General features: G+C 61.8%; 52 protein-coding genes and 1 pseudogene (2 of these 53 cut by a window edge). 28 read left to right on the forward strand and 25 right to left on the reverse strand.

Annotated features, from left to right (window positions below; translation table 11 throughout):
• From HSR122_RS06630 to HSR122_RS06635, 3 genes and pseudogenes are all read right to left on the reverse strand, one after another.
• On the reverse strand, positions 1–2,062 hold the 5' portion of the coding sequence (locus tag HSR122_RS06630) for an adenosylcobalamin-dependent ribonucleoside-diphosphate reductase (RefSeq protein WP_394355556.1). It extends 1,847 nt beyond the left edge of the window; only the first 2,062 of its 3,909 coding nucleotides appear in the window; the start codon lies at positions 2,060–2,062; the stop codon falls past the left edge of the window.
• A pseudogene (locus HSR122_RS15010) lies at positions 2,054–2,656 on the reverse strand (ribonucleotide reductase N-terminal alpha domain-containing protein); the annotation flags it as partial. The gene HSR122_RS06630 and the pseudogene HSR122_RS15010, both read right to left, overlap by 9 nt.
• 353 nt (positions 2,657–3,009) lie before the next feature.
• Complete coding sequence (locus HSR122_RS06635; protein WP_229112004.1) at positions 3,010–3,594, reverse strand: DUF7344 domain-containing protein; 585 nt, start codon at positions 3,592–3,594, stop codon at positions 3,010–3,012.
• Between the two features lie 189 nt (positions 3,595–3,783).
• Here HSR122_RS06635 and HSR122_RS15015 point away from each other — a divergent pair, with 189 nt between their 5' ends.
• Positions 3,784–3,999: a PKD domain-containing protein gene (locus tag HSR122_RS15015; RefSeq protein ID WP_394355557.1), complete on the forward strand. Its 216-nt coding sequence runs from the start codon at positions 3,784–3,786 to the stop codon at positions 3,997–3,999.
• A 218-nt stretch (positions 4,000–4,217) separates the two neighbouring features.
• Here HSR122_RS15015 and HSR122_RS06640 read toward each other — a convergent pair whose 3' ends face one another.
• Positions 4,218–4,892, reverse strand: coding sequence for a helix-turn-helix domain-containing protein (locus HSR122_RS06640; RefSeq protein WP_229112005.1), 675 nt, complete (start codon positions 4,890–4,892; stop codon positions 4,218–4,220).
• 131 nt (positions 4,893–5,023) lie between these two features.
• Positions 5,024–5,167, reverse strand: coding sequence for a hypothetical protein (locus HSR122_RS06645; RefSeq protein ID WP_229112006.1), 144 nt, complete (start codon positions 5,165–5,167; stop codon positions 5,024–5,026).
• Between the two features lie 84 nt (positions 5,168–5,251).
• Between HSR122_RS06645 and HSR122_RS06650 the strand changes: the two genes are divergently transcribed.
• The 6 genes from HSR122_RS06650 (at position 5,252) to aglJ (ending at position 10,582) form a co-directional block, all read left to right on the forward strand.
• Positions 5,252–6,142 carry a sulfurtransferase gene (locus HSR122_RS06650; protein WP_229112007.1) on the forward strand — a complete coding sequence of 297 codons (891 nt, stop codon included), beginning with the start codon at positions 5,252–5,254 and terminating at the stop codon, positions 6,140–6,142.
• A 140-nt stretch (positions 6,143–6,282) separates the two neighbouring features.
• Positions 6,283–6,987 (forward strand): helix-turn-helix transcriptional regulator, encoded by a 705-nt coding sequence (locus tag HSR122_RS06655; RefSeq protein ID WP_229112008.1) that lies wholly within the window; start codon positions 6,283–6,285, stop codon positions 6,985–6,987.
• A gap of 224 nt (positions 6,988–7,211) precedes the next feature.
• Positions 7,212–7,685 (forward strand): hypothetical protein, encoded by a 474-nt coding sequence (locus HSR122_RS06660; protein WP_229112009.1) that lies wholly within the window; start codon positions 7,212–7,214, stop codon positions 7,683–7,685.
• A complete protein-coding gene (locus HSR122_RS06665) occupies positions 7,682–8,035 on the forward strand; it encodes an SHOCT domain-containing protein (protein WP_229112010.1) in 354 nt (117 codons plus the stop codon). The genes HSR122_RS06660 and HSR122_RS06665 overlap by 4 nt, the downstream gene beginning before the upstream one ends.
• Positions 8,036–8,164: 129 nt before the next feature.
• The gene (locus HSR122_RS06670; protein WP_229112011.1) at positions 8,165–9,508 is read left to right on the forward strand and encodes an FAD-dependent oxidoreductase; all 1,344 of its coding nucleotides are present in this window, start codon (positions 8,165–8,167) and stop codon (positions 9,506–9,508) included.
• An 81-nt stretch (positions 9,509–9,589) separates the two neighbouring features.
• The gene (aglJ, locus tag HSR122_RS06675; RefSeq protein WP_229112012.1) at positions 9,590–10,582 is read left to right on the forward strand and encodes an S-layer glycoprotein N-glycosyltransferase AglJ; all 993 of its coding nucleotides are present in this window, start codon (positions 9,590–9,592) and stop codon (positions 10,580–10,582) included.
• Here the strand turns inward: aglJ and HSR122_RS06680 are convergent.
• Both HSR122_RS06680 and HSR122_RS06685 read right to left on the reverse strand, forming a co-directional pair.
• Entirely contained in the window at positions 10,555–10,881 is a 327-nt protein-coding gene (locus HSR122_RS06680) for a DUF5789 family protein (RefSeq protein WP_229112013.1), read from the reverse strand. The two genes, aglJ and HSR122_RS06680, sit on opposite strands and share 28 nt — an antisense overlap.
• 44 nt (positions 10,882–10,925) lie before the next feature.
• Entirely contained in the window at positions 10,926–11,267 is a 342-nt protein-coding gene (locus HSR122_RS06685) for a winged helix-turn-helix transcriptional regulator (protein ID WP_229112014.1), read from the reverse strand.
• A gap of 142 nt (positions 11,268–11,409) precedes the next feature.
• On the opposite strand from HSR122_RS06685, the gene HSR122_RS06690 reads away from it, so the two are divergent.
• Entirely contained in the window at positions 11,410–11,829 is a 420-nt protein-coding gene (locus HSR122_RS06690) for a DoxX family protein (RefSeq protein ID WP_229112015.1), read from the forward strand.
• 155 nt (positions 11,830–11,984) lie between these two features.
• Positions 11,985–13,721 carry a rhomboid family intramembrane serine protease gene (locus HSR122_RS06695; RefSeq protein WP_229112016.1) on the forward strand — a complete coding sequence of 579 codons (1,737 nt, stop codon included), beginning with the start codon at positions 11,985–11,987 and terminating at the stop codon, positions 13,719–13,721.
• Here HSR122_RS06695 and HSR122_RS06700 read toward each other — a convergent pair.
• Positions 13,718–14,365 (reverse strand): METTL5 family protein, encoded by a 648-nt coding sequence (locus HSR122_RS06700; RefSeq protein WP_229112017.1) that lies wholly within the window; start codon positions 14,363–14,365, stop codon positions 13,718–13,720. The genes HSR122_RS06695 and HSR122_RS06700 overlap by 4 nt on opposite strands.
• A 338-nt stretch (positions 14,366–14,703) precedes the next feature.
• Here HSR122_RS06700 and HSR122_RS06705 point away from each other — a divergent pair, with 338 nt between their 5' ends.
• Positions 14,704–15,516, forward strand: a complete 813-nt coding sequence (locus HSR122_RS06705; protein WP_229112018.1) for a proline-rich domain-containing protein — start codon at positions 14,704–14,706, stop codon at positions 15,514–15,516.
• A gap of 280 nt (positions 15,517–15,796) precedes the next feature.
• Here HSR122_RS06705 and HSR122_RS06710 read toward each other — a convergent pair whose 3' ends face one another.
• Entirely contained in the window at positions 15,797–17,044 is a 1,248-nt protein-coding gene (locus tag HSR122_RS06710; protein WP_229112019.1) for an RNA-guided endonuclease InsQ/TnpB family protein, read from the reverse strand.
• Positions 17,045–17,402: 358 nt separating this feature from the next.
• On the opposite strand from HSR122_RS06710, the gene HSR122_RS06715 reads away from it, so the two are divergent.
• The 4 genes from HSR122_RS06715 to HSR122_RS06730 all read left to right on the forward strand — a co-directional run bounded on the left by HSR122_RS06715 (position 17,403) and on the right by HSR122_RS06730 (position 23,595).
• Entirely contained in the window at positions 17,403–18,419 is a 1,017-nt protein-coding gene (locus HSR122_RS06715) for a DUF7284 family protein (protein ID WP_229112020.1), read from the forward strand.
• Positions 18,416–21,472 (forward strand): DUF7286 family protein, encoded by a 3,057-nt coding sequence (locus HSR122_RS06720; RefSeq protein WP_229112021.1) that lies wholly within the window; start codon positions 18,416–18,418, stop codon positions 21,470–21,472. Before HSR122_RS06715 ends, HSR122_RS06720 begins: the two co-directional genes overlap by 4 nt.
• Positions 21,473–21,579: 107 nt before the next feature.
• Complete coding sequence (locus HSR122_RS06725) at positions 21,580–23,244, forward strand: tRNA uridine(34) 5-carboxymethylaminomethyl modification radical SAM/GNAT enzyme Elp3 (protein ID WP_229112022.1); 1,665 nt, start codon at positions 21,580–21,582, stop codon at positions 23,242–23,244.
• A gap of 81 nt (positions 23,245–23,325) precedes the next feature.
• Positions 23,326–23,595, forward strand: coding sequence for a DUF7571 family protein (locus HSR122_RS06730; RefSeq protein WP_229112191.1), 270 nt, complete (start codon positions 23,326–23,328; stop codon positions 23,593–23,595).
• A gap of 84 nt (positions 23,596–23,679) precedes the next feature.
• Here HSR122_RS06730 and HSR122_RS06735 read toward each other — a convergent pair whose 3' ends face one another.
• Positions 23,680–24,603 (reverse strand): DNA-3-methyladenine glycosylase family protein, encoded by a 924-nt coding sequence (locus HSR122_RS06735; protein ID WP_229112023.1) that lies wholly within the window; start codon positions 24,601–24,603, stop codon positions 23,680–23,682.
• Between the two features lie 102 nt (positions 24,604–24,705).
• On the opposite strand from HSR122_RS06735, the gene HSR122_RS06740 reads away from it, so the two are divergent.
• Both HSR122_RS06740 and HSR122_RS06745 read left to right on the forward strand, forming a co-directional pair.
• A complete protein-coding gene (locus HSR122_RS06740; protein ID WP_229112024.1) occupies positions 24,706–25,230 on the forward strand; it encodes a DUF555 domain-containing protein in 525 nt (174 codons plus the stop codon).
• Between the two features lie 69 nt (positions 25,231–25,299).
• Positions 25,300–25,458, forward strand: coding sequence for a ribbon-helix-helix protein, CopG family (locus HSR122_RS06745; RefSeq protein ID WP_229112025.1), 159 nt, complete (start codon positions 25,300–25,302; stop codon positions 25,456–25,458).
• 53 nt (positions 25,459–25,511) lie between these two features.
• On the opposite strand, the gene HSR122_RS06750 is transcribed toward HSR122_RS06745, so the two are convergent.
• Positions 25,512–26,282 carry a creatininase family protein gene (locus HSR122_RS06750; protein WP_229112026.1) on the reverse strand — a complete coding sequence of 257 codons (771 nt, stop codon included), beginning with the start codon at positions 26,280–26,282 and terminating at the stop codon, positions 25,512–25,514.
• Positions 26,283–26,363: 81 nt separating this feature from the next.
• Between HSR122_RS06750 and HSR122_RS06755 the strand changes: the two genes are divergently transcribed.
• The 4 genes from HSR122_RS06755 to HSR122_RS06770 all read left to right on the forward strand — a co-directional run bounded on the left by HSR122_RS06755 (position 26,364) and on the right by HSR122_RS06770 (position 30,301).
• Positions 26,364–26,669, forward strand: a complete 306-nt coding sequence (locus tag HSR122_RS06755; protein ID WP_229112027.1) for a DUF7537 family lipoprotein — start codon at positions 26,364–26,366, stop codon at positions 26,667–26,669.
• Positions 26,670–26,767: 98 nt separating this feature from the next.
• Positions 26,768–27,985, forward strand: coding sequence for an RNA-guided endonuclease InsQ/TnpB family protein (locus HSR122_RS06760; RefSeq protein ID WP_229112028.1), 1,218 nt, complete (start codon positions 26,768–26,770; stop codon positions 27,983–27,985).
• Positions 27,986–28,419: 434 nt separating this feature from the next.
• The gene (folP, locus tag HSR122_RS06765) at positions 28,420–29,607 is read left to right on the forward strand and encodes a dihydropteroate synthase (protein ID WP_229112029.1); all 1,188 of its coding nucleotides are present in this window, start codon (positions 28,420–28,422) and stop codon (positions 29,605–29,607) included.
• Between the two features lies 1 nt (position 29,608).
• Positions 29,609–30,301: a 6-hydroxymethylpterin diphosphokinase MptE-like protein gene (locus tag HSR122_RS06770; protein ID WP_229112030.1), complete on the forward strand. Its 693-nt coding sequence runs from the start codon at positions 29,609–29,611 to the stop codon at positions 30,299–30,301.
• A gap of 26 nt (positions 30,302–30,327) precedes the next feature.
• Here HSR122_RS06770 and gcvH read toward each other — a convergent pair whose 3' ends face one another.
• The 3 genes from gcvH to HSR122_RS06785 all read right to left on the reverse strand — a co-directional run bounded on the left by gcvH (position 30,328) and on the right by HSR122_RS06785 (position 33,850).
• Positions 30,328–30,711, reverse strand: coding sequence for a glycine cleavage system protein GcvH (gene gcvH, locus HSR122_RS06775; RefSeq protein ID WP_229112031.1), 384 nt, complete (start codon positions 30,709–30,711; stop codon positions 30,328–30,330).
• Positions 30,708–31,787 (reverse strand): glycine cleavage system aminomethyltransferase GcvT, encoded by a 1,080-nt coding sequence (gene gcvT / locus HSR122_RS06780; protein WP_229112032.1) that lies wholly within the window; start codon positions 31,785–31,787, stop codon positions 30,708–30,710. Before gcvT ends, gcvH begins: the two co-directional genes overlap by 4 nt.
• Positions 31,788–31,888: 101 nt before the next feature.
• Positions 31,889–33,850, reverse strand: a complete 1,962-nt coding sequence (locus HSR122_RS06785; RefSeq protein WP_229112033.1) for a 3-hydroxyacyl-CoA dehydrogenase/enoyl-CoA hydratase family protein — start codon at positions 33,848–33,850, stop codon at positions 31,889–31,891.
• A gap of 378 nt (positions 33,851–34,228) precedes the next feature.
• On the opposite strand from HSR122_RS06785, the gene HSR122_RS06790 reads away from it, so the two are divergent.
• Positions 34,229–35,992 carry a sensor histidine kinase gene (locus tag HSR122_RS06790; RefSeq protein ID WP_229112034.1) on the forward strand — a complete coding sequence of 588 codons (1,764 nt, stop codon included), beginning with the start codon at positions 34,229–34,231 and terminating at the stop codon, positions 35,990–35,992.
• A gap of 21 nt (positions 35,993–36,013) precedes the next feature.
• Here the strand turns inward: HSR122_RS06790 and HSR122_RS06795 are convergent, their stop codons facing one another.
• Both HSR122_RS06795 and HSR122_RS06800 read right to left on the reverse strand, forming a co-directional pair.
• Positions 36,014–36,682, reverse strand: a complete 669-nt coding sequence (locus tag HSR122_RS06795; RefSeq protein WP_229112035.1) for an HAD family hydrolase — start codon at positions 36,680–36,682, stop codon at positions 36,014–36,016.
• 51 nt (positions 36,683–36,733) lie between these two features.
• Positions 36,734–37,474, reverse strand: coding sequence for a protein-L-isoaspartate O-methyltransferase family protein (locus tag HSR122_RS06800; RefSeq protein ID WP_229112036.1), 741 nt, complete (start codon positions 37,472–37,474; stop codon positions 36,734–36,736).
• Positions 37,475–37,594: 120 nt separating this feature from the next.
• On the opposite strand from HSR122_RS06800, the gene srp19 reads away from it, so the two are divergent.
• The 5 genes from srp19 (at position 37,595) to pfkB (ending at position 41,070) form a co-directional block, all read left to right on the forward strand.
• Positions 37,595–37,873, forward strand: coding sequence for a signal recognition particle subunit SRP19 (srp19, locus tag HSR122_RS06805; protein WP_229112037.1), 279 nt, complete (start codon positions 37,595–37,597; stop codon positions 37,871–37,873).
• Positions 37,873–38,106 carry an H/ACA ribonucleoprotein complex subunit GAR1 gene (locus HSR122_RS06810; protein WP_229112038.1) on the forward strand — a complete coding sequence of 78 codons (234 nt, stop codon included), beginning with the start codon at positions 37,873–37,875 and terminating at the stop codon, positions 38,104–38,106. The genes srp19 and HSR122_RS06810 overlap by 1 nt, the downstream gene beginning before the upstream one ends.
• 61 nt (positions 38,107–38,167) lie before the next feature.
• Positions 38,168–39,214, forward strand: a complete 1,047-nt coding sequence (locus tag HSR122_RS06815) for a presenilin family intramembrane aspartyl protease PSH (protein WP_229112039.1) — start codon at positions 38,168–38,170, stop codon at positions 39,212–39,214.
• Positions 39,215–39,289: 75 nt separating this feature from the next.
• Entirely contained in the window at positions 39,290–40,051 is a 762-nt protein-coding gene (locus tag HSR122_RS06820) for a VOC family protein (protein WP_229112040.1), read from the forward strand.
• 53 nt (positions 40,052–40,104) lie between these two features.
• On the forward strand, positions 40,105–41,070 hold the full coding sequence (gene pfkB, locus HSR122_RS06825) for a 1-phosphofructokinase (RefSeq protein ID WP_229112041.1): 966 nt from the start codon (positions 40,105–40,107) through the stop codon (positions 41,068–41,070).
• Between the two features lie 303 nt (positions 41,071–41,373).
• On the opposite strand, the gene HSR122_RS06830 is transcribed toward pfkB, so the two are convergent.
• The 6 genes from HSR122_RS06830 to pglX form a co-directional block, all read right to left on the reverse strand.
• Complete coding sequence (locus HSR122_RS06830) at positions 41,374–44,289, reverse strand: helicase-related protein (RefSeq protein ID WP_229112042.1); 2,916 nt, start codon at positions 44,287–44,289, stop codon at positions 41,374–41,376.
• A complete protein-coding gene (pglZ, locus tag HSR122_RS06835) occupies positions 44,286–46,454 on the reverse strand; it encodes a BREX-5 system phosphatase PglZ (protein ID WP_229112043.1) in 2,169 nt (722 codons plus the stop codon). Before pglZ ends, HSR122_RS06830 begins: the two co-directional genes overlap by 4 nt.
• A gap of 2 nt (positions 46,455–46,456) precedes the next feature.
• Positions 46,457–47,683, reverse strand: a complete 1,227-nt coding sequence (locus HSR122_RS06840; protein ID WP_229112044.1) for a hypothetical protein — start codon at positions 47,681–47,683, stop codon at positions 46,457–46,459.
• A 150-nt stretch (positions 47,684–47,833) separates the two neighbouring features.
• On the reverse strand, positions 47,834–47,986 hold the full coding sequence (locus tag HSR122_RS06845) for a hypothetical protein (protein ID WP_229111901.1): 153 nt from the start codon (positions 47,984–47,986) through the stop codon (positions 47,834–47,836).
• A gap of 25 nt (positions 47,987–48,011) precedes the next feature.
• The gene (locus tag HSR122_RS06850) at positions 48,012–49,157 is read right to left on the reverse strand and encodes an ISH3 family transposase (protein ID WP_229111900.1); all 1,146 of its coding nucleotides are present in this window, start codon (positions 49,155–49,157) and stop codon (positions 48,012–48,014) included.
• 24 nt (positions 49,158–49,181) lie between these two features.
• Positions 49,182–52,040 (reverse strand): BREX-5 system adenine-specific DNA-methyltransferase PglX, encoded by a 2,859-nt coding sequence (gene pglX, locus HSR122_RS06855; RefSeq protein WP_229112045.1) that lies wholly within the window; start codon positions 52,038–52,040, stop codon positions 49,182–49,184.
• A gap of 301 nt (positions 52,041–52,341) precedes the next feature.
• Here pglX and HSR122_RS15020 point away from each other — a divergent pair, with 301 nt between their 5' ends.
• Positions 52,342–52,560 carry a hypothetical protein gene (locus tag HSR122_RS15020; RefSeq protein WP_394355545.1) on the forward strand — a complete coding sequence of 73 codons (219 nt, stop codon included), beginning with the start codon at positions 52,342–52,344 and terminating at the stop codon, positions 52,558–52,560.
• A gap of 12 nt (positions 52,561–52,572) precedes the next feature.
• Positions 52,573–53,916 (forward strand): deoxyguanosinetriphosphate triphosphohydrolase family protein, encoded by a 1,344-nt coding sequence (locus HSR122_RS06860; protein WP_229112046.1) that lies wholly within the window; start codon positions 52,573–52,575, stop codon positions 53,914–53,916.
• Positions 53,917–54,032: 116 nt separating this feature from the next.
• On the opposite strand, the gene HSR122_RS06865 is transcribed toward HSR122_RS06860, so the two are convergent.
• The 3 genes from HSR122_RS06865 to HSR122_RS06875 form a co-directional block, all read right to left on the reverse strand.
• Positions 54,033–54,203, reverse strand: a complete 171-nt coding sequence (locus HSR122_RS06865; RefSeq protein ID WP_229112047.1) for a hypothetical protein — start codon at positions 54,201–54,203, stop codon at positions 54,033–54,035.
• Positions 54,200–54,907: a winged helix-turn-helix domain-containing protein gene (locus HSR122_RS06870; protein ID WP_229112048.1), complete on the reverse strand. Its 708-nt coding sequence runs from the start codon at positions 54,905–54,907 to the stop codon at positions 54,200–54,202. The genes HSR122_RS06865 and HSR122_RS06870 overlap by 4 nt, the downstream gene beginning before the upstream one ends.
• 403 nt (positions 54,908–55,310) lie before the next feature.
• Positions 55,311–57,671, reverse strand: the 3' portion of a protein-coding gene (locus HSR122_RS06875; protein ID WP_229112049.1) for a hypothetical protein. 1,476 nt of this gene lie beyond the right edge of the window; the window shows 2,361 of its 3,837 coding nt (coding positions 1,477–3,837); its start codon lies beyond the right edge, outside the window — the gene reads right to left on this strand; the stop codon is at positions 55,311–55,313.

A 57,671-nucleotide genomic window follows, 5' to 3' on the forward strand; every position in this document is an offset into this window, starting at 1 on the left:
CCACATCGAATGAATGTTCCTCGTTTGCGCGTTCGAGATAGACGACGCCGGGTTCACCGTTCTCGTGAGCACCTTGGATGATATGGTCCCAGACCTCCTCGGCGGGCACCGACAGCACTTCGCCGACCTCGACGTACTCGCCGAGGCCGAACATGTCGTACAGCTCTTTGGTCTCTTCGGTCGTGACGTGCGGCTCGCCCGTCCGCGGGTTGGTGAAGGTGAATTCCTCGCCCTCCTCCAGCGCCTCCATGAAGTCGTCGGTGATCCCGACGGAGATGTTGAAATTCGAAAGGTGGCCCTCGACGGCGTTTCGGAGGTGTTCGGGGACGCGACCGTCCTCGTCGATCAACTCGCGGGCTTCTTCGAGCGCCTCTTCGAAGGAGTTGTGCGTGAAATCGTCAGGGTCGTTCAGGCGAAGCGTCTCGGCCAGCGAGACATCCTTGTTCTTGGCGTGGATGAACTGGATGACGTCTGGATGGGAGACCCGCATAACGCCCATCTGGGCGCCCCGTCGCGCACCACCCTGTGCGATCGTCTCGCACATCTGGTCGTAGGTCCGCATGAACGTGATCGGCCCGGACGCGATCCCGCCGGTCGAGCCGACTGCATCGCCGTAGGGTCGGAGCTTCCAGAAGGCATAACCCATGCCACCGCCGCTGTTGTGTGAGACGACTGAACTCGCAACGTATTCGTGGTCATCGGCGACGGTAACGTCGTAAACGGTGTCCGTTCCGGCATCTTCGACAGCCTCGACCTGCACATGCCAGGTCGATCCCTCGCGTGTGCCGACGCTCGGTCCTTCGGAGTCGATCGCGGAGAGTGTCTCCGCCATCGTCTCCTGGCGGTCGTCGACGAACCCGATCGACTCGATGAACCGTTCGAGACCTCGCTCGCCGGTTGGACCGACGTTGTAGTAGTCGCGCTCGTCGGTGTCGTACTCCCACTGGATCGCTGGCACGCCGAGACCGAGCAACAACTGCTGGACGTCCTCAACCAGATCCTCCGAGGCACTCCACAGTCGCGGGTAAACGTCTTTCTGTAGCCCTCCGTCGGTCGAGAACAGCCCTCGAAGGAACGCGCCGATCGTCTCCCGGTCGGCCTCCCAGACTTCGCTCGGAACCGAAGCGGCGGTCGCGTCCGGCTTGGCGTCTCCGAAATTGGCGAGCCACCAGCGCTTGATCTCGTGGCTGTGCAAGACAGCCTCGTAGCAACCGTCGTCCCACCGCCAGTCCAGCCCGACATCGAAGATGTCCCGGGAGAGTCGGTCAGCGTGCTCAAGCGTTTCCTCCCGTCTGAGGTGGAATCGAATTCCGTCTTCATGTTTCGAGCCGTCGCCGACCCACATGCCGACGAGTTCCGCGAGTTCGGGCGTGAACTCGGTCGGCTGCGTGACGGTCTTGACAGCGTCTCCGTTCGCCTCGAGCGATCGGGTCTCGCGGAACCGGGCGACACTGCGGGTCGATACACCTAGTTCCCGAGCGATCTCACCGTCGGAGTGGCCGTCGTCATAGAGCGTCTCGAACTCGGTCTCGTCGAAGCTCACGCTCCCGCCGGATCGGCCACCGCTCCCGTTGGGATCAAGCCCGAGTTCGAGCGAGCGACGGCGCTGGATCGTCGAGGGCGAGCTGTCGAGTCGGTCCGCGATCTCGTAATCGCTGAGTCCGTCCGCGTGGAGTTCGAGGATATCGTCGTTCGAGACCGTTCGGTTTTCGGACCACTGTGCCCCGCCAGCGACGGTCGTGAGTTCCGGTATCGCGTCCTCGCTGTCGATCCAGCCGAGCCGCAGCGAGAGGGTGTCTCCGGCCTCGATCTGATCGATCCGCGTCCACGAGCCGTCAACGAGTAGCTCGTGGTTCGGAGTCCCTGTCAGTTCGATTCCGGCCGCCGTCTCGATTCGACTGACCGGCGAGTTATTGTATGCGTGGGTTTCTTCGACGTTCCGGACGTCATGGTCGTCCCCATCACGCTGGACGATCCGGTCGCCGGGCTCGACATCAGCTACGGAGACGACGCCCTTGTCCTCTACATAGACCTGCGTGTCCTCGGTGAGACACTGGAACACCTGTGCGGCCTCCTTGGCGGTCTGGTGGATGTCGTCGATGTCGTCTTCGGGCGAATCGACGAAACAGGCCGAAAGCTGCTGGAGTTCGTCGCCGGCGTTCATCAGCGTCGGTGAGTTCGGCATGAACGAAAGCTGCTCCATCATCTCCTGGTACTCGGCGGCAGTCTCCTCGACGTGCTCGCGGACATCGGCGGGCAGCTCGGGCACGATCGTCTCGTAGGCGAACTTGTTGACGTTGTAGCGAGTCAGCGTCGTCTCGGCGTCGTCGTCGACGGTTGTCCCCTTGCCGAAGACCTCTTCGGCGAGTTCGTCACGCCGCGGATGGTCGGGCTTCAGTTGCTCTGGCGTGACCGTAATCTCGACGTCTTCCTGGCGGGCCTCGAAGACCGCCTCCGCCAGCGCGACGTTTTTCGCGACACGTTCGAAGAGATCCTCCTGGGATTCGACGAGTTCCCCGTCGGCGTCCTGACGGAGATACCGCGCCGGCAGGATGTTGTGATAGGCGTTCGAGGTGAGTCGCTCCTCGAGGCTGGTGCCGGTGGTGCGCTTGATCGGCAGCGAAATCTCGTCCGCAGAGAGGTCCTGCTGGCTCACGCGTCGGCCCTCCCAGCGGTATCTCCCCGTCGTCGGTCGATACGAGTCGTGAAATGGGTCCGTGTACGAATCATCTGTGACGGAAGTGCGTTACTTGTGGGTTCCTAATGAACCCGTCGCCTCGCTATTTGGCTTCCCGTGAGATACCTGTCGCTGGACGTATCTTTCTCGGTCGAGTGCGCGCCCCACGGGTGTATAGCGTACGCGAACAACGAAGGGGCGGAACGCTAATAAACGTGAGTAGACCGGAGTGAAAGTGAAACTGACGACGCCTGACCTCGGGATAGCGGTCGGGTCCCCAGCGGAAACAATCGGGTGTTCCGAAGCAGAAGTGGCCGGCGGACGCGGCGTCACTACCGAGCGACGCTCCAGGCGTGCGCTGTCGTGCAGGCGACGACAGCCAGCAACACTCCGAGCAGGACGAACTGTACGACCAGTGTCGAAGGCGTGAGCAGCCAGCTTCCGGCGAGCGCGAGCGCGCCGACACCCACCACGGCGGCGTAGTACCGGGGCCAGCGGCGGGTCGTCGGCTGTCGCGCGAGATACGGTTGCAACTGGGCAGCACGCTCCCTGAGCGTGACCATCCCGCGTGACTTGTCATACGAGACGATGTCCATGTCATCGAGTTTCGGTAGATGACATTGATAGAGCGCGACGTAGACCCGCTTTCGTTCCGCGTACGAGATCTCGTCGGTCGTCTTGTCGTTTTCGTCCGCGGCGATCCGCTCGGCCAGGTCGCCGATCTCGAGCTGTTTGTCTGCCGCGTCCAGATATCGCAAGGCACGACGGCGACGGGCGTTTTTCAGCGCGTCGAAGATCGTATCTAGCGAGAGCGCTTCGGCATCCGCGTCTGTCTCAACCCCGGCGTCCTCCGGTTCGATCGTCTCTCTGGAAACAGAGGTCGACAGGTCCCCCGGCGAAGAAGTCGCTTCACTCATCCCACCACCCCGCGTCTCGCTCGCCGACCACGACCGGTTCGAAATCCACTGATAGTGACCGTTGTACGTCCCTTCCGGATCGACCGTACGAAGCCGTGCGGTCGCACCGGGAAATCGGTACAACGGCCGCTATGATACCACCCCTTTTGAACCGCTACTGACTGATACCGCCCCTTTTGAACCGGCCTACTGACCGGCGCGTTCGACGCCTCGGCCAGCAGTGATCCGGGCGCGGACAACCTGACCTACGAGTGGGACCTTGACGGCGACGGCGAGTACGACGCGACCGGCGTCCAGCTCGACCACCGGTACAGGAGCGAAGGGACCTACGACGTCACGCTGCGGGTCAGCGACGGCGACGGTGGCGTCGACGCCGATACGATCGACGTGACCGTCGAGTCGTGAGCTGGTCGCGATACCGTTTCGGACTCGCCGGGGCGCCCTCGGACCGCTCGGTCGGGCACGGAAGACGTGGGAAGGGACAGGGGAAAGCAAGACGGGGCGGGAGCACGAACCCTTCCCGTGCTTTCCAGCGCGGAAAGCGCTCCCTTCTAGGCGGGCACACCTATTGGACTCTCCCGTTGGAGTATCAAACACACTATGAGGCGCAGTCGACGACGAGTTTACGGGCCAGCGTCTCGCGACGTATCGGATTCGAGCTCCTCGGAGAGGGCCCGATGGCCGAGCCGTTTGGTCGCCCGCCGAAGCCGTGCCGAGACCGCCTGATCTGAGATGCCGAGTTCGTCCGCCAGCTCTGACATCGTCGTCCGTCTTGGCACGTCGAAGTATCCGCGCTCCAGCGCGAGCGCGATCGTCCGGCGCTGGCAGGGGCTGAGCAGCTCACTCGCGTGTCCCCCGGCCGAGTCGCTGAGTATCCGCTCGATCGATGTCGAGATATCGTGCTCCGAGCAACGTCGCTGGAAGCGGCTGACGTCATCGCGCGTGTCGAATCTGAGATGGAAATGCCACCGGTTTCCGACGCCCTTCGCCTGCAAGACCGCAGCACCGACTGCTTCGAGACACCGTAAAAACGGGTCAGACTCGGCTTTCCAGTCGATCCGGTACAGGAGCTCGCCGCTTTCTCGCTCAAGAAACTGGAACGATTCGGCGACGGCGTGTCGCTGCAGCGCCTCCTCGAACGTCGCTTGCTCGGGGACGTTCACCCATACGTAGCGGAACGTCCCCGAGCCGACCGGAACGATCTGCTCGAATCGGACCCGGACCTCGGAAGCAGCGTTCAACGCCGCTCCGAAGGAGAGTTCCGATTGCGGGAGCGACAGTTCCAGTAAGACGGTCATGGGTCACCTACCACTGGCTGTCCGCGGAATTGAAGACGTTCGACAGGCGGGGATTCAGGATCATCGGTATGTGTCCCCCATCTCAAAACGTACTCGTGCATTAGTTATAAAACCTACAGTTGCGGACATTCTCACTCGTTGTCGGCCGCAGTCCGGGACTGCCGGCGAGCGACGGCCACGTCCGGGACGTCGCGGCGATTTTCACCCGGACTGGCGACGGCCAGCAGCGGGCGGTTTCCGGGAAAATCGCGCCGTTCGGTCCGAGTGACTGCCATCGCGCCGAACGTCCCGTCACGAACGACGGCAAAGTTACACACTATTGATGTGTTTATCCGGGAGGCGGCCATACGGGAGAGCGTATGACAGAACACGGCGTCGACGCGCTCGTGACGGCGGACTGGGTCGAAGATCACCTCGAGGAGTTCCAGGCGGACGATCCGGAGTATCGGCTCGTCGAGATCAACAACCCGACGGTCACTGCGGACTCGGAGTACACGCCGTACGAAGACGGGCATATCCCGGGCGCGACCTTCTTCCACTGGGAAGAGGACCTCAGCGATCCGGTGGCGCGGGACATCTTGGACAAGGGGTCTTTCGAGACGCTGAACGGCGAGGCGGGGATCACCGAGGACTCGACAGTCGTCCTCTACGGCGGCGGGCGGGTCCCGAACTGGTTCGCGCTGTTCGGCTACTGGGAGTACAAGTACTTCGGCCACGAGGACGTTCGCGTCCTCGACGGCGGGAAGACCTACTGGGTCGAGAACGACTACCCGCTGACGACGGGGGTTCCGGAGTTCACACCCCAGGAGTACAACGCGCGGGGGCCGTTCGAGAACATCCGGGCGTACAAGTCCGACGTCGAGCAGGCGATCGACTCCGGCGTGCCGCTGGTCGACGTTCGCTCGCCGGAGGAGTTCACCGGTGAAGTCATCGCCCCCGAAGGACTGCAGGAGACCGCCCAGCGCGGCGGTCACATCCCCGGCGCGAGGAACGTTCCGACGACCTCGGTCCTGAACGACGACGGGACGTTCAAGAGTCCCGACGAGCTGCGGGCCCTGTACGAGGAAGTCGGGATCGGGGAGGATCAGTCGGTCATCACCTACTGCAGAGTCGGCGAACGCTCCTCGATCGAGTGGTACGTCCTGCACGAGCTGCTGGGCTTCGACGACGTCGAGAACTACGACGGCTCCTGGACCGAGTGGGGCAACACCATCCGCGCCCCGATCGAGACGGGCGAGAGCAAGCAGTAGTCGTACCGTCGACACCCGACGTTTTCCCGGAGCGGATCGACGGACTCGACGGACCTGATCGACCACGCCGGCCATTGTTTCGCCCGATCGGGCCTCGCCAGGCCGACAGCGTTAGAAGTGCCAGTCGTGTAGCACCCATTATGGATCAGCAGACGTCGGACAGGATCGTCGCGGTCGCAGTCGCGACCGTGCTTGTCGGCGGTGGCGTGCTCACCTGGCAGGCGATCCAGCAACGGCAGACGAGCCACGGGATGATGGGCTCGATGATGGACGGATCGAGCTCGATGGGCGGCACCGATCCGATCGTCTACGCTGTCGGGACGGTTCTCGCGGTTGCGCTGTTGGTCGGGTTCTACGCGATCGTGCGCAGTGCGGCCGGCCAAGCGAGCGACGCTTCCGTCGCCGGAACGCGGACGGACGTGACCGGACGACCGTCTGCCGGCATCGGGGAGTCGACGGCGGTCGAAAACGCCACAAGCGAGACAGGAGACGCGACACGCGCGCCCGACTCGGAGGGCGAGTCAGACGGGACGGCACAGCAGACGATCGGGGCCCGGTCGGAACAGGACGGCCCCGACGATGGACCGACGGACGGCGACGGCACACCGACCAGCCGGGTGCTGGAGCTGCTGCCCGACGACGAGCGCCGGATCCTCGAGCCGGTCGTCGAGTCGCCGGGGATCACCCAGATCGCGCTCCGGGACCGATCGAACTTCTCGAAGAGCAAGGTGAGCCAGACCGTCTCCGAACTCGAAAAGCGCGGCCTGCTCTACCGGGAGAAGCAGGGCCGAACCTATCGGGTCTATCCGGGCGACGACCTCGCGGATCGGCACGAGGACTCATAATGACCGTTGGAAGTCCCTTCCGGATCGACCGCATGAAGCCGTGCGGTCGCACCGGGAAATCGGTACAACGGTCACGATCGCGCGAAAACTGCCGCCACGAACGATCCTGCGCCTCAAAAACGCTCTTATCGTCGTATAAACGTTCTCAGACGATTTGAGACGTTCGTTTAGACCCACGGGCATAACCAGGGAACTCCCGTAGGAAGGGGTGAGGAGATCACACGATGACAGATCGAACCGATCGCTGGCTACTCCTGGTGATCGCACTGATCGGCGTTGCACTGCTCGTTCCGGCTGTCAGTGCACACGGGACGAACCAGAGCGACTGGACGGACTGGATGCAAACGACCTGGGGCGGCGACGCTCCGGACGACCTCGGCCCCCATGCGCAGGCGCGCGGTCACGGACCACACGGCGGCCACTACGGTCCGGGCTACGGACCGGCTGATGGCGAATACGCGAACGAGAGCCAGTACGGCCCGCACGTGCATCGCCACGGGCCACACGTACAGGGACAGTATCACGGAGCCGACGCGAACGGCACGTACTATCCGGGCCCACCGACCGAGAACGACACGTACGACACCGGGAACAGCACGTACTACACGAGTGATCGCCACGCGAACGATACCACGTACCGCGGTGCGGGGACAGATGGCGAACGGCGCTACCGCGGCGGTCCGGGGGGATGCCATTGACTGATGTCCCTCCCCGCTCGCGGGTCAGTCGGTGGGTCGGCGTCGCCGTCGGCACCGTCGCGGTACTGACGGCGCTGACGCTCCCGGCCACCGCCCAGCATGGTTCCGGAGCGATGGGCGGCGGTGGCGTCGGCTGGTTCGGACTCGGGCCGCTGCTGTGGATCGTGGTCGTCGGCGCGATCGTCGCGCTGGTCGCCGGATACGCCCGACCGGACCGCTCGACAGGAGCCAGGCTCCGCTCCGGACCGGACGACGCGCTCGCTGCTCTCCGCGAACGGTACGCCCGCGGCGAGCTCTCCGACGAGGAGTTCGAACGGCGACGACAGCGTCTACTCCGCGACGAACAGTGACGCGTCGACTCGCGAGCACTATCTGATTATCACGGTAATCCCAACGTACCCGAAAGATAGTAGCGATTTAGTGTGCTCGGCCCGCCTGTGGGAACGAAGAACGATTACCGGGGCAACTCGGATGATACCATGGATCAGGAATACGATATTATCGTCGTCGGCGGGGGCATCAGCGGCGCGTCGCTGCTGTATACGATCGCGAAGTTCACAGATGTCGAGCGCGTCGCGCTCATAGAGAAGGAGGACGAGATCGCAGCGATCAACTCCCACGTCACGAACAACTCCCAGACGCTGCACTTCGGGGACATCGAGACGAACTACACCTTAGAGAAAGCCGAGTCGGTCAAGCGCGGGGCCGAGATGGTCGCGGGCTATCTCGAGAACCACGACCCCGACGGGGAGATGCATAGCAAGCGCTCGAAGATGGTGCTCGCGGTCGGCGACGACGAGGTCGAGAAGCTCCAGTACCGATACGACGAAGAGGGGTTCGGCGACCTGTACCCGAAACTCGAGGCGATCGGCCGCGAGCGCATCGCCGAAATCGAGCCGAAGGTCGTCGAGGGGCGCGAGCCGGGGACCGACCTGCTCGCGTTGCACACGCCCGACGGCTACACCGTCGATTACGGCGCGATATCGAAGTCGTTCGTCGAACAGGCCCAGGAGGAAGACGGCGTCGACGTCTACACCGGGACGAAAGTGACCGACATCGACCCGACGATGGACGGGTTCACCGTCGAGACCGACGACGGGACCTACAGTTCCGAGGCCACGGTCGTCGCGGCCGGATCGCACAGTCTGCAGATCGCCAAGGAGATGGGCTACGGCGAAGACATGGCCCTGCTCCCGGTCGCCGGAAGCTTCTTCCTCGCCGAGGAGGGTCTGCTGAACGGCAAGGTGTATACCCTCCAGATGAAGCGTCTGCCGTTCGCCGCGGTCCACGGCGACGCCGACGTCCACGATCAGGGGATCACCCGGTTCGGTCCGACGGCGAAGTTTGTCCCCGGGCTGGAGCGGGGCCGGCTCTCGACGGTCCCGGACTTCCTCGACGTGTTCGGGTTCAGCCCGGCGGCGTTTCTGAGCTACACGAACATCCTCGCCGATCGGGTGCTGTTCCCGTTCGTGCTCAAGAACCTCTTCTATGACGTGCCGAAGGTCGGCAAGGAGGCGTTCCTGCCGCACGTCCAGAAGGTCGTCCCGACCGTCGAGGCCGACGACATCGAGCGCGCGAAAGGTTACGGTGGGATCCGTCCACAGATCGTCGACACCAGCGCGAAGTCGCTTGACATGGGCGAGGCCAAGATCAACGGCCACGGGATCATCTTCAACATCACGCCCTCGCCGGGGGCCTCGACGTGTCTGCAGAACGCGATGAAAGACACGGACCAGCTCGTTGAGTTCCTCGACGCCGACTACGAGTTCGACCGGGACGGCTTCGAGAGCGAGACGATCGACAACTTCCCGCGAGCGGACTGATCAAGCGAGGCTCGTCAGGGGTGTTCGATCCGCCAGCCGAGACCACACACCTTTTTGCACGCCTGCACGGACAGTAGAGTGATGGGCGAGTGGAGCGACGTCTGCGTGCTGGTGCCGACGTACAACGAAGCGGCAGCCATCGGTGACGTCGTCGACGGGTTCCGCGAACAGGGGTTCGAACACGTCCTCGTGATGGACGGCGGCTCGTCCGACAGGACTCGCGAAATCGCTCGCGAACACGGTGCCGAGGTTCGCCAGCAGACCGGTTCGGGCAAGGGACAGGCGGTCAGAGAGGCGATCGCACTGATCAAGCAGCCGTACGTGCTGCTCGTCGACGGGGACGCGACCTATCGGCCGGAAGACGCGCCGGCGATTCTCGATCCCCTCCTGGACGGCGATGCCGAACACGTCATCGGGAATCGATTCGCGGACATGGAACCGGGCGCGATGTCCCGTCTCAACAGAGTCGGCAACCGACTGATCAACTCGGCGTTCCGGTTCGTCCACGGCCGGGACTTCGCCGACATTCTCAGCGGATATCGGGCGTTTACCACCGAATCTGTCAGGCGGTTCGCGCTGACGGCTGACGGGTTCGGTATCGAGACCGAGATGGCCGTCGAGTGTGTCAAACACGGCGTCCCGACGGAGGTCGTCCCCATAACCTACCAGTCCCGGCCGGACGCGGCCGACACGAACCTCAATCCCTTCCGTGACGGCGCTGTGATCCTGCTGACACTCTATCGGATGGCGAAGACGAACAATCCGCTGTTCTACTTCGGGAGTATCGGCAGTCTGTCGGTACTCGCCGGGATCGTTCTCGGTGCTTACGTCGCCGTCGAGTGGTTCACTCGCAACATATCACACGAGGTCATCGCTATCCTTGCGACGCTCGCGATCATCTTCGGCGTGCAACTGCTGATATTCGGCGTGCTGTCGGACATGATCGTGACGCTCCACCGCGAGCAGCTCCATTTCATCGAACGGGTGGCCAGCGAGGGTCGCCACACCGCGATCGAGGGAGACGACGCCGGAGATGGCAATGCAGGTCAGAACGGAACGAGCGAGCGCAGCTGACTGAGCAGTCCCTTCGGCGAATTTCGGTGATCTTCGAAGACTGGATACAGTTCGTCGAGCAGTTCCTGTTTGGTCTCGAAACGGTCGCGATCGACCGCTTCGAGGACGTCCGCGAGTTCGACTGTGCGGCCCGCGGCGTCGTACGGAACCGATCGGTGGCCCAGTTCCGAGGCGACAGTCTCCCGGTCGGTCGGGAACGAAAGGCCGGCGTCCGAGAGCATTCCATCGAGTGCAACGATCCCGAACTCGACCGACTCCGGTTCGTCCAGATCGTCGTTCGCAGGTGGCCGTACTCCCATCAGACGGGTTCACGGTCCCGAGCGTTGAAAAACCTCCGCCCCGGTCACGCGTCGGGATTGGCGAGCCACTCCTCACCCCACGACTCGATGGCGTCGAACACCGGACACAGCGACTCGCCCTTCTTCGTCAGCCGATAATAGGAAGCGATGGGCGCGTCCTCTTCGAGCCGTCGCGTGACGAATCCCTGTTCTTGAAGGTCATCGAGCACCCGCGAGAGCGTCCGCGCGCTCGCGTCTGTCGCCCGCTTGAGTTCGTTGAACCGACGCTCGCCGTTCTGCAGTTCGTGGAGGACGACCAGTCGCCACTCCGAACCGATCTGTTCGATCGTTCTGACGACCGGACACGGGCCAGCCTGTTCGTCCGTGGTAGTGAGTTCCGATGACATCGACGCTATCTGGTTACGTCTATGTCCGCGAAGCGATATATGGGTTCGGATACAAACCAGGTATTGTCGTGAAAGTCACGCTGTCGAACCGACTGCGAGTCGTATCGAACACGGAACAACCGCCAGCCGGGGGGAGGGCCTGATGGTCTTCGAAGCGGCCGGTGCCGGCGAGGCGTTCCTGCTGGCGCGTGTCCTTTTCGGCCTCGTACTGGCGTTCACCGGAGTCAACCACCTGCTCGATCCGGACGGGATGATCGCCTACAGCCGGGCCAAAGGGATCCCGGCGGCGGAAGTGCTCGTTCCGGCGACCGGCGTCCAGTTGATCGCCGGCGGAATCGGGATCGCGCTCGGCGCGTTCCCCGTGGTCGCCGCCGGTGCAGTCGCCGTCTTCCTGCTCGTGGCGACGCCGACGATGCACGACTTCTGGGCGGTCCCCGAGGAGCAACAGCAGAGCGAGATGACGAGCTTTCTGAAGAACACCGCGCTGCTGGGCGGCGCGCTGGCGTTTCTGGCGCTCGGCGGCGTCGAGTGGCCCTACGCGGTCGGCGTCGGGCTATTCTGAGAGTGTTGCTGTAACGATTTACCGGTGTGACTGCACGTCGTCGTGCGGTCGACCCGGAACGGACGTGCAGCAACTATCATAAGAGTGGCGGTCGTCTCCTCGCCCGTCGTGTCGACACAGGGAATATAAACGGATCGGACACCCACTTTCCGAGTATGTTCGGATGGCTGGGTGAGGCGCCAGTCCTGCAGGGCGGGATCGACGCCGTGCTGGACGCGCCGCCGTGGCCGACGCAACTCCTGCTGGTCGCGGTCGCCGTCCTCTCGGCGCTGGTCTGCTACCGACTGGCCGGCCCGGTTCGGGCGCGGACGAACCGGCTTCGCTCCCGACTGCTGCTGGGCGTCCCGTGGGGAACTGTCCTGACGACGCTGTTCCTGCTCGTCGTCTTCCTGTTCGTCCAGGGAGCCTACAGCGGCGACATCTTCGATCCGCGCCAGCCGGTCACCTACGCGTTCGTGGCCTGGTCCTACGAGTACCCACTCGGCGTGCTCACGGCGTCGTTCAGCCACGGGAGTTTCTCGCATCTGCTCGGCAACCTCGTCGCACTTGCCGTGTTCGGCTCGATAGCCGAGTACGGATATAGCCACTTCCCCACGAAACGTGGCGCTCAGGTCGATTACGCGTCTCGAGCGAGTCCATACGTCCGGCCCCTGCTGTTCGTGGGCGCGATCGCACTTGTCGGGATCGTCACCTCGGCGCTCGTGCCGGGTCCGGTCATCGGGTTCTCGGGCGTCGTCTACGCGCTGGCCGGGTTCGCGCTCGTCGTGCGACCGCTGACGACGGTCGTCGGTCTGCTGTTGACCGACGTGGTGCGGGCGCTCTACGACGCCTTCACGAGCCCGGTAGCGACCTACTCGCCGAGTGTCCGTCACGTCGACGTCTGGTTCGCCGACATCGCCGTGACCGGCCATCTCCTCGGCTTTCTGGTCGGCATGTTGCTCGGGGTCGCGCTGTGGCGACGCCGAAACGAGCGCCCGCGGGCGGCCCGGATCTGGTTCGCTGCCGTGCTGTTCGGGGTCGTCCAGCAACTGTGGCTTGCGTACCTGCCGCTGGGCAACGGCCGGTACGCGCTCTTTCGCGGCGTTGGAGTCGCCTTCGTCTTCTTGCTGGCGGCGGCCGTCGTCGTCACAGCGACCCGGCCGTCTCGACCCGCTCTCCCGTGGCCGTCGCGGCTCCCGGCACGACTCGTCGGTGAGGCCCCGTCTCGCGGGCAGACCGCCGCCGCCCTGCTCGTGACGATCGTCCTCACGCTCTCGCTCGTCGGCGTCGTGACGCACCTCCAGACGGTCGAACCGACCGAACTGCCGAACGATCCCGTGGAGGTCGAGGACTATCAGGTCGGCTATGCCGAGAACGTCACCAACCAGCTGTACTCCGTCGTCGATATCCCCGGACTCGAACAGGCGACGTCGGTCAAATCGAGCGGTGTGATCGTTTACAGCGAGCGACGAAACGTCTGGCAGCTCGCGACCTCGAAATCGGGCCTCGCGTCCCGCGGGTACGCGAGGGTCACGGTCGGCGGCGTCGGCTGGCGCGAGACGGTCGGCGTCACGCGCACGAGCTGGTCGGTCGTCGGCGGCGACGGGACCTACCGCGTGCGGTTGCACCCGCCGGGCGGGCCGGCCAGGCTGGCGTTCGCCTCCGGCCCGGCGACCGCCGAGGCGACGATCGCGAACCGATCGATCACGCTGCGGTCGGCCGGGACGGACTTCGAGGTCGTGGTGAACACCGACAACGAAACGCTCGGCATCGGAGGCCTGCCCGAGTCGGGTGCGAACACAACCGTCGGGGACATCCGGTTCGAGCGCGACGGGAACGACCTCTACGCCAGTTACGACGGCACGCGCGTCCGTGTCGCGAACAAGAAGGTGCCGCCGACGCGACGGGACTAGTCCCGTCTGGAGCGGCTCTCGGACGACGACCACTCGATTCGGAACGCCTCGGCGTCGATCGTCTCACTGTCCGCCGCGTGGAAGTCGAACTGCCGGGGGAGGTCGAGTTCGACCGCGAACGCGTGGGTGACCGTCCCGCCGTTATCGGCCGCGAAGGACTCGACGAACTCGCGACTGCCCGCGTTGTGGATCGAATAGGAGACGGCGGCGATCCCGGCGGTCGTCTCCAGGAACGCGCGGTCGGCGTGCTCGTTGCCCGCCTGTGCGCCGAAGGGCGGGTTCATCACGATGGTCGCGTCGTCGATCGACAGCGGCGGGCGTGTGGCGTCGGCACGGATCCACTCGACTGCGCTGGTCGTCCCGACGCGACGTTCGTTGTCCCGGGCGGTCGCCAGCGGGGCCGGATCGAGGTCCAGCCCGACGACTCGACGCGGCCCGCGCAGCGCAGCCGCCAGCGCGAGCATGCCCGTGCCACAGCCGAGGTCGATTACCGTCCGGTCCTCGATGTCGCCCTGCAGATCCGCCGTGTGGATCAGGCTCGCTGCGACTTCCGGCGGCGTGCGATACTGCTCCAGGGGCGCTCGCGGGTCGTCGAACCCGGCGACGACGCCCAGCTGCTGGGCGAGCGCGCTCTTCGTGACCATTACCTGTAATACACTGTGCGCATTGAAAGATCTGTTGTATGTATAGCGGTAATCGCCCGGAAACCACGGCACCTGCCGGGGCAGAGAATCCCCCGGCTTATACTGCTGGGTATATCAACTAACTAATTATTTTGGCATGTATAAGACGTTCCATCCCCTGCGGGAGACAAGTGCCGCCCCGATCCAATCCACATATATAAATTGCAAAATAAACTCCCTAAGAAGATTTTAAACAGTAAAAACGTTTTTGAGCGAGTCAAAACAGCATTGATAGATGTGGCGAACGGAGTAAACGGGATTCCGGCTTTATGGGTATACGGTCCGGGTTACGAGATGAGATGCACGCGAAACAGCTTCTGACAGTCGCCGTGGCTGCCGTCTTGGCTCTCTCGGTCGTCGGGCCCGCGGCAGCCGCGGATCTAGACGTGTCAGTCACTCAAGACGGAGACGACGTCACTGTCGCAGTGACACAGAACAACAGCAGCGTCGCTGGAGCCGACGTTACTGTCGACGACGGCAACGGGACGTACACGGCGGCCGGAAATTACACGACCGACGATGAGGGCCTTGTCGAACTCTCGGCAACCGAGGAGAACGTCACGGTGGCTGTCACCGCCGCCGTAAACAACACTTCGGCGTCGACGACGACTGAACTGGTCGCCGAATCGATCGTCGAAAACGAGACCGAAAGTGACGAGAACGAGACCGATCGCCCGTTCGATATCGACCTCGGCATCACTGTCGACAACGGGACGGTGGACTACAGTAACGTCACCGTCGACGACAGTAATCCGTTCGGTCTGTACGTCAGTTCGTTCGTGCACACGGTCACGGACGAGAACGTCTCCAGCCCGATGGGCCAGACGGTCGCCTCGTTCGTGACGACCTTCAACCCCGGACAGGGGCCGCCAGAACACGCCGGCCCGCCCGAGAACAAGACGCAGGGGCCGCCAGAACACGCCGGCCCGTCTGAGAACAAGACCCAAGGCCCGCCGGAAAACGTGACCCAAGGCCCGCCCGAGAACAAGACGCAGGGGCCGCCCGAGGACGTCGGACCGTGGAGTGACAACGACGAGGAGAGCGACGAACAGGACGACGAGGAAAGTGACCGCCGACGCGGTCCGCCGGAACACGCCGGGGGCGGCCGATAACACTTAGGGATTAGCGTAGCCGATCAGAGGAACTGTCACTCCGATCGGGAGACCGGATCATCGTTCCCGGGCGAAATCTATGGATTTCTACGCTAATCCCTAACTGTTGGCTGTCCGCTCGTGGGGATCTCCGGTCCCGGGTAACGGAAGCACGAAACATTCGTATCGATCCGTACGGCGTATTTTCACCAACCAGTAAACTACCCCTCCCTACTCCCTCGGCGTAAACGCCTCGGTCCTTGAGGGAGGGGCTTTGATGTGGACTCCCAGCAATCGCCTATCAAACTGCTTGATAGCCGTTGCTGTTCAGCGTCCCACCAGTTATACGCACGTCTACTGGTGCGTCTGCGCTCCCCGACGTGGGCGAGGAACGCAGGCTATGTGTCCGCTTGCGCATATACCGCAACCCAATATTCTTCGCGCCATTATAATCCGCATTGACCTCGTAGCCGCATTTCAGGCACTTGAACTGTTCACCATCACGATTATCCTCGTGTGTAAAGCCACAATCAGTGCGCGAACAGCGTTGACTCGTGTGGTCCGGCTCCACCTGTTCAACCGCGACACCCTGTTCTGGAGCCTTGTACTCAACGTACTCGACAAGCCGACGAAACGCCCAGACGTGATGCCACTCAGCATACGGCAACCGTTCTCGAATGTCGGTTAAGTCCTCAAACACGATTACATCACAGTCGTGGGAAACAGCTTCGTCAACGATTTCGTTGGCGACAGTGTGGATGTACTGTTTCCGCCATGCTCGCTCACGCTTCCCAAGCCGAAGTAACGCATTATGCGCGGCTTGTGTCCCGCGCTGTTGCATCTCTGCCCGGCGTTTCTCGAACTCGTGAATCCAGTGGTCGTACTCGTCACCACTCCAGAACGTCCCAGTTGACGAAACGGCAAGACTGTTCACGCCGAGGTCGATACCGAGGACTGTTTGGTGCCCGGTATCGTCCGAAACCTCGATTTCAACAGCCTCGCCATCGTCGTCCACTTTCCGCGTTGTGATGTGGAAGTAGAACTCGTCACTGGCTTGGTCGTATTGGAGCGTACTTGCCCGAAACTCGTACTCTTCGGACAGGACGTATTCCTCGTAGGGTGTTGGACTGTCTGCTGGTAGTTCAAACTCGAACTCGACTCGTCCGTTGACTGTGGCGAGTGAAATTTTGTTCCGGTAGAACGTCGCACTGCGTTTGTCAAACACGATACTCCACGACGTGAACTCTGGCTTGTTCGTCCGTTTACCCTTTTTCCAGCGGTCTACTCCGCTGTCAACAGCGTGGACGGCACGCCGGATGGCTTCTTGGACGAGGTTCGCGTTAAGGTCTGTTTCGTCTTTGAGTCGGTCGTAGAGCGCATCTCTTGCCTTGCTGTTTGATGTGACGCAGTTTTCGTAATTGGTGTTGTCCCAACAGTAGTCACTGGCTTGGTTTGCGCAGTAGCGGAATTGGTTGGCGGTTTCGTGGAGGTCGTCGTGGTACTCGTCAGGAACGACGAGTTTGACTGGTGCGGTGCGTCGGACCTCCATATTTCAGATGTATATCTGTAGGTACTTAATGGTTGGGAGTCAGACTGCTGTAGTAGCGTGGGTTGGTTGTCTGTGGTGTCGGCTTCCTCTCCGGCCTACTCGCTTGTGCTTCCGACACACGTCGGAAGCCCGTCGCTCCTTGAGGCCGGAGGCTCCGCCTTGAAACTGCTGATAGTGACCGTTGTACCGATTTACCGGTGCGACCGCACGAGGTCGTGCGGCCGATCCGGAAGGGACGTACAACGGTCACTATGACCAGATGGGCGTCGTCCCTCACGCTGATATTTAAATACGGTCACGGGGGGAGACACGGTATGGATCGTTCCGAAGCAGAAGCAGGGGGAATGGAGCAGGTACTATGAAGGTGCGGGGCGTCTCGACAGTCGTCGACGCGACGCTTGCGCTGTTGCTCGTCTCCGCGAGCGTCTTCGTCGCCGCGTCTTTCCTCGCGGATGACCGGCCCGAGACGAATCCGGGAGCGTCCGATCACGTCGCCGAAACGGTGTCCGTCTCGACGGCGAATGTGAGTTACTCGCTGGAGCCGATCGTCGGCCACCTCGACGACGTCGATTTCCGCGACGAAACGTACGACGAGGGCGTCTTCCGACGACAGCGACACGGATCGGTCGCCGAGTTGATCGCGAGCAGTGCGATGCTCAACGTGACGATCGAGGGCCGACAGCTGACGAAGGAAGGGGAGATCTACTCCGATGCCGTCGAAGGGGCCTTGATGGAGACGTTGACGGGGACGGGATACAGCGCATACGTCACTGCCCGATGGCGGCCGTATGAGGGGGCGTCGATCACGGCCACAGAAACGTACGGATCCCCGCCGCCGGGGGACGCAGACGTGCAACTCGCGACGCTTCGCGTTCCGAGCGGGGTGGAGCCAGTCGCGGTGGCGGTCGAAGGCGAATACATGGAGAGCTACGCGAACGGGCACGAACAGGCAGCGCGCGTTCTCGCCGAAGCGATCGTCGAGCGGTATGTCCCGGCGAGCGAGATGCAGGTCGCGCTCGAAGGTCAGTGGTTCAGACGAGATCTGGCCCTTTATAGGTACCTCCGTTTGAAGGCGATACTGAACGAGTTCGACGACAGTGCCGGCCTGATCGATGGTGACGACGTGTATTATTACCTCGATCCCGACGACGAAGGGACTGTTTTGAGTCGGAACGGTGCCAACGCGACGAGAGCCAACGCGTATCTCGCCCGTGGGTCGGACGGAGTAGCGGACTTCTCCGGCGGGGCCGACGGCCTGAAACGGATTATCGGGTCGGATCTGGAAGACCACTACGCCGACGACGAGATGGCATCGTTCGTCGCCGCGTCGTCGATCGAAGACGTGGTTATCACAATACGGGTGTGGGAACAATGAGGGGGAGACAGCGTTCATCAGTCACGCTAGCGGAGAGCGATCGCGGCCGAGTTCCGTTCGCGCTGATCGGCGTCGTACTGCTCGTGGCGAGTTCCACAGCTGTCGTGTCGTTACAGACCAGAGGGGAACCCAGCGCCGACGTCGACGCTGCGAGGGCGTTCGATCGGATCGAGACGACTACGCATTCGATCCTCCGTGATGCGGCGACGACGGGGCTCAGAGACGCCGCGGCCGCACCGGTGACCGACGCGTCGGGAACGGCGCTGGGTGACGCCATCGACGGGGGGAACTCCGACGAGACGTTCCGGAACTACGTCAGACTGCGGATCTACCTGGCTGCGAGGGCGAAACTCTCGCGGACCGAACAGAACCTCGGTGACGGCGTGATCGCGACCGCCTCGCTCCCGCCGATCGAAGGGGACGCCGACAGCATCGAGACAGGACTCGATCGGGTGAAGATGACAGTCGGCTATTACGACGGCAACCTCGAAACCGGCGTCGTCAGCGTGACGATCGAGGACGTCAGCCTCACTGTCGAAGACGGGAAGACGCGCGAGACAGTCCGACGGACGTTCGACCTGACTGTTCCCACGACCGTCTTCGAGATGTACGAGAAGAGCCAGGAATACGAGCGACGGCTCAACGCCGGTTTCTTCGAGCAGTTCGACGCCGAACACGACCTCGGGTACGGCTACGGAGCGAAGTTCGCGGTCCGGCAGTACCCCGTTTCCTGGGCGAAGACGTACTTCGATCGGTTCGGGCCGAAACGGTGGGATCGTGCCTTCGAGCCGATCCACGACAGTCGGTCGACCGAAATCCTGGCTAACCTCGCGGCGTTCGACGTACAGGAGTCGACGTTCGGGACGACCGATCCGGCCGCCGATCGGATCCGTCGCGAGCGAAAGACGTGCTTCGCGCTGGCGACCGGCTACAAGGTCTACGACGCCATCTCGAAGCAGAAAGCGAACACGAGTACGCTTGCGAACACGTGGGGGTTGAACCGGTCCAGACTCGAAAACGCCACGAACCGATCGTCGCCGGGTCAGGGCATGCAAATAAACGAGGACACGCTCTGTCGCGCGACGCGATACATGATGGGTGGCTCCGAAGGTGAACTCGGGGACCCGCCGAGCATCCGGGACATAACGGAGCGATTCATCAAAAAGCAGACCGGCAAGGTCTCGACTGGCGTCGAGATCCCGGTCGATCTCTTCGCCGACGCCGCGTACTACGAGATCCGCTACGGAGAGACAGTGGACAGATTACGGAATCTCGATGACGTCGGCGTCGAGTGGCCACCCGAGAGCGACGAAGACGCTGAAGCCGACGCCGCGTGGGACGAGGCCAACGAGAATATCGAGCAGTCAGACAGCATCGAGCGCCAGAATATGGGGGATATGAGTCTCGATCCCGATACGACGTTCGCCGAGGTGATCGATCACGTCTACGATGTCGAGGTCGATCCCACCGAAAACGTGGCCAGAGACCGGCTTCGCCCCCGGGCACCGAAACCGTCCGGCGACGGCTGGAACGAACTGACGGACGAACGACGATACGAGGTCGTCGACCCGGGCGCGGTAGACGTCACGATCGAGGCAGGGCCGAGCAGGAACATCGAGGGAGACACGTGGACAGACCTGCGCGACGTCACCGTCACGATCGAAAACGAACTCAGACACGTCCGGAAGTGGCGGCGTGTCGAAGGGCGGGGGCAAAATGCCACCGTCGACAGGACGACCACGACAGCCACGCGCGAGGTGACCTTCGAGTCGGACGTCGACATCGATGCGAGACACACTCGACACACGCAGGTCGACGACAACGGCATCGAACACGCATACGAGAGGGGTGGCGATGTCGGTCCGGAGGGCGTGCCGAACTTCGAGCGCGTCCCGCGACGTGCTCTCGAGAGGGTGTTCGGCGTCGACCTTTCCATGCAGACCGATCTGGAAGCGCAACTGGACGACGAGATCGACACGGAAACTATCGTTTCCAGAGACGACATGCGGGCGATCACACACGAATCTGCCACTTTCGAGCCTGTCATACTCGACGAAGACGAGAACGAGACGCTCCAGTCGTGGCTCCAGGACGAGGCGGACGCGATCCGGGAGACGGTCAAAGACGAGGTTCCCCCGACCGAAGCCGGTCCGACCGCCTTCGTCAACGACGACCCGATCCTCGTTGGGATGCGGGAGAACATCACCGACCGCAAACCGGAGTTGATCTACGGCGACGATCCGGACGAACGGTACGCCGACCCCAAGGCGAAGGTTCGGACTGAAGCCGTCAAGATCTATCTGGACAACGTCATCGAGTGGACGAACGAGTTCGACGACGCCGCGACGGATACCAAAAACCAGGCCAAGGACAGCGTGATGGGGCCGCTGGACAGCGTCGACGGCGAGATCGCGGAGGTAGTCAGATTCGCACAGAAGGCGATCGCTGGCGACGTGGAGCTGTCGGGGGACGCGGACTTCGAGGGGTCGCCGCTGTACGACGACGTAGCGTTCACGATCGACGCCTCGCCAACGTATCTGGAAGCGACGACGGTAACCCGAACGGACGTACCGGCCGTTCGCGCGTCCGGGGCCGGGTTCACTGACCTCGACGACGATATCGAACACGGCCCGTTGGTGGCGAAACACGATAATCTCGTCCTGCCGCGACCGGGGCTGCCACTGGTCCCGTGGCCCGGCTACTGGTATGCGACGCTGAGCACTTGGAACCTGCAGGTCGACGGCGAGTACGCCCGGTTCGAACTCAGGGCGGACGTCAGCGATCCCGCGACGTCGGAGCCGATCCGATACATTCGGGACAACCGAGAAGTCGAACTCGAACTTGCCGACGGCCGGATGACTGTCGGTTCGGTCACGCCGATCGACTTCGAGAGCGATACGGTCGTCGCGGTCGTCGTGCCCAGTCACATGAAGGTCCCGAGGGGGAAGTTCGGCATCGGTGAGACGCCAGGCAACTACACCGGCTGTGCCGGTCCGTATCCGGAGACAGGACCGGAGCCGAGCAAGGGGGACTGCGGCTGGATCAAGGACTGATCTGCCGATCGGCAGTCGTCACGATGAGCCAGTCGGCGGCCCCGAGCAGTGCCCGGAGCGACACCCTTATTCAGGCGACTCCACGAGTTACAGGCGATACTGCGGCTATGAGCACTGACAGCAAGGAGCCGGACGACGCGTTCGAGCGGGCCTGCGCGGACCTGGTCAACCGGATCCTCGAGGGTGACCTCGAACGGGACGGCGTCGAGCAGGCGAAACGCGAGGTCTGTTCGACGCACGGCTCCCCGAAGGTTCCGAAAAACTCCGAGTTACTCGATCGCGCGCCGGACGGACGGCGCGAAGAACTGGAATCGGTCCTGCAGCGCAAACCCGTCCGGACCGCCTCCGGGGTCGCGCCGGTCGCGATCATGACCTCGCCCGAGCGCTGTCCCCACGGGAAGTGTCTGTACTGTCCGGGCGGACCGGACTCGGAGTTCTCCAGCGCCCAGAGCTACACCGGCAACGAACCCGCCGCCGCACGGGGCAAGCAGAACGACTACGACCCATACGGGCAGGTGACGCTACGGCTCAACCAGTTGCGCGAGATCGGCCATACCGTCGACAAGGTCGAGTTGATCGTCATGGGCGGGACGATGACCGCGCGCAGCCACGACTATCAGGAGTGGTTCGTCAGGCGTGCACTGGAGGCGATGAACGACTTCGACCCCGAGGCGGAGCCGGAGCCCGCCGAAGGCGTAAGTTTCGCGCAGGATCCCGAGGAATACGAGTTCAACTACCTCGAAGACGTGATCGAGGAAAACGAGACCGGCAGCGTCCGCAACATCGGGACGACATTCGAGACGAAGCCCGACTGGTGTGGACCCGAGCAGATCAACCGGATGTTGCGACTCGGCGGGACCAAAGTCGAGGTCGGCGTCCAGACGACCTTCGAACGGATCAACCGCGAGATGCACCGCGGCCACGGCATCCAGGCCAGCATCGACGCGACCCGGCGACTCCGTGACGCGGGCTTCAAGGTCGGCTATCACATGATGCCGGGCCAGCCCGGGATGAGCAAGGAGATGGCCGTCGAGGACTTCCGGCGCATCTTCGAGCACAGCGACTGGCGGCCGGATTACCTCAAGATCTATCCCACGCTCATCGTCGAGGGGACCGCGACCTACGACATGTGGCATCGCGACGACTACCAGCCGCTCACGAGCGACGAAGCCGCCGATCTCGTGGCAGAGATCAAAGATCTCATTCCGAAATACACCCGCCTGCAGCGCGTCCAGCGGGACATCCCCGCAGACTTTATCGAGGCGGGCGTCCGGAAGTCCAATCTCCGCCAGCTCGCCCGCCAGCGGATGGACGAGAAGGGAACGTCCTGCGATTGCATCCGCTGTCGTGAAGTCGGGATGAACGACGAAGACCCCGAAGACGTCACGCTCGACACTCTCAGGTACGAGGCCGGGGGCGGCACGGAGCAGTTCATTAGCTACGAGGACCGGGACCGCGATCTGCTGGTGGGTTTCTGTCGGCTCCGGTTCCCGAACGAACCGACACGGGCGGAACTGGACGATGCGGCGATCGTGCGAGAACTGCACGTTTACGGGAACACTGTCGGCGTCGGCGACCGTGACGCGACCGGCGACGTGCCCGACTGGCAACACCGGGGCTACGGCCGGAAATTGCTGGGAGAGGCCGAACGACGCGCCCGCGAGGCCGGCTTCGAGAAGCTGAGCGTCATCAGCGGGATCGGTGCCCGCGAGTACTATCGAGAGAAACTCGGGTACGAACAGGACGGTCCGTACGTGAGCAAGCACCTGTAGCGGTCTTTGTCTCGTGTCCGGGAATCTCACCACGGTCGGTAGGTATATGTGACACGGTCTCATGTGTCGAAACGGATCGCCATGCAACTGTGCCAGCGCTGTCAGACGGTCATCGACGAGTACACTCTGGACAAACAACTCGAACCGTTGCGTGACCTCACGGTCGACGACTTCAACGTCTGTGCGGACTGTGTGACGATCGTTGCGGACGCGTGCGTGGAGTGTGGCGGCGCAGTGTACGTCCCGCGGGGCGAATCTACCGTTCCAGATTACTGTCCGGCCTGTCGGGCCGAACTGATCGAACGGACCGGATCCGATCCCGGGTGGACGCGGGAAGCGTCCTCGGCCTGATTTTGCCCGGGAGTCCCTCGTAGCGGACTCCGGTACTCCGTCATAGTCATCATCGACGTAGAGCCGGCGGCATACGAAAGGACGTCACGACTCGTTTCGGAGGTGATGGAAGACGTACGTCTGGGCGTAGCCGGCGTATTCACCGCCCAGCCGCTTTCGGATCGCCCGGGACGTCTCGGCGTAGCTGTCGCGCTCGCAGTCGGGATAGTACTCCTCGATAGTCGTCCGGATCCAGGTATCCAGCGGCACGGCCTCGAGAAAGTCCAGCGAGAACAGCAGGACGCAGTCGGCGACTTTCTCGCCGACGCCGACGAACTGCGTCAGGTGTTCGCGGGCGTCCTCGTACGAACGGCCGCGTGCCTCGTCCGGGTGAGCGTCCCCGGCGGCGACCATCTCCGCCGTCCGCTGGACGTACGGGGCGCGATAGCCCAGACCGAGGTCGCGAAGTTCCGATTCGGTGGCGGCCGCGAGCCGATCCGGCGTCGGGAACACCTGATACGTGCGGCCGTCGGCAGTGACCGTGTCACCGAACGCCTCGGCCAGCGCGAGCTGCATGTCGTGGATCCGGGAGACGCGCATCTGTGCCGAACAGATGAAGGAGATCAACGTTCCGAACGGGGGGTCTCGAACCAGTCGCATCCCCCAGTATCGGTCGTAGGCCCGCTCGAGCAGCGAGTCGTCCGGTGTTGCCGCGCGTATCGCCGGCAGGTCGTCCTCGAGGCGAAGCAGCGATCGGACGACCCAGTCGGCGTCCGTCGTCGACTCCCACTCGAGGGCGCCATCGCGCTGTCGAACGCGAACGACCGTAGGGTCGCCGGTGTCGAGCCGGACGCGGTCGCCGTCGAGGCGGACGACCGTCTCGTACCAGGCGTCGCCGCCGCTCTGCTCGTCGCTGTCGTACATCCGGCCGTCGGCGCGTCGCCAGAGGTACGACTGGCCGCTCTCAAGGGTCGCCTGCAGGTCGAGTCCGCCGGGGAGTTCGGACACGTCGATCCGTCCGGTTTTCATTCGGTCGGGTTCGGGGCCGCGTCGGCTTTCCCGTTTCGATCGGCCACGGAACGACGATCACTGTGGCTAACCTTCATATCGCTGGCCCAGCAATACCAGTATATGAACTGTCGAGTTGTCGTCGAAGCCGCCGTTCCGGTCTACGACGTCGAAACTGCCGACGAGGCGGTTCGAATCGCCATCTCCAAGACCGGTGAGATGCTGAACCCCGACCTCAACTACGTCGAGATCAACATGGGCAGCCGGAGCTGCCCCCACTGCGGGGAGGAACTCGAACCCGCGTTCATCGCCGCCGACGAAAGTCTCGTCGCCCTCGAACTGGAGATGACGGTGTTCAACGTCGAGCGCGACGAACACGCGGCCCGGATCGCCCGCAAGGAGATCGGCCAGCGACTGGAGAACATCCCGCTCGAAGTCCTCGAAATCGAGGAAATCGAAGAAGAATCCGAGGAGGAAGACGACGACGAAGAACCGTCAGTCGTCGAAGAGAGCGACGCTGACGAGACGGGTGGTGACGCCGCTGCGGAAAGCGACAACGACGCGGGCGATGACCCGGACAGCGACGAGATCAGCGGGAGCGCGAACGACGACATCTTGCCGGAGTTCGAAGAACTGATCGACGAGTGAATCAGTGGAAGGACGCTATGACGTGCGTCTGACGAACCTATTTGGTATCGAACGACACACGTCGTAGTCATGGACGAGACGTTTCCCGATATGGATACGATTACCATCGAGTTCGACGAGGAGACGCTGCAGGCACTGGACGACGTCGCGTTCACCGACCACCGCGGGAACCGCGACGCGGCGATCCGGGAGTGTCTCGACCGGTGGCTGAAATCGCGCGAGGAGTAGTCCACGGAGAGCGATCGGTCCTGATTCGGATGCTCTGCACGCGCGAGGTGGACCTACACGTGCGACGCGGGTAGCAGGTCGTCGATGTCCTGTCCGGCCAGCCACGAGCAGAGTTCGACGAGCTGGTCGCTGGCCGCTTCGAACAGCCGTTCGCCCTTCTGTGGGGTCGCGTCGGTCTGATCGCCGAACACGCCGTTGTCGGAGTTGTCGATCGCGTCGTAGAACGTCCGGGAGCCGAACTTGGTGGTTTCGGCGGTCTCGATGTCCCGAAGTCCGCCGTCTCTGGCGTCTTCGAGGCGCTCGTCGTGGACGAGATCGCCGGCCAGATGCTGGATCAAGGCGGTCTCCTTGGGGCCGCCGTGGGGCCCGTTTTGCTCGAAGACCTCGTCGACGAGTTCGGGGATGCTCTCGTTCCACATCCACTCGACGGCGAATGCGACCCCGTCTTCGTGGAGGCGTCGTCCGACTTCCCGGAGGTGTTCGACGTTGCCACCGTGGGCGTTCACGTAGACGATCCGGTCGATCCCGTGATAGGCGAGATTGCGCGAGAAACTCTCGACGTAGTCTCTGAACGCCGGCGGATCGACCCACATCGTCCCGGGGAACTGGCGGTGGTGGGCGCTGACGCCGACGTTGATCGTCGGGGTACAGAGATAACCGGTTCGCGCTGCGGCCTCGCGCGCGAACCCTTCTGCGATCAGGTGATCGGTCCCCTCCGGCAGGTGTGGCCCGTGCTGTTCTGTCGACCCCAGCGGGACGATAGCGAGCGATTTGGACTCGAAATACGACGCCAGATCCGGCCACGCGTGCTCGGCGAGGTACATATCCCACCTACGGGCAAGCGATCACTTGAACGTGCCGAGAGGGGCAAAACGGCCGGGGACGAAAGCGGTCACGTAAGCACGTTGGGGCGGAACGGCGAGTCGATAGATCGATTGCTGTCCCCGAAGACGAGACAGATCGTACTCGTCGTCCTGGCGGTCTCGCTTGTCGCACTCGCCGGCTGTACCACCGGCGGCGACACGGCGCCGACCGAGACGACGACTGGCGACGAACTGACAGACACACCAACTGACGAACCGACAGACACACAGACAGACGAACCGCCCGAGAGCGATATCGACCCCGGCGAACTGGCTGACAGTCACGCCGCCCTGCTCGAGGACGCCGATTCGGTGACCGCCGGTCAGCGGCTCGTTCAAACTAGGTAGCGAGGCGGATTCCCCGCCCCACCGTGGGCGGGGTTGAAGCCGACACTCGCTGCCACAAACCACGGACTACTAACTACCTCTACTATCTATTGAAGCTCGTGGCAGACGGCTACCTGAGACGCACCGCAATCACCCGTCCCATCCTCACCGACGACCAACAGGACCTGCTCGACGCCACCATCAACGAGTGGAAAGATGCCTGTAACATCAGTAGTCGCATCGGATGGGATGCAGGTGAGACGCGGAAAACCCACCTCCAAGACCTCGCTTACAATGAGGTCAGAGAGGAGACCCGTCTCGGGAGTCAGCACGCAATTCTCGCCACCCATCAGGCCGCAGCCGCACTTGATGGTGTCGAAGCAATCGAAGACCTTGATGAACACTACAAAACGTCTCAACCAGAGTTCACCAGTAACACGGTGAAATACGACACCCGGACGATGACGCTGTTCGATGACGGGTCTGTGTCGCTCTCCACTGTCGATGGCCGGATTCGGTGTGATCTGAATCTCCCCGACGGAGACGACGGGTATCAACACGAATACCTCACCGATGACGAGTGGGAAGTAACAGAGTCTACGCTGTCAAAGCGTGATGGTGAGTACTACCTCCACCTCGGGTTTCGAAAGGACAAACCCGAGAAACAGGTTGAACAACAGGGTGACGACGAGGACAGGACAGTTCTCGGCGTTGACCTCGGCATCGTCAACATCGCCACCACCAGTACAGCGTACTTCGCCTCCGGCAGAGAACTTCGACACCAGCATCGAGAGTTCGAGCGGATTCGCGGCAATCTCCAGCAGACTGGGACACAATCCGCCCATCGGACGATTCAGCAGATGAGCGGGCGCGAGTCACGGTATCTTCGTGACCAACTCCATCAAGTTGCGAACCAGATTCTCGAAGAAGCACGTACTCACGACTGCGAGTTCATCGCGTTCGAGAACCTGAAACACATCAGGGAGCGTGCGCCGCCTGTCAAAGAGTTCCACCAGTGGGCGCACCGGCAGGTCGTTGACCTCGTGGAGTACAAGGCTGACGCGGAAGGGATTAGCGTCGAGTTTGTAGACCCGAAGAACACGAGTCGGCGGTGTCCTGAGTGTGGTCACACGAGCGACGGGAATCGCGTCAGGCAGGCGGAGTTCGAGTGTGAGTCGTGCGGTGCAACTCAGAATGCAGATTACGTGGGTGCGAAGAATGTTGGGTGGCGGTACGTCCGTCGCGGCCTACAGTCGTCGCGGCGGACGGGCGACAGTCAACTCGCCCTAAAGTCAGGAACGGTGACGCCGAATCGGGGCTTCGTCCCGTCCGACTAACCACGGTCGGTAGAGGCTGAGTTCACTGACAAGCCCCGCGCCACCGTGCGCGGGGCAGTTGACCAGCAGGTGGTGGACGGAAACACGTCCGTCACTAGCCAGCAGGTGGAGGGATACTACGACTTCGAGGAATCGACTGGCCTGCAGGCCTCCTCATAGACCCAGCAGAGCCAGCTCGGCGCGCTCACTTCCGGGACTGGACCGGAAGGCAGTGACGTTACGCTTACCTACGAATACACGGTAACCGACCTCAACGAGACGACCGTCGAGGGGCCCGGCTGGATCGACAACGTCAACACGACTGATACTGCCGGCTGTAAGTTCGTAAAGATATTCGCCACCCCGGGGTGGCGAATTCCTTCAGTTTGTTACAGCCGGCAGTATGAATAGCCGCCTCCCCGCCGTTTTTCTTTGTTCGGTGCGTCTGAACAGCCATGCAAACCGTCGACGCTGCCGGCGTGCGGATCGGTGACGATCAGCCACCGAGAATCATGGGCGTACTCAACGTCAGCCGCGAGTCGCCGTACGACCCCAGCGTTTACGACGATCCCGGCGAGGCAGCCGAATACGTCGATCGCGAACTCATCGATCAGGGGGCCGACATCGTCGATGTCGGGCTCGAGTCTGCGAACAAACGCTTCGAAGTTCTTTCCGCCGAGGAGGAACTCGACCGGCTCGACGTCGCGATCGATACGATCGAGTCGGTGAGCGGCGATGCCGTCTTTTCGATAGAGACCCGTTACCACGAGGTCGCCGAGGAGGCGCTCAATCGCGGGTTCGACATGGTCAACGACATCTGCGGGTTCGCCGACCCGAAGATGGCGGAGGTCTGTGAGGAGTACGACGTCGCCGTCGCGAAGATGGCCAGTCCGCCGGACCTGGAGCGGCCGGGTGCCGTCGAGGAAACGCCCTGGGCACAGCGGCGCTCGCCGGAGTGGGCTCGGCAGGCCGAGTACGTCGATCAGGTCTACGAAGCGCTGAAACAAAACGGGCTGACTGACAAGACGATCGTCGATCCGGCCTTCGGCGGGTGGAGCAAGGCCCAGACGATCGAAGACGACCGGGAGACGTTCCGTCGCCTCCGGGAGTTCCGGGGACTCGGACGGCCGATCCTCGTCTCGATCAACCGGAAGAACTTCTTGCGGACGATCGCGGACCGGTCGACGGAGGAAGCGTTGCCGGTGAGTCTGGCGGCGACGTCGATGGCGGTCGAGCGCGGCGCACACGTGATTCGTACCCACGACGTCGCCGAGACCCGCGACGCCGCCCTCGTCGGCAGTGCCTTCACGCGCGAGCGGATCGACGACGGTGCGATCGATGTCGAGGAACTCGACGTGACGACCGAGGGCGAGGCACGGCGACACTGCGAGCGCGTCGGTGCCGACGAAACGGCGGCCGCCCGATCGGTCGTCCGGGTGTTCGAACTCGGCGGGCTCGCGCCGACCCAGCGCGACTGGCTGGACACGCACGCCCCGGCCCACGGCGGCGTCTACGCGCCCGGAGACAGCGATAGCGACCTCCTGATCGGCTCGCCGGCCGCGCTCCGCGCGCTCGCGACCGACGTCGACGAGGCGAACGTGCTCGGGGAAGCGCTCGCGACGATCGCGGATCGACTCGACTGACATGGACTTCGAAACCTGGGAACCGGTCTACGAGCGGATCCTCGAGGACATGGGCTACGATCGCGGGGCCGACGAGCGTGCCCGTGACGTCTACGCCGGGACGTTGCGCGCGCTGGAGGGGAACGTCTTCGACGGATCGCTCGATTTCGCCGGCGATCGCGTGGCGATCGCAGGGGCGGGTCCGTCCCTGGAGGACGAACTGGACGTAGCGCGGCGAGCGGACGCCGTCGTCGCCGCCTCGAGCGCCGGGCGACGACTGCTCGCCAACGAAATCGGCGTCGACTGTCTAGTCACCGATCTCGACGGTGCGCCCGAGACCGCCGTCCGGTCGACGACCTACGGGACGCTGGTCGCGATCCACGCACACGGCGACAACGTGATCGCCATCCAGGAGCATGTCCCCCGCTGTCGGCTGTCGGCGGTGCTCCCGACGACGCAGGCGGCCCCGCGATCGCCCGTCAGGAACTTCGGCGGGTTTACCGACGGCGACCGCGCGGCGTTTCTGGCCGATCACTTCGGGGCGAGCGAGCTCGTCTTCCCCGGGTGGGATCTGGACGACCCGACGGTCGGGCCGACGAAGCGACGGAAACTCCGCTGGGCCGAGCGACTGTTACACTGGCTCGAGCGACGCCGCGACGAGCGGTTCGACCTGCTCGAGGGCCGGCGCGACGGGATCGATCCGATCGGCCCGTGACTCGCGCACGTATCTCTCCGAGATCGCTACGTCTCGATCGACGCTTCGTATTCCTCGGCGGAGAGCAACGCCTCGAGTTCCTCGGGGTCGGCGAGTTCGATCTCGACGAGCCAGCCGTCGCCGTACGGGTCGTCGTTGAGCAGTTCGGGCCGGTCGAGCAGTGTCTCGTTGACCGCCGTCACCTCGCCGGAGACCGGCGCGTACACGTCTGAAACGGCCTTGATACTCTCGACGACGGCGAAGTCATCGCCGGCGCTGAGTTCGTCGCCTGTCGACGGCAATTCGACGAAGACGACGTCGCCGAGTTCGTCCTGTGCGACGTCCGAAATGCCGATTCGCGCGGTGCCGTCGGTCGTATCGATCCACTCGTGGGAGTCGAGATACAGCAACTCGGGGATGTCGTAGCTCATCTATCGAGGAATGGCGTGGTCCTGATACGTGCTTTCTTCGGTTCGCCCCTGACGAGCACGCGAACGACGGTCTCCGGGTCGGCGTACTCGATGTCGACGTACGCCAGCCCGATCGGTTCGCCCAGCGTCGGACTCATCGTCCCGCTGGTGACGTGTCCGATCGCCTCGCCGTCGGCTGTCGTCACGGTCTGGCCGTGGCGCGGGACGCCCCGGTCGATCAGTTGCACGCCCCGGAGTTTCGACGCCGGCCCCTCCGTGGCGACCCCTTCCAGCGCGTCGCGGCCGACGAACTCCGTGTCGAGTTTGACGACGAACCCGATCCCCGCCTCGTAGGGCGTCCGCGGCTCTTCCTCGGGGTCGAAGTCCTGTCCGGAGAGCAGGAAACCCATCTCCAGACGGAGCGTGTCGCGCGCGCCGAGCCCGCAGGGCTGGACGTCGAAGGCGTCCCAGACGGTCGAAGCGTCGTCTGCCGGAACCAGCAGTTCGACGCCGTCCTCGCCGGTGTAGCCCGTGGCCGCGACCAGACAGTCCACGCCGGCGACGTCGGTACGCTCGATCTCGAACCGATCGAGCGCGTAGCGCACGTCGGTCGCCTCCGCGAAGCGCTCGGGCGCGTCCGGGCCCTGCAGAGCGATCATCGCCCAGTCGGTCGTCGCGTTGTCTATTTCGGCGTCGAGATCGAACTCGGCGCGAATCCATTGACACCGTTCGGCCATCGCCCCGTCGTTGCCGGCGTTGGGCACGAACAGGTACGTCTCGCCGTCCGGCAGGCGATAGACGACCGTGTCCTCGAGCATGATCCCCTCCTCGTCGGTGATCGCGGCGTACTGCGCCTCCCCGGGATCGAGCGCGGTCACGTCGTTGGTCGTGAGCCGTTGCAGGAGACGCCCCGCGTCGGGGCCGGTGACCTCGATCTGGCCCATGTGCGAGACGTCGAACTTCCCGGCCGACTGGCGAACGGCCCCGTGTTCGGTTCGGATCGAGTCGAACGAGACGGGCATCTCCCAGCCGCCGAAGTCGGTGAACTCGGCGTCCCGGTCGGCGTGGCGCTGATAGAGCGGCGTCCGGCGCGTCATACTCAATCCGGCGGTCGGAGCGATGGTAACTCTTTGGACCGTCGAACGGCGGCCGGTCGTTGGACCGCCGAAGGAACGGCAGCACGTCCCCGATTGCCGAACTACTTACCCTCGAACTCGGGATCGCGGTCCTGCTGGAAGGCGGCCAGCCCCTCCCAGAGGTCGTCGGTCGTAAAGAGGTGACCGAACGCCGACGCCTCGACTTCCAGGCCGGCGTCGGTGTCGTCACGGCCCGCGTGCATCGCGCGCTTGGTGAACTTCTGGGCGATCGGCGGGCCGGCGGCGAGTTCGCGGGCCAGTTCCCAGGCCCGGTCCTCGATGGCGTCGTTCGCGACGACCTCGTTGACGAAGCCGTAGTCGGCCATCGTCGCCGCGTCGTAGTCGTTTCGCGCGGTGAAGATGATCTCCTTGGCTCGGCCCTCGCCGACGATCGCACTGAGTCGCTGGGTGCCGCCCCAGCCCGGCAGGAGACCGAGTTCGTGCTCGGGCTGGCCGAACTGCGAGCGCTCGCTGGCGACCCGCAGATCCGCGCCCGTGGCCAGCTCCATCCCCCCGCCGAGACAGTAGCCGTCGATCGCCGCGACGACCGGCTTTGGACACTCCTCGAACGCGCCGGTGACCTGCTGGCCGTACCGGGAGATCTCGGTCGCTTCCAGCCCGCTCCCCGGTGCGGCCGAGGCGGCGTCGAAGCCCGCGGAAAACGCTCGATCGCCCGCGCCGGAAACCAGCAACGCGCGAACGTCGTCGTCCCCCTGTAGCGTCTCGACCGCGTGCTCGATCTCCTCGAGCATCTGGACGGTGATCGAGTTCATCCGGTGTGGTCGGTCGATCTCGATGTGGCCGACGCGGTCGTCGACCTCGACGCTGATCTGCTCGTAGGTGCGGCCGCCGGTTGCGTCCTCTTCCTCGGCGTAGAATCCACCGTCCGCTGCGACCGCTTCGAGCGCGTCGCTGACCTCGTATCGGGGGTGGCCGGTTTCTTCGTGTCGATCTTCGAGCGTCCCGACGAGCGTCTCGATGCCCGCCTCGTCGGCCAGTTTGCCCGGGCCCTCGGGGAACCCGGTCCCGAGCATCATCGCCTCGTCGATCGCATCGATCGACGCGACGTCGTCGCCGACCAGTTTCGCGGCCTCGTTTGCCAGCACCGCGAGCAGTCGGCGTTCGATGACGTCGTCGCCGGCCTCGGTCGGGATCTCGACGCTCTCGTCGTGGTCGTACCACCCTTCGCCGGTCTTCTCGCCGAACTGCTCGGCCTCGACCTTCTGCGAGAGCAACGGGCACGGTTCGTAGGCCTCGCCCAGTTCGGCGTGGAGGTACTCGAGCACGTGATAGGCGACGTCGTTGCCGACCCGGTCGGCCAGTTCGAACGTCCCCATCGGCAGGCCGACGCCGTACTTGCTCGTGCTGTCGACAGTTGCGATGTCGGCATCGCCCTCGTGAACGGCCCAGCACGCCTCGTTCAGCAGGGGCGTGAGCACGCGGTTGACGACGAACCCGGGGCTGTCCTTCCGGACCCTGACCGGCGTCTTCTCGAAGGACTCGGCAAGGGCTTCGATCGTCTCGATCGTCTCCTCGCCGGTGTGTGCCCCAGAGATGACCTCGACCAGTTGCATCCGTACGGGCGGGTTGAAAAAGTGCATCCCGCAGAACTGCGTCGGCCGCTCGGTGACTTCCGAGAGGTCCGTGATCGAGAGCGCCGAGGTGTTCGTCGCGAAGATCGCTCCGTCAGGCGCGTGCGCTTCGAGGGCCTCGTAGACCTCGGTCTTGATGTCCATGACCTCCGGGACGGCCTCGATGACGACGTCCGCGTCCTCGACAGCGGTCTCCATATCGACCAGGGGCATGATCCGCTTCAGCACTGTCTCGGGGTCCTCCTCAAGCCGATCCTTGTCGTCCAGTTTGTGTACCGACCACTCGATGTCCTCGTAGCCTTCCCGAACGATGTCTTCCTCGATGTCGCGCAACGTGACGTCATATCCCGCCAGCGCCGCGACCTCGGCGATCCCGTGGCCCATGTTGCCCGCACCGAGCACCGCGACCCGTGTGATGTCCTCGACGTCCATATCGTTCGCCACCAATCGTGGCACAGAAATGAAGGTTTCCTTCCCGGAAAATCATTATCGTCTGAGGAGATCAGAAACCGTTTGCACGTTTTCGAACGTGGCTTTGACGGAAACACAGGATGGCACTGGAGCTGGCTCGATCACACCGTCGACGAACCCGCCGCGGAGGGACAGCCCGCTTCGGGACGCATTCCACATACTTTATGTGGGAGCTTCAAGCAGATAGTAGGTGCCACGGGGAAACAGGGCACACCCGTCGGAGCACTCATGACATCCGGCCGAGATTCCGGTTCGAACGGGTCGACATCGGGGGGGAGTTCGGGCACGTCGGGTCGTGGCTCGGATTCGCCCCGGCTCTACCGGACGGTCTATCGTCGAGTGGTACCCGAGTTCGTCCGTCGTCATCTCGGGGCGAAGTTCCTCGTCGCGCTGTTGCTCGTCGCCGTTCTCATCAGTGTCATCGGATTCGCCACGTACGTCGAGATCCAGGGGACGATACAGGAAGAGGCGACGGACGAACTCGAAACGACCGGCCAGTTGCGCGCACAGAGCGTCAGTCAGTGGGTGGCCGGCACGCGGGCACAGACAGCACTGGTCGCGGATCCACAGCTGGCTCCGAACGAGACGGCGCTCGACGCGTCTCTCTCGGCGGCGAAAGCCGGCAGCGAGAGCGCGATAATCGACGTCCACTACGTCGATACGGACCGAAACACCGTCGTCGCGAGTACGAACGACGAATACGGGGGGCGAGGGCTGGACGACGTCGGGTCGAACTGGATCGACCCCCTCGCTCGACTGGGCGACGATCCGGACGCGGTCACGTTTTCGAGACAGTCCTACACCGTCGGCGGTGATCGGGCGATCGCGCTGGTCGGGCGGGTAACCGAGCACAGTGCCGTCGTCGTCGTCAGTCGGTTCGTACCGACGTTCGACGACAGCGACATCCGGACGACGCTGGTGACTGCCGAGGGGAATCGGGTCGCCACGACCGACGCTGCGCGGGAGTTCGAGCGGACCGACGCGTTCACCGCAGCCGTCCAAGCGGGAACAAGCCGAACTGTCGAGGCCGGCGGGGAGGTACGCACGTACGTGCCAGTCGAGGGCACCGACTGGATCGCGGTCTCGACCGCTCCGAAAGCCGACCTCTACAGCGTCAGTGCGACCGCCGGGCGAAACGTCTTGCTGCTGGCGGTGACGGCGCTCGTCTCGCTTGCGGCCGTCGGCTTCGTTCTCGGCCGGAGCACGGTCGTCCCGCTCGTGCGACTCAGAGAACACATTCAGGAGATCGAATCCGGGTCGCTCGATGTCGATCTGGAGACGGCTCGCGAGGACGAGATCGGCAGGCTGTTCACGGCGTTCGACAACATGCGCGACGCGCTCGAGGTGCAGTTCCGGGACGCCCGGCAGGCGAGACACGAGGCCGAAAGCTCGCGTCAGGAGATGGAGCGCCAGAACCGGCGACTCGATCAGTTCGCCTCGACGTTGAGCCATGACCTCCGGAACCCGCTGGCGGTCGCGCGTGGCCACGTCGAACTCCTGCGGACCAAACTCGACGACTCCCAGGGGGAACTGCTCGAACACGTCGAGAAAATCGACGGGGCCCACGACCGAATCGACTCGATCATCGACGACGTGCTCACCCTGACCCGCAAGGGCGAGTCCGTCGAGGAGACCGAGCGGTTCGAGCTCGAAGACGCCGCCAGCGAGGCCTGGAGCAATATCGACAACAAGGACGCGACGCTTCGCGTCGAGGACAGCATCGCCATCGAGGGCGATCGGAGCCGGTTGCTGCGGGCGCTGGAGAACCTCTTTCGGAACTCGATCGATCACGTCGGCCCCGAGGTGACCGTGACGGTCGGGCTGACCGAAGACGGCTTCTACGTCGAGGACGACGGACCGGGCATCCCCGACGAGGAAATGGACGCAATCTTCGAGTACGGTCACACCAACAGCGAGGACGGCACCGGCATCGGCCTGTCGATCGTCAGGACGATCGCCGAGGCGCACGGCTGGTCGGTCTGGGTCGACGGGACGTCGGGTCGCGGCGCCCGGTTCGTCTTCTCCGACGTGTTCGCCACCGAGGAACGCCTGTTCGAGGAGTCGGCGTTCACCTGGGAACACGCCCGGGCTGACGACGACTAGCACGACGGTGCGGGGACGCGGCTACGGCTGACAGCACGAGGCCAGGACGGTTTTCAGGCCGGTCTCGAGCGCGTCGCGTTCGACGACCGCGTTCGCGTCGGGGTGGGGCTCGGAACCCTCGTCGTGGAGAACCTGCACGGCATCGAGACCGGCGGCTGCGGCTCCAGCGACGTCGCGCTCGGGGTCGTCACCGACGTAGATCGCCCGCTCCGGGTCGACGCCGAGACGGTCCGTGATCGCCTCGAACGCGGCCGGATCGGGTTTTCGCGTCTCGAGTTCGCCGGTGACGAGCGTCGCGTCGAAACGCTCCGTCCAGCCGAGCCGGTCGAGCTTGCTCCGCTGGGCCAGCGACGGACCGTCGGTGAGGACGCCAACGCGATACCCCGGTCCGTCGGTGAGGTCTTCGAGAAGGGTCTCGACGCCGTCGACGGGTTCGAGCGCGTCGTTGACAGCCTCGCGATAGGCGCGGGCGACTGCGTCCGGCGACGGGTCGCCGTCGGTCAGCAACCGTTCGAAAATCGGTGTGCGCGTCTCGCCGGCCACGACCTGTCCGTGGGCGTCGAGATACTCCGAGCGAGAGACCGGTGGCGCGTCGGTCGTCTCGATCGCTTCGGCGAGCAGCGTCCGGCGGTCACGGTTCGGGACCGCGAGCGTCCCATCGAGGTCGAACACGACCGCGCGTGAGGTCATCAGCGTATGCCACGATCTGATCGGATTTGACGCTAACGGTCGGTGACCGACTCACCGCCGCGCGTCGTCCCAGTCGATCCAGTCCTGCTCCCAGCCGGGCCGGGACTCGGCGTGTTTGCGAGCGAACTCCCGATCCTCGCGGTGGGTCCGGTTGCGCTCGACCTCGTGGGGCGACTCGCCGTCGACCAGCATGGGCTGGAAGGCGACGGTCCCGTGTCGCTCGATCTCGCCGTCCCTGGAGACGACCGACAGCGTCTGCGTGCCGGCCCCTAGCGGCGCGACGAGCCGACCGTCGGACGTCAACTGTTCGAGCAACGCCCGCGGCGGCTCGACGACGCCCGCCTCCAGCAGGATACAGTCGTAGGGGGCGTAGGCGGCCAGTCCCTCGGCCCCGTCGCGGCGATCGACGAGCACCTCGCTGTAGCCCGCCGTCGAGAGGTTCGATCGCGCCTCGTAGACCAGCTGTCGGTTGATGTCGATCGCGTGGGTGTCGGTCGCGCCGACGACCTCGGCGATCACGGCGACGGTGTAGCCGACGCCCGCGCCGACGACCAGCGCGCGCTCGTCGGGTCTCGGAGCGAGCACGTCCAGCAGACGCGCGGCAGTGCTCGGCGCGAGCACGCGCGTTCCGTGGCGTTCGAACGTTCGATCCGCGTAGGCGGCCTCCTCCTCGACGAACGCCTCGCGTTCGACCGACCGCATCGCCAGCGACACCTGCTCATCACCGAGACAGCCCTTGCTCTCGTGTTCGAGGCTGTCGACCATGTCCTCGCGCAGTACCGCGGGATCCATACCCGGCCTTTCGGCCGCGTCGTAATGAATGACGCGTTAGACGAGGGTGACTCGGCCGGTGGACCGACAGCGCTCGTCCGACCAGTAAGGCGTTTACGTCCGGCCCGCTCACCCGGACACATGGTCGAGAACGTCATCTGGCCCGCGACCCTCGACGCGGAGTTGACCCGCAGCGAGGGGCGACGGGTCCCGGAGGATCTGGCCGTCCCGAACCCGACAGTCGAGGAAATCGCCAAGGCTGTCCAGCAGGTGGGCTACGACGCCCGGATCGAGCGCGAGAAGACCTATCCACGCGAGTACGAACCGCGCGGGCGGGTCGTGGTCACGAACGCCGACGACGCAACGAAAAGCGACCTGCTGGGCGCTGTCGCGGCCTACATGCAGGTCCTGCGCGAATAATGCAGCGCGCCGGAACCGTCACGGATATCGCTCAAAACGTCGCAATCGTGCGCTGTCCCGACGACGACCACCCGGAAATCGGGGCGAGACTGCTAGACGAGAACCTCGATACGGTCGGCCGGGTCGTCGACGTCTTCGGCCCCGTCGAGCGACCGTTCCTGGCGGTCTCGCCTGACGACGGCGTACGGCCGGCGTCGCTTCTGGGGGCCGTCCTCTACTATCGCGATTCGTGACCGGATCGGGCGTCGACCGCGACTCGCAGGTGTTATTCGGCTCGCTGTCGGACGGCCGTGTATGGACCAACGGACGCGAGCGATCGTCGCCGCGCTCGGGATCGCCGGTATCTTCCTGCTGGTACAGCTGGGCGCGCTCGCGCTCGTCGAACCGTTCGAACAGGCCGGCTTACAGGCGACCGAAAACCCCCAGAACGCGACCAATAGCCTCGTCTATATCGCCGCGTTGCTGGCGATGACCGGACTCATGCTGCTGGCGTTCAGGTACGATCTGGAGGTCGTGATTCGCGGACTGGTCGTGCTGGTCGGTGGCTATATCGGATTCGTGGTCCTTGCGTCGATCGTGCCCGCGTCGGTCGCGCCCGTTGCCGGCGCGAGCGCGATCGCCTGGGTGGCCGCCGGCGCGATCGTCCTCGGGTTGCTCATCTACCCCGAGTGGTACGTCATTGACGCCGCCGGGATCGTGATGGGTGCCGGCGCGGCGGGGCTGTTCGGGATTTCCTTCGGTATCCTCCCGGCACTCGTGTTGCTCGCCGCGCTGGCGGTCTACGACGCGATCAGCGTCTACGGGACCGAACACATGCTCACGCTCGCGGAGGGCGTGATGGACCTTCGAGTTCCGGTCGTCCTCGTGGTCCCGCTGTCGCTGTCGTACTCGTTTCTGGACGCCGACGCGCCCGACAGCGTCGCTGAAACGGACGGGTCGGGGAGCGACACGCCGGGCGGTGAGCAGGGAGCTGACGACAGTCACGATGGGGAAAACAGTGACGAGACGTCGGACAACGAGAGGACTCCTCTCGACAGGGAGGCGCTGTTCATCGGACTCGGCGACGCCGTAATCCCGACCGTGCTGGTCGCGAGTGCGGCCGCGTTCGCGCCCGAATCTGTCCCGACCGTCGCTGCCGGCGGACTCTCGGTCCCGGTGACGGCCATCGGCGCGATGATCGGGACGGTCCTCGGTCTCGCCGTCTTGCTCCGGATGGTGCTTCGCGGGCGTGCACACGCCGGGCTCCCCCTGCTCAACGGCGGCGCGATCGCCGGCTACCTCATAGCCGCGGTTGCGAGCGGGTTCTCGCTCGCGCAAGCGGTCGGGCTCGCCGGCGTCTAGCTCACGGCGGCTTAACCGAGTGAACTGTCGGCACTGATCAGAACGTTTTTCGACGTTCCAGCCCACGACGCAGACATGGACGGTATTCTCGACCACACGATGGTCCGGGTCGAAGACCTCGAGGAATCGATCGACTGGTACACCGAGCATCTGGACTGGGAAGTGAAACGAAAGAGCGAACATTCGTCGTTCACCCTCGCCTTTCTCGGTCCCGAGGACATGCACGAGGACGGCGCGGTGCTGGAGTTGACATACAACCACGACGATCGCACCTACGACTTCGGGGACGCCTGGGGCCACATCGCGGTGCGCGTCGAGGACGTCTACGACGCCTACGAGCAGTTGATGGACGAGGGCGTCGAGGACTACCGCGATCCCGATTCCTGTGGCGGCCAGTACGCGTTCGTCAAGAGCCCGACCGGCCACGAGATCGAGATCGTCGAGCGCGATTACGGCGCGAAATGGTCCATCGATCACACGATGATCCGCGTCGAGGACGTCGACCAGTCCATCGGCTGGTACGTCCGCAAGCTGGGGTACGAGATGTTCCGCCGTAGCGAACACGACGACTTCTCGCTGTACTTCCTCAAGCCCGACGACGCACCGGAGGAGGCGATGTCGATGGAACTGACCTACAACCACGACGGTCGCTCCTACGAGTTCGGCGACGCGTGGGGGCACGTGGCCGTCCGCGCCGACGAGTCCGATCTCGAGGAATACTGGGCGATGCTGATGGACCGCCACGCCGAGGACTACCGCGATCCGGCATCCTGTGACTACAACTACGCGTTCACCAAAGACCCCGACGGCCACGAGATCGAGGTCGTCAGGAGATAGCAACCCGAGCGTCCAGCCGACAGTATAAGTTCCCTGGTGCAGACAGTACAGGTATGATACTCACACTGACGCCGAACCCGGCGGTCGATCAAACGATCGAGATGGACGAGCCCCTGGAGCCCGACACCGTCCAGACGTCCGTCGGCGCGAAGTTCGACGCGGGAGGCAACGGAATCAACGTCTCGCAGTTCGTCCGCGCGCTGGGAGGCGAGACAACGGCAACGGGGATCACCGGCGGGTTCACGGGCTATTTCATCGAACAGTCGCTCTCGGAGTTTGACATCCCGACTGACTTCTGTCAGATCGAATCCCAGCCGACCCGGATCAGTACGACGATTCTCGCGCCTGCACGCGAGGGTGTTCAGACGTCTCGCATGGACGATGAGGACGACCTGCCACGGTCCGAGTACCGACTGCTACAGACAGGCCCAGAGGTCACCGAACACATCGTCGATCTGCTGGTCGAGACTGTTCGCGAACACGATCCGGAGATCCTCAACATCGGCGGGAGCCTGCCACCGGGCATGGACGCCGCGGCGGTCGACCGTATCGCCGCCGCCGGCGACTGGGAGACCGCCGTCGACATCCATGGCGATGTACTCACTGACCTCGAAGAGACCTACGAGTACTGCCGGCCCAACCGCGAGGAACTGGAAGCGGCGACTGGCATCACCGTCGAGACGATTACCGACTGCGAACAGGCGGCGAAACAGCTCCACGAGATGGGGTTCGAGCGCGTCATCGCCTCGATGGGTAGCGAGGGAGCGGTCATGGTCACGCCCGAGCAGACGCTGTACTCCTCGGCGGTCGACGTCGAGGTCGTCGACACCGTCGGTGCCGGTGACGCGCTGTTCGCGGCGATCCTGTGGGCGTACGAACAGGGCTGGAGCGACGAGAAGGCGCTCCGTGCGGGCGTCGCGACCGCCTGGAAGCTCGTGACCGTCACCGGCTCCAGCGTCCGGGATCTCAACCCTCAGGACCGGATCGACGAGGTCCGCGTCTGGGAAATGGATGGCTGATCGGTGAATGCCTGCTCTGGATGGGCCGTTTGCCGTCAGGCAGTCACGCCGGTGAACCGTTACTGTCGTTATCGCTATGCAAGACGTTATCGCAGTCGTGACAGACGCACGTTCCGACGTCAGTCTCGTAGCCCCAGTGGTGGTAGCCGAGATGGTATCTTCTTACCTTATTAATAGCATAATTCAGATAGGGGAACAATGAGTGCGACAATTGAGAGCGCCTCCGGTCCGATCCGTCCGAATATCAGGAAAACAACTGGAATTAACAGAGCTATCGCACTCGAACAATCTCCGAAAAGCCCCTTATACTGGAAACGTAAGGCAAATGTTCGCAACTTCAGGTGCGTGTGATATCACCCGGGCTTTCCGCTCTAACTCTTTACGCCGCTCATCAATTCGACGTTCCAGTTTGTTCAGTCGCTCTTCTTGACCGCGGATAGCGATCTCCATATCGGATCCCGCTTCGGCTTTCCGTTCGTACTCCTCGAGGAATTGTTCGATCCGCTGGCGTTCTGATTCGGCATATTCCTCGAGGTCATCCAGTTCCTGTTGCGTTTCTGCCCGCCGCTGTTCGTGTAATTCGTCCCGAAGTGACGCGACTCGCTGGCTGATGTATTGATCGGCCACTGCCCGGAGCTGATCCTGGTTCTGAACGAGCGAATGCACCGTCCCAGAATTGGGTGTGCCTTTGACACTGTTGCCCTGAACAACGCGTTTCCCCAGCCGCTGGTGGGGATCCTGATGACTGTTGTCTACAAACACCGGAACCATCTCCTCGCGAACGACATCGCCTGTGCCGTCCTCAAATCGAATTCGGTAATTGTACGCAATGCCAGGCGTCTCGACGAACGGGAGGAGTTTGAGCCCGACATCTCCGTGCTCGCTATCCAACACTTGCCGCATTAGTCGCTGCACGACTTCGTCGTCGGGAGAGAGATAATCGATATCGTCGTGATCGATCGCAAAGTCCCGGCTGAAGGTAAACGGCCCGTATTCCCCGTCGGTTTTGTAATCGAGTTGGTCCGGGAGTTCAGCCTCGAAGAGGTTGCTACCGACTTTCTCGATGCGGCCACCGAGCGCTTTGACACTCTGTTCGACGAATTCCCGGATATCAGCTTCTGTACCATAGACGTCTTCCGACTCGTCCATGACCTCCTGAATCTTCTCCCGGCTCTCCTGATCAAAGGTTGTCGTGTCGATCAAACTGCGCTCGTACCACTCCTCGAGAGTCTGCTGACGGTCGTCGATGAGATCCGCTAACTCTTCTTTGGTCGCGCTTGGCGGCTCCTCGTTCTGGATAGACTCCATGATGAGAGAATCGACGTTGATGTCGTCGAGCATACCCAGGACGTCAGCTGTACTTCCGAGTTTGTCCCGGATATTTTCGACTCTCTCCTGGAGCATTTCGAAGATCTCTCCCTCGCGGGTGTCCTCAAAAGAGAAGTTCCAGACCGTGACTTCCTTGTCCTGCCCGTATCGGTGAATCCGGCCGATGCGCTGTTCGAGCCGGTTCGGGTTCCACGGGAGTTCATAGTTCACCATGATATGGCAACTATGCTGGAGGTCGATCCCTTCGCTTGCTGCATCCGTCGCAAAGAGCAGCCGTGACTGCCCGTGGTTGAACTCTTCCTCGATGCGGGCCCGATCGTCCTTATCGACGTCCCCGTGAATCACGAGGATTTCGTCAGCCCACGGTTCGTCTTCGACCAACTCGAGCAGGTAATCGAGCGTGTCCCGGTATTCAGTGAACAGCAAGAGCTTCTCGTCGGGCTGTTCTTCGAGAAGCTGCTGTATGTAGCGGCGTACTTTTTGGGCTTTCGAGTCAACCGAGATACCGTCGGCAAGAGAGACAAGGTCACGAAGGGTTTCGATTTCTTCCTCGAGTTGCGCATCGCTTTCAGTAACGGTCAGCCCGGCGATCTCCGTTTCAGCTTGCTGCTTGTCGTCTTCATCGAGATCCTCTCCGTCGAGATACGCCGAAGCTGCTTCGGACAAGTCAGTGCTCGTCGATTGTTCTTCGACGAGATCACGCAATCGACGCTTCAGTGTCGCTTCGATCGCACCAATGCTGCTGACCAGGCGCTTCTGCATGAGCGCCATTGCGAACCCGACGGCCGGCTCGTTCAGTTGTTCCGATCGATTGTAGACGTTCTTGACGTAGTCGGTAACAGCCCGGTAGAACTGCCGTTCCTCGTGTGTCATCTCAACCGGAACAGTATTCACCTCTCGGTCGGGGAAGATCCGGTCGCCGTTCTCGTCGTAGATCATTTGCTTTCCACGACGAATCATCACGCGATCGACGACGTCCTTGGAGAGTTCCTGGTTTTCGGCGACAAGGAACGGGTCGATATACTCGACAAGCGAGCGGAACGCTTCGCCTTTCCCGTCGTGTGGCGTCGCGCTCAACAGCAGGAGCGAATCGGAATTCCCCGCGACCCGCTCGACCATCTTGGCTCGTTTGGCCGGTGAATCGCCACGCTTTGCGGCCTTGTGAGCCTCATCAACGACTACGACGTCCCAGAAAGCGTCATCGAGTGCGTTCTGAAATTCGTCCTGGCGGAGGAACGCCATACTGCCGATCAACCGCTGGTTATCTTGTCCCCAGATGTTGGTCTCCTCACCGAGACGGCGACGCTCGCCTTCGACCCACTTCCGGTCAGCCAGCGTGAGGTCAATGTCGAAAAAGCGGTCCATATCTCGGATCCACTTCTTCTGAAGATGCGCGGGGACGATGAACAGCACCCGGTCTGCGCGGTTTCTGGCAGCGAGTTCCTTGAGGATGAGACCCGCTTCGATCGTCTTTCCGAGGCCAACGTCGTCTGCGATGAGCACGCGCTGGCGCAGCTTCTGCATCACCCAGTTGACCGCGTCAAGCTGATAGGGCTCTAATCGAACCAGCGAGTTCGAAATACTCAGTAGCTGACCCTGTTCGTGGGCAATCTGGAGACGGAGCGCTTGCGAGCGAAGATCGAACCACTCGGCAGACACAGCGTCGTGATCGGGATGGAGTTGATCGGTCGTGTCAGGTTCGAGTTTGCTGAGTTGGTCACGTTGCAGTTCGATCTCGACATCGTCGATACAGACCGTTTTCACGCCGTCGTCCTCGACATACACTCGCAGATACTCCAGGTCGCCAACAGAGTACGTCTTGATCACTTCGGCAGCGTCGTCGTTCAGTCGGATCGAGTCACCCGGTTCGAGATCGTGTCTGAGACTCATTCTTGCGTGATCGTGACGAAATTCAGGACGAACTCCTGGGGGAGAACACCGCCGTGGTAGAAGCGAGCGTCCGGGAGCCCCTGATTTCGGAACCGCTGGATCGGGTCAGCGAGCGCACTGATCTTCGTCTCCCCATCGAGATAGCCGAGGTGAGCGTTCTCGTCGAGAAGCACACCGGGCGCGTCTTCGTCGATATCTTCCCCTGCCACCCATCGCCGCGTCACCTGCTCAGCCTCCGAAGGTGGATAGATGTCGTCGATATCGACGCTTCGCGGGAGCGAGACGAACCCGTGGTCAGCCAGGATGTACGCTCGGTCCCACTCCCCCTGATCGAGCTTCTCGCAGATGATCCGGGAGATCTTCTCGATGCGGTTTTGGAACAGGCCTTCGAAGTCGGTGAGTTCCCCCTCACCGGTCTTGTCGAGGTCGTTCCAGTAGTATGCGACGCGGGTCTCGCCCCATCCCGTCTCTTCGCTCTCGCTTTGCATGATGTAGCTCCACCCGTCGTCTTTCAGCAGTTGCTCCCGTCGGTAATTGGTGATTGTGTGTCCGTTGCGTCGGGGGACCAGCTCGCCGTCGTCAAGCTCGACGTTGAAACTGAACTTGCTGCCCGGGGTGAGTGCTGCCTTTCCGAAGTCGGTGTCGGAGGGGAACGCCCCGACCCAGGTATTCTCGTCAACTTCGAGACTCGGGAGGTCGCGGCGAATGGAGTCGGCCAGTTCGTGGGCGAGATCGAACCGTAGCGCATCGACGATGAACAGCACGACGCTCTGCCCACTCTGGAGGTGTTCCTTCTCTTCAGCGAAGAACTGGTGGGCGTGGTTCTGATCGACGAACGGTGAGCCGTCTTCGATCTGATCGACGACGAGATCGCCCAGGTCGCTGAGATACTCGAGATACCGCGACTCCACGAGCGACGTGCGCATGTCAGCAAGCGTCGCCGTCGCGGGGTGTTCCTCCGGCAGGCCGGTCTCCGGCTCCCCCGAAACGACGAGGTTGAACACCGCGTTGTCAATCTGCCAGGTTCCGTTCTCGACGTCACCGTAGAGGGCAACGACGTCGTCGGTGTCGCCCCGCTGTTCCCAGGTATCGAGTTCGTTCGCCAGGTTGGCCACCTCGAGGGCCTGTTTCCAGACGTGGGTCCAGGCGACGTCACCGTAGGTCTGTTCGAGGCGCTGGTGGCGTCGGGTGGCGCGACTCGCGCAGGTCTCGTAGTCGCCAGCCCTGAAGGACTGCGTCCAGTCGTCCCAGAGTTCGTGTTCCAGGGACGCATCGACCGGGCAGTCGGCGAGTTCCCACGGGTCGTCGTGCGTGCGCAGGACATCGTGCCAGAAGCGAGCGTCCGGATCGAGATAGATCTGCGCCAGCTCCCGGGGGCGTTCGGCCTTACTCAGCACGGACTGGAGATTGGGCCTGGAGATGCCGAGGTCGGAACTCGATTCAGGCTGGTATGCTGGATCGAGACGTGACTTCTCGAGACCTTCGTCGACGAGCCACTCCGCGACTGCCCAGCGACGCGTCCGTTCGACGAGCGTGTGCTCGTCGGTGACGCCCTCGACGGCTGCAACCCCTTCGTCCACGAGGAGATCGCGGATCTCGGCGAGTTTGTCGCTCTCGTCGGTTTCGTCGAGGAGGTTCCCGACACCGTATTCCAGGACGAACGCAACGGGATCGTCGTGGCCGCCGAGAACGATCTGCGTCTGGAGGCTCCGGAGGGTTGGCAAACCGCCCTCGCCGTTGAGAGCCTCGAAGAGGATGTCGGCGACCTGTTCACGTTCGCCTCCCTCGGTGTCGCCGTAGGCTGTCCGGATCGAGGCGGCCTGGAGGCGGTCGTTCTCGAAACAGCGGGCCGCGAGTTTGCCGATGTGTGCCTCGACGACACCGCCGGTGTTCTCGACGTCGCGGAACCAATCGACGTCGTCGGTCCGGGCCTGGGGGACGTACCAGACTGTCGTCTCGCGTGGGGCCTCACCACGGAGTTCGAGCGGGGACCGTTCGGCAGCCTGGAAATCATAGCCGAGGTCGCGGCTGACAGGTTCGACGATTTCCCGGAGGTCGCCGCCGTCGTCCCACCAGAGGACGATCGGGTCGTCGTCGGGTGCCTCTTCGATGGCATTCTCGATGGCGTCGCGGGCCGCCTGGTGAAGAGTCTTTGTCGCGGGCATGGTTACAAGACCTGATCATCGACAGTTTCCGGAACAATCTCGGCGTCGGCCAGCGGCGTGACATTGATCTCGACGCCGTGTTTGTGGTTGGGCTGGTAGCCCGCGGTCGTGATTTCCGACAAGGCGCGGTCAGCCCAGTCAGATGGAATATCACTCGCCATCGCCTCGGATACCTCTTTGATATCGTCTGCAAGATCCTGATAGTCATCGACGCCACTCGCCAGCTCGGAGATCAGTTGTTGGCGACGGGACACACCGTTTTCGCCGAGGCTCGTTTGATCCGGCTCCTCGAAGTTGTCGAAGTAGTAGGTCATGAACAGGATGCCGTTGCTGGCGTAGTGACTCGAGCCGACCAGATCCTCGTAGTACTCGAAGAGGTCGTACAGGTGGGCCTCGACTGGCTCGGAGCCATCATTCGCGTAGGCCTCGAAGGCGCTTTCGAGATCCTCGAGGGCGTCGATCCACTCCTCGCGGTTCTCCTCAACCGTCTCGTAGAACGACGGACTGAACAGATCCTCCATGTCTACGTCCTCAAGAGCAGCGAGTTGATCCAGTGTCTCGAGTCGCTCGGCCGTCTGCGCTCTGAAGTTGGCCACTAGCTCGGCGGCCTCCGCGGCACGCTCCTGATTCTCCGCGGGCCACTCGCGGGGGTCGGGTTGGGCGAGTTCGGCCAGTCGATCTTCGAAGACGGCGATCTGCTCCAGCCCACTCTCACAGCGAGCGTACTCCGCAGCGGCTTCGGACTGCTCGGACGCCGACAGCGAGTCGTCGCTCCGGCGGCGGTTGGCCGCACTCCGGCGTTCTCGGAGCAGGGCCTTCCGCGGTTCCAGATAACGGTTCTGGAGGCGGTCGAAGACGTTCGCATCGAGTTGGTGGTAGTCCACCAGGCAGGCGAAGCCCTCCCCCTCAGGATCGGAGACGAGTCGCTCGGTGGTGAACCGCCAGAGGATCGGCGTGCGGTCGAACTTCGAGACGTGGTACTCGAAGAGGTCGTCTTCGAGCCACTGCCGGAGGTTCGGATACGCTTCTTCGTCCGCGGTCTGATTGCCGAGGACTTGATCGACCTCGGCGAGGCGGGCGTCAGCGTACTCGCCCCAGATGCGTTCGAACTCGGCTTCGAGATGGGTGAGGAGGTTGGCTTCACCTTCGACGTCGGAGATCGGGACGATGCCGTCGTCGGCTTCGTTGGCGGTCCGGAGTGTAAGATGGAGGAGGAGGTCTTTCACCATTCCTGGGAAGTTATCAGGACGGTCGGACACGTCATTGGGGTTTGATACTTTGCGGTCATCTGGTTGTTCAACAGTCCTGAGCCATATTTCCTGCTTAATCGCTTTACGTGTCTCTTCCCCAATACCCAGCGTTTCTGAAACCTCAGTCGATCACATCGACAGCCGCATAATCCCGTTCAGTAAGCGCTGAATCTGTTTGGTCTGTGCTTGGACTGTCTCGAAGTAGGACGAACGGTGAGTCTCGGTGATGAGGAGTCGCTGTCGGCGGCGGACCGCCGCCGACGCGACAGTGTCGCCACTCACGATCGCTGTCCAGACCAGTGGACAGCTACCGGAAGAACCGGTCGTCGAGTGACTGGTTCGCTGGAACAGCCCTGCGCACACCGAGCGCTGTCCAAGCGGCCCGCAGCACCATCTCACAGAACTCCGTGAACGGCCAGTTCCAGAGGCGGCGCCCCCCGCGGCGGGGCGCCGCCACGTACTTCCAGTGGAGATACCGCCAGCTGTTCTGGAGCAGCAGACTCACGACAAACATCACCAGCCGTAGTCCAGCGTCCTGAGAACTGGTGAACGCGAGGCTCTGTCTGGCTAAGCGGTAGCTGGACTCGATGCCGAAGCGCTTGCTGTAGTGTTCTCGCGCATCCCGTGGCGTGTCGATAAACGGCGCGTCAGCGGCGTAGCCGTGACGCGCCACCCCGTGTTCGTCGTATCGTCCCTGTTGGTAGACGCAGTCGATGAACACGGGGAAGGTCACTTCGCCGGCGAGATTGTGTTCGATCTCGCGGCTCCAGCCTGTGCTGAGCTCATGTTGAATCGTCTCGCCCCACTCGACGATCGGCATCACGTAGGCGTAGTTGTGCGCGTACAGCAGTCCGAGACAGGTGCTGTTGTAGAAACCGCGATCGAGGTAGACGGCCTTGACGCCGAGGTCAAGGCCGTCGAGGAGTTCGAGAAACTCAGTGAGGACATCGCTGGTGGTGTCGCCAGCGACAAGCTGGCGCACCGCCAGCGTGTACCGCTTGTTACGTACCCGCGCGTAGAGCGTCGCATACGCGTGAAACGTCGTTGTTCCCCGTTTCGCCTCCGAGAAGTACAGCGCTTCTGTCTCGTCTTCGTCACCGTAGTAGGGATCGAGGTGGAGGTCGGCGACGACCTCCACCGGTCGATCCGGCAGTGTCTCAAGCGCATCTCGTTGCAAGAGCGTGTCTCCAACCGCCTCAACAATATCAAGGTCGAACTGGTCTGTGAGATGTCCCCGAACGGTGTTAGCGTGCGGTGAGTCAGCGGTCGATTCACAGACGTGATTGATCGAGGTCCCGCCGGCGCTGGCGCCGGCGAGGACCTCGTATAGTTTCTCCGTGGTGACTTCGACGTTCTCGCCGAGATCTATTGCCAGTTCCTCATCAAGACTGTTGACGACAAAATTAAGCAGGTGCTCTTCCTCTATCTCGCTGTCTGCTTCGGTAGGCTTCACACCATACCCAAGCAGACACTTCCTCTAATCCGATGTGATCGACTGAACCTCTCGATCTATCTCTTCTGCAAGCTTTTCGATTTCTTTTCGCTGAGTGAGATCGGATTTCTGCGCTTTTCGTGCGAGTTCTAGAAGAGAACTTTCGGCATCTCCAGTATTAAATAGCTCTTCAGGAGTTTCGGTGATTGATTCTATATGATCATGGTTAGAGTGGAAAAAGCCAGAAGCGGCGGAATTTGGGAGTAATTCCGGCCCAATATAAAATGGACTCCTGAAGTCATGGACGCGTTGTTCGATAAAAAGTGTATGCTGCTCCCGTGATTTTTTCCTGATAGATTCACTATCTTCAAGCTCCCTAAACCAGGGAAGCATACCGATATAACCAGACTCCCACTTCCGTCCCGGTGTCAAGGAGAGTGCCAGGCTGTGGAATAAATCTGAATTTAATGCCCCAAGTAGGACCCATGCAGAGACCCCTTCTTCAGGGAATAGCATATTGCTTGCATGCCCGAAATAACCTCCACTTGGATAGTAGCCAAATCGACGTCCAGTCCTTTTGATATATGCCCAAGTAAGTCCCTCCCTCGTCTGATAATCCATATTACGGAGGACAGCACTTGAAGAACGGGCGACTTGTGCACCATTTTCACTCCAATTAATTACCTCATCCACTTGTGGACGTATCCAAACATCTCCACCTGCGTTGGTGAACGGCTTAAATTGCTTATCAGCAATCTCCCACTGCTTGCGGATAAACCGATCATTATTTCCTGTTTGTAAACCGACCTTTACATCTCCAATGCCTTCCCCTTCTATCCCAGGAACTGTTGGATCAATTTTTAGATTTGTATCGTGTAACTTTCGAATTTCTGGTGGGAGTGAATAGCATATAGAAGAACCTGGGACAGAATGAAATTCGGACATTTCAACCTCAAAATATCGTTGTATATCGTCGTCAGACACCCCGAAGGCTGATTGAAGATATTTTGTCTCTTTATTCGATTTTTCTACATCGTGCAAGCGAATAAATGTGCCAATTTCTTGTTGTTTTGAGCTTTTACGGACTACTGTTCCTACGGTGGCAACAGTCGCATTATCTAGGATTCCATATCCGAATTCAGAAAGGAAGTCAAATGATCCTCTCTTTCCGATAAAATCGGCTCGGAATGGTTCAAATGTTTGACTAAAGAGGAACGAACGTGGGACCAGCATACCAACACGCCCTGCATCCTTTGTAAGATAATCACCAACTTCAAAGAAGTTAATATAATATTGGGGACTATACTTATAATTAGACTTAACGTATTCCCGTACTTCTTCTGGCATCCTCCCCCGCGACCCGTACGGCGGATTCATCAACGCCACATCATAGTCTTGCGTCAAAACCACCAGCAGGTGCAGGAAACTCCGGAGGTTCTGCTCGCCAAATGAGTCCGACGTCTGCTCTTCGACGGCCCGTTGCAGGGCCTTCAAAAAGGAATGCAACGACTGATGGGCAGCCTCGTGATAGTCGGTGAGTTCAGATTGCGTTTTACTCGAATCGAACGCCTCCTCGAGGGTTCCCTGCACGTCGAGGAGACTCCCCAGGGCCTCGGTCGTCTGGAACGTCTCGATGATCTCATCGAGGGCGTCCCGAAGGTCGGTTCCCTCGCCAGTGATGTCGTCGAGCACCGCCTTCGCCTCCTCGATCTCTGCGACGCGGTTGTCCGCAGTGACGATCCCGACGTTGGGCATCTGGAAGTCGTCTGCGCCCTCCGCTTCGGCACGACCGCGGGCCTTCAGATAGAGGTTGAACGCCGCGAGTTGGGCTGCCCGGAGGTCGATGTCCACCCCGTAGAGGTTGTTCTCGAGGATCTTCGCCGGGACGTCCTCCCGGGGAACGTCGGGGCGTTCGGTCCACCAGATACGCTCGAGGATGTCGAACGCGTACAGTAGGAAGTGCCCGCTGCCACACGCCGGGTCGATGATCCGGAGCTCGGACGGATCGTCGAACTCGGGGGCCGCCTGGTCCTCGTCGTCGGGGATGAGGTACGTGGCGATGCTGGGGACGTCCGGGGCGGCCTCGGGCGTCGTGGCTCGTTCCTTGCGCTCGTCGATAGAGAGCGCCTCGGGTTCCGGAACGGTGTCTTCCTTGCCCGTGGCTTCAAGATAGAGCTTCCCCAGGGAGTTGTCGGTGAGCATCCGGACGACCCAGTGGGGCGTATAGAACTGGTTCGCCGGGCCGACGTCTCCCGGCTCGAGCGTGTTCTTGGCATCAAGGGCCTCAACGACGGGCCGGTTGTAGTATTCATAGACCCACCCGAGCACGTCGTCAGCCCGCCAGACTTCATCGGGAACCTCATCCAGCATTCCAGCCAGGTCTTCGTAAGTATCGACGTCCGGATCGACGAGACTGTACGGCGTGTCGGTATCGAACAAGATCTCGATGTCCTTTCCCAGTTCCTCGCACTTGTTCTGGTAAGCCGTCAGAATCGCCTCGTCCTCCAGCAGAAATTCCTCGTGGACGAGCGTCTCGGCAGCAGGCGTCAGGCCGTTCTCTTTGAAGACGGTGGCCTCCTCGTCGATGAAGTCCCGGACTTCCATCGTCCGGAGCGCAGCGAGTCGATTGACGATCGTGTAGCCGACGCCCGTGACGTACTCCGCGAACGCTTCGTCCCAGGTGTGGCCATCGACCGCTTCGAGTTGAATGGCCTCGACGAGTTCCTGGATGTCCTCGTCCAGTGCTTCAGGCTCGTCCGGTTCCTCGTCGAGCCCCTTCTGGGTGAGCTGGAACTCGACGTTCTGCTCGACGCGCTCGCGCATGTCCGCGACGACATCCTCGAGGTGTTCGCGCTCTGCTTTGTCCAGTTGCGCCTTCCGTTGGGAGAGAGAATCGCTTGCCATAGGAGGTCCGTATGCCCTATCCGAATCAGACGAGACCCTTATAGGTTGGCGAAGATATCGGCCTGGCGATCGCGCTAGTTATACTGGATCTCACCCACCAGCAGATCGGGATCAACCCAAGAGTTTGTATGTCTAATATGATGGATTGTAGATCGATTAAAATCGACGTGCGAGATAGAGAGGGTGGTCACTCACTCAGTAGACCTTTGTTGTAGAACCCTCCTCTGTAGCATTAAATATCGAGCGGACGAATGAGGATGAAGTTATTTGTGAGGGGGGAATCTAGGACGAGATAGGAGACATGGAAAGCTCTAATCTTGATCCGCAAGTCCAACGTAAGGTTCTCCAGATATTGTCGTCGAAAGGGCCAATGAGCCATGAACAATTGGCTCAGGAACTGGGGTACGACTGGGACGAAATGCAAAAGGTCATTCGTGAAATGCGGAACCAAGATCTTGTTACGATAACTATTGATCGCCGATACGAAGCTGAGTCTGCTCCTTCTTCAGCGCCTGCGTAATTCTCGCATCACATGTCCCAGAATCCGCCTCGAACAAAGAGGGTGGAGAAGTCTCCGAAACGAGACCAGAGGGAGCCCTTTCAACGTGACCGTGACCGAATTTTGTATACGCAAGCATTTCGACGACTGTCTGGTATAACGCAAGTGGCTCGAGCTGAAGAGTCCTATACGTACCATGATAGACTGAGTCATTCGTTGAAAGTCGCCCAAATCGGACGACGGATAGCAGAATATCTCCCCGATAAATCAGCGTCCGAGATCCGACATGGTCTCGAGGTTGACGAAGATGTCACAGAAACGGCTGCACTGGCACACGATATAGGTCACCCTCCATTCGGCCACATTGCAGAGAAAGAACTTGATCGACAGGTACGGGACAGGGGGGTTGAGGAAGGTTTTGAGGGGAACGCCCAGTCCTTTCGCATTGTCACCAATATCGCGCCGCATAACGACTGCGATCGAGGACTAAATCTCACTCTGGCCTCCCTGAATGCGATATTAAAATATCCCTGGATGCGTGGCGACGAAGGCATGGGTGAGAACCGATGGGGGCAAAACGAACATGAAAAATGGGGTGTCTATGAAAGCGAACGTCCCGAATTTGAAGAGGCACGTGCCTTGGAACCCGTGGATAAACGGCAAAGCGCTGAAGCAGCCATCATGGACTGGGCTGATGACTTAGCCTACGCAGTACATGATATGGAGGACTTCTATCGGTCCGGAATCCTACCATTAGAACAGCTCCTTTCTGAAGGTACTCCAGAACGACAGAATTTCCTAACAGATGTAGAGGATGAATTAGGAATTCCAGTGCCAGAAGGGGAAGATATTCTTGATTGGCTACGTAATCAAGGCGGTCGTACTCTCCTCTCACCATTCAAAGGAACGAGAGAGGAAAGACGTACCCTCGATTATGTCTCCTCCACACTCATCCAGAGGTACATTGGGAAAGAAAAAGGTGGGGTATATCTTCAAGATCATGATCCCAGTGAGCCATACCTCCAAATAGATGATGAACTCATGAATGAAGTCTCTCTATTAAAACATATGACTGTATATTATGTTATTGAAGATACGGCTCTGAGAGCACAACAACGGGGGCAGCGAGAGGTTATTAGAAACCTTTTTGATATCCTCTTTAATGCAGTCGATCCTACAGATGGGGAAGACACGGATATCGTTCCAAACCCCTTCCGTGAGGTTGCTAAAGATCTATCCCCGTCAGCCAGTAACAAGCGAATTTGTCGAATCGTAACTGATACCATCACAAATATGACTGAAAAGCAGGCCATACAACTACATGGGCGTTTGACTGGTAGGTCACCGGGGTCTCTTCAAGAGCGCATCCTGTATTAGTTTCTTAGTTCTGTGGAAGTCACGTGTTCAGACATCGTGTAGTGTGACCCCATCAGCTGTCGCTACGTTGCTCGGAGCGAATCCTCCTCACCTTGCTTGAGAAGCGTCGTTGCCGGTCACACTCCGTGCATTTGTAGTTTGACGTCTTTGGTCGTCTCTTTGAGGTCCCGAAGCGACATCGCCCCGCCACCGACGAGATACGCCTTGACGCTCGTTTCGAGTTGCTCCGCGATCGTCTGGAGTTCGGTCTCGATGTAGTGCCGACCGAATCTGGAACGCTCACTCATAGGGTGATGTCATACTCTGCGGCTGTCCGCTTGAACTCTTCCCATTCGGGGAGCTGATCAGTGGTCACCTCGCCGTCCGTCTCCAGATACTCGAGGAGTTCATCGACGACAGCACGCACGTCGAGTGCCGCTTCGGGCTGATAGTGAGCAGCGCGGTCCTGCAACGCCGAGGGCTCGACAGCCTGTTTTTCCATCAACAGCAGACAGTAGGTTCGGTATCGAGGTCCATCATCGACCAGCAAGGTGTGACAGATCAGATCTGCTGGCGTGACGTCGGCAAGCCGATCCGAACGGATGTACTGCCGTTGTTCTCGGGTGAGAAGCGGGACGTCGAACGCTTCGAAGCGCGCTGGGCCAGTCAGATGGAATCCATCGGCCTCGATGTCACCATCGCACGTGAAGAGGTACTCGTCGTGTGTTTCCCAGTGAATGCTGATCTTCCCGGTATGGCGCTGGGCTTCACGACGATGTCGGTGGTGATACAACCCGCGGGCTATCGACGACAGTGTCCGAAATGGGTCGTTGAGTTGGTACTGGGATGTGGATTTGCCGACGATACCAACCTGCTGGAGATCATCCAACCGGCGATACACCGTCGCCCGACTAACCGTACTGTGTTCGGCGATCTCAGTCGCTGTCCGACTGTGGTCGAGATAGTAGAGGATTTGGAGTCCGGAGCCAGCGATCAGCTGGGGAAAGTCCACGTGACTATACTCTGTGAGGAGCGCTTCGAGTTCTTCGACCGGTTCAATATCAGTCGGGACGACGACCTTTCGTCGTCCCTGCGTTTCAGTTCGGACGCACCCCCATGCTTTCAGCTCGGAAATAACGCGCGACGTATGCCCGGGGCTCCAATCGAGCGAGTCAGCAAGCGACGTAACCGACAGTTCCGAGTCGGCTGTCCCTAAGAGATATGAGAGAAGTTGAAGCTGACTCTTCGACATCATATAGTCTCATTTCACGCAAAGGAATTATAAATAGCTTTCGTGATTTGAGACAGCCAGTCGGATATCTTACTGGTGGCATTATAGAACGAAGTGATTTCTATCATTCCTGGGGTGGAAGGATCTGAGGATGATCTCGCGCAGGGGAAACAGGATTACTGTGCTATTCTTCCTCGATCAGGACAACGCTCCCCGACTCCAACGTATCGAGACGCTCTTGCACATCTCGAATCCGATCCAGTACAGTTTTCGACTCCGACAGGAGTTCGTTCACGCGCTCTTCGCTCGGCCGCTCGTCGGAATCGACGACATCGGTGACTTCGTCGGTCACATCTGTGTTCGGTAATTCGTGTCGTAGTTCTTCGGCAACAGACTGGAGTTCCGCCCAGGCATCGTCATCTGCATCCGGCGGTTTCGGATCTTCAGCCTGCTCGATGAGTTGTCGCACCCGCTGTTTCGTTGGCGGTCGAGAAGACGACAGTGCGGTCTCGACGGTTTCCGTTGTCGGTGAGTCCGGATGCTCGTCTCGAAGCTGCCTTCCAGCTTCCTGCAACTGCGACCAGAGACTGTCACCGTCAGTAGCGGCGAACAGTTCTCGGGCGCGCTCGTAGGCCGCTGCCTGTTGATCGACCGTCGTGTCAATCAATGTCGCTTCCGTCACCTGTTCTTCTTCCCACGCCATCTCGAACACCGCTTCGAGATCATCGAAGACGAGTTCATCGAACTCCCCCGTCGCCACGTCGAGAATGCTCCGAACCGACGCTTCGTTCGACCGAAGCCAGTCCGTGAGAGCATCACAGACCTCACTCGGGGCAGAAGCGGAGATTGCCTCGCCAGTAATGCGACGGTATTGCGTCGAGAGTTCGTCCACGCGGTGGGTTTCGGCGTCTTGGATTCGAGACTCAACGGTCGCAACGCTGGGGACAGTGCCACTCTCGGCCGTTGTTTCCATACGGGCGGTGATCGAGGCGCTCGGGTACAGTGCCTCCATCGTCCCCAGTTCGTCGGCAAACTGCTCCCACAGCGTTGCCCCCTCGTCCACGATGCCGAAGAGTTTCCGGGCATTTGCGAACGTTTCAGCCTCTTCAAGCGTCTTCTCGAGATCACCGTCAGTATCGAGATCAGCTGTAGAGAGATCCTCACCAGCAAGGGCGGGATCGATCGTCTCTTCGAACGCATCGAGTGTCACGTCGAACTCCCGGGAGACGCCCTTCAGAGTTCGCTTCACCGTCGCACTGTTCTGGGAGACCCACGCACCGAGTTCTGCCAACCATTCGTCTGGCCCATCCCCGGCTGGCTCCTCGTCGAGAACGGCAGTGACGATATCCTTCACCGTCTGTTGGTCGAATATCTCGACGTCGAACCGAACCTGTAACGACGTCAGCCCTCCTTTCGTGCGAACCTGTCGGCCGATCGCAGCCGGATCAGTCACGTATTCGGTGTCCCGTTTGAGGGCGACTGGTTTGTTCGACGTAGCGAGTGTGATGAGTAGGGCTGCAATCGACTTGCGGGGCGTTCCGCGGTAATCGCCGTTCGCCGTCCGCGTTTGCTGGAGTACCGTCTCGACGTCTACTGCCTTCTGCGATTCGTATTTCTCGATGAAATCGTGACACCAGCCCGTGTCAGCTATCTCTCTGTTATTCGTGTCAACGCCGAGCAGTGCGGCATCTGCATCCGAAAGGGGCCACTCGCCACTGCCGCGGAAGAACTGGGCCATCGCCTTCGCGTCGTCTACCTCCACGAGCGGCTGTGTCAACGTCTTTCGGGACGCACCGAAGACCGACTCGATCTGATCTTCGACGACTTGTTCCAGAACGCTGGAACGTGCACCACGCTGGCCGTGGACGGTATAGACGGTTGCGTCATCGAGGATCGTAGCGATGGACGACTCGATTTCACGCCGATCGGCCCGATGTTCGCGCTCGAGTTCCTCGTGAGATTCGGTCTCCGTGTCGAGCACTTTCTCCATCCCGATGAAATTCCGTATCCGATCGACCAGCGTCTCCGGCACGTCGATCGTAATCAGAATGTGCTCACCGGCGTCGTGGTGGTCGTTCGCGTCTTGCCAGATCTCGACTTGCTCGGTCACCGTCTCGGAATCCTCAGCGAGGACGCGAACATTCAGGGAGTCGTATTCGTGCATAGACGTCCGGCCGACGGGCTCGAGAATGGAGTACGCGTATCGGAGCGGAACGAGACGCTGGTCCCCGATATCGACCTCGTGACGGGTCCCGTCGCTGTGGAAGAAGTCGTCGTTCTCCCGTAATCGCGTTTCCAGCCATGCTGACAGCTGATGGGGCGAGATCTCGCCAGCTTTGTCCTGAGCGCGGCTGAGAATGCTCTCTTGCTCTTCGGAGACGATCGTGTAGACCTCGTCTCCCTGATCAGTCGTTTCGGTGAGGACCTTCTGCTTCTTCACGAGCGTCTCCAGACCGGATTGCGTTTCTTCGACGACGTCATCGAGAGACGTCGATACGTCGTCGATCATTAACCGGGCGAGGTTTTCCGGAGTCGATGGGACGCC

This window comes from Halapricum desulfuricans (assembly GCF_017094525.1).
GTDB lineage: Archaea > Halobacteriota > Halobacteria > Halobacteriales > Haloarculaceae > Halapricum > Halapricum desulfuricans.

Coding starts and splice junctions, on each gene's coding strand:
- HSR122_RS06735 (WP_229112023.1), bottom strand. CDS start 24,603: ATGAAAACCGGACGGATCGACGTGTCCGAACTCCCCGGCGGACTCGAC.
- HSR122_RS06640 (WP_229112005.1), bottom strand. CDS start 4,892: ATGACCGTCTTACTGGAACTGTCGCTCCCGCAATCGGAACTCTCCTTC.
- HSR122_RS06670 (WP_229112011.1), top strand. CDS start 8,165: ATGGATCAGGAATACGATATTATCGTCGTCGGCGGGGGCATCAGCGGC.
- pfkB (WP_229112041.1), top strand. CDS start 40,105: ATGATACTCACACTGACGCCGAACCCGGCGGTCGATCAAACGATCGAG.
- HSR122_RS06840 (WP_229112044.1), bottom strand. CDS start 47,683: ATGGTGAAAGACCTCCTCCTCCATCTTACACTCCGGACCGCCAACGAA.
- HSR122_RS06720 (WP_229112021.1), top strand. CDS start 18,416: ATGAGGGGGAGACAGCGTTCATCAGTCACGCTAGCGGAGAGCGATCGC.
- HSR122_RS06730 (WP_229112191.1), top strand. CDS start 23,326: ATGCAACTGTGCCAGCGCTGTCAGACGGTCATCGACGAGTACACTCTG.
- HSR122_RS15020 (WP_394355545.1), top strand. CDS start 52,342: ATGGAAAGCTCTAATCTTGATCCGCAAGTCCAACGTAAGGTTCTCCAG.
- srp19 (WP_229112037.1), top strand. CDS start 37,595: ATGGTCGAGAACGTCATCTGGCCCGCGACCCTCGACGCGGAGTTGACC.
- HSR122_RS06680 (WP_229112013.1), bottom strand. CDS start 10,881: ATGGGAGTACGGCCACCTGCGAACGACGATCTGGACGAACCGGAGTCG.
- HSR122_RS06865 (WP_229112047.1), bottom strand. CDS start 54,203: ATGAGTGAGCGTTCCAGATTCGGTCGGCACTACATCGAGACCGAACTC.
- HSR122_RS06690 (WP_229112015.1), top strand. CDS start 11,410: ATGGTCTTCGAAGCGGCCGGTGCCGGCGAGGCGTTCCTGCTGGCGCGT.
- pglX (WP_229112045.1), bottom strand. CDS start 52,040: ATGGCAAGCGATTCTCTCTCCCAACGGAAGGCGCAACTGGACAAAGCA.
- HSR122_RS06655 (WP_229112008.1), top strand. CDS start 6,283: ATGGATCAGCAGACGTCGGACAGGATCGTCGCGGTCGCAGTCGCGACC.
- HSR122_RS06645 (WP_229112006.1), bottom strand. CDS start 5,167: ATGGCAGTCACTCGGACCGAACGGCGCGATTTTCCCGGAAACCGCCCG.
- HSR122_RS06705 (WP_229112018.1), top strand. CDS start 14,704: ATGCACGCGAAACAGCTTCTGACAGTCGCCGTGGCTGCCGTCTTGGCT.
- HSR122_RS06700 (WP_229112017.1), bottom strand. CDS start 14,365: ATGGTCACGAAGAGCGCGCTCGCCCAGCAGCTGGGCGTCGTCGCCGGG.
- HSR122_RS06800 (WP_229112036.1), bottom strand. CDS start 37,474: ATGGATCCCGCGGTACTGCGCGAGGACATGGTCGACAGCCTCGAACAC.
- HSR122_RS06650 (WP_229112007.1), top strand. CDS start 5,252: ATGACAGAACACGGCGTCGACGCGCTCGTGACGGCGGACTGGGTCGAA.
- aglJ (WP_229112012.1), top strand. CDS start 9,590: ATGGGCGAGTGGAGCGACGTCTGCGTGCTGGTGCCGACGTACAACGAA.
- HSR122_RS06810 (WP_229112038.1), top strand. CDS start 37,873: ATGCAGCGCGCCGGAACCGTCACGGATATCGCTCAAAACGTCGCAATC.
- HSR122_RS06715 (WP_229112020.1), top strand. CDS start 17,403: ATGAAGGTGCGGGGCGTCTCGACAGTCGTCGACGCGACGCTTGCGCTG.
- HSR122_RS06820 (WP_229112040.1), top strand. CDS start 39,290: ATGGACGGTATTCTCGACCACACGATGGTCCGGGTCGAAGACCTCGAG.
- HSR122_RS06740 (WP_229112024.1), top strand. CDS start 24,706: ATGAACTGTCGAGTTGTCGTCGAAGCCGCCGTTCCGGTCTACGACGTC.
- HSR122_RS06795 (WP_229112035.1), bottom strand. CDS start 36,682: ATGACCTCACGCGCGGTCGTGTTCGACCTCGATGGGACGCTCGCGGTC.
- gcvT (WP_229112032.1), bottom strand. CDS start 31,787: ATGACGCGCCGGACGCCGCTCTATCAGCGCCACGCCGACCGGGACGCC.
- gcvH (WP_229112031.1), bottom strand. CDS start 30,711: ATGAGCTACGACATCCCCGAGTTGCTGTATCTCGACTCCCACGAGTGG.
- HSR122_RS06770 (WP_229112030.1), top strand. CDS start 29,609: ATGGACTTCGAAACCTGGGAACCGGTCTACGAGCGGATCCTCGAGGAC.
- HSR122_RS06750 (WP_229112026.1), bottom strand. CDS start 26,282: ATGTACCTCGCCGAGCACGCGTGGCCGGATCTGGCGTCGTATTTCGAG.
- HSR122_RS06635 (WP_229112004.1), bottom strand. CDS start 3,594: ATGAGTGAAGCGACTTCTTCGCCGGGGGACCTGTCGACCTCTGTTTCC.
- HSR122_RS06785 (WP_229112033.1), bottom strand. CDS start 33,850: ATGGACGTCGAGGACATCACACGGGTCGCGGTGCTCGGTGCGGGCAAC.
- HSR122_RS06745 (WP_229112025.1), top strand. CDS start 25,300: ATGGACGAGACGTTTCCCGATATGGATACGATTACCATCGAGTTCGAC.
- HSR122_RS06660 (WP_229112009.1), top strand. CDS start 7,212: ATGACAGATCGAACCGATCGCTGGCTACTCCTGGTGATCGCACTGATC.
- HSR122_RS06860 (WP_229112046.1), top strand. CDS start 52,573: ATGTCCCAGAATCCGCCTCGAACAAAGAGGGTGGAGAAGTCTCCGAAA.
- HSR122_RS06725 (WP_229112022.1), top strand. CDS start 21,580: ATGAGCACTGACAGCAAGGAGCCGGACGACGCGTTCGAGCGGGCCTGC.
- HSR122_RS06830 (WP_229112042.1), bottom strand. CDS start 44,289: ATGAGTCTCAGACACGATCTCGAACCGGGTGACTCGATCCGACTGAAC.
- HSR122_RS06685 (WP_229112014.1), bottom strand. CDS start 11,267: ATGTCATCGGAACTCACTACCACGGACGAACAGGCTGGCCCGTGTCCG.
- HSR122_RS06710 (WP_229112019.1), bottom strand. CDS start 17,044: ATGGAGGTCCGACGCACCGCACCAGTCAAACTCGTCGTTCCTGACGAG.
- HSR122_RS06815 (WP_229112039.1), top strand. CDS start 38,168: ATGGACCAACGGACGCGAGCGATCGTCGCCGCGCTCGGGATCGCCGGT.
- folP (WP_229112029.1), top strand. CDS start 28,420: ATGCAAACCGTCGACGCTGCCGGCGTGCGGATCGGTGACGATCAGCCA.
- pglZ (WP_229112043.1), bottom strand. CDS start 46,454: ATGCCCGCGACAAAGACTCTTCACCAGGCGGCCCGCGACGCCATCGAG.
- HSR122_RS06695 (WP_229112016.1), top strand. CDS start 11,985: ATGTTCGGATGGCTGGGTGAGGCGCCAGTCCTGCAGGGCGGGATCGAC.